General features: G+C 39.9%; 34 protein-coding genes and 1 tRNA gene. 27 read left to right on the top strand and 8 right to left on the bottom strand.

Annotated features, from left to right (window positions below; genetic code table 11):
- Positions 1-295: 295 nt before the first annotated feature.
- Positions 296-1,450 carry a glycosyltransferase family 2 protein gene (locus tag IIB39_07840; protein MCH8928608.1) on the top strand — a complete coding sequence of 385 codons (1,155 nt, stop codon included), beginning with the start codon at positions 296-298 and terminating at the stop codon, positions 1,448-1,450.
- Between the two features lie 4 nt (positions 1,451-1,454).
- Here IIB39_07840 and IIB39_07835 read toward each other — a convergent pair whose 3' ends face one another.
- The gene (locus tag IIB39_07835; protein ID MCH8928607.1) at positions 1,455-3,038 is read right to left on the bottom strand and encodes a Gfo/Idh/MocA family oxidoreductase; all 1,584 of its coding nucleotides are present in this window, start codon (positions 3,036-3,038) and stop codon (positions 1,455-1,457) included.
- Between the two features lie 134 nt (positions 3,039-3,172).
- Positions 3,173-3,559: a response regulator gene (locus tag IIB39_07830; GenBank protein ID MCH8928606.1), complete on the bottom strand. Its 387-nt coding sequence runs from the start codon at positions 3,557-3,559 to the stop codon at positions 3,173-3,175.
- 267 nt (positions 3,560-3,826) lie between these two features.
- On the opposite strand from IIB39_07830, the gene IIB39_07825 reads away from it, so the two are divergent.
- The 10 genes from IIB39_07825 to IIB39_07780 all read left to right on the top strand — a co-directional run bounded on the left by IIB39_07825 (position 3,827) and on the right by IIB39_07780 (position 17,358).
- Positions 3,827-3,899: transfer RNA gene (locus tag IIB39_07825), tRNA-Thr, on the top strand.
- Between the two features lie 1,264 nt (positions 3,900-5,163).
- On the top strand, positions 5,164-8,976 hold the full coding sequence (gene lptD / locus IIB39_07820; protein ID MCH8928605.1) for an LPS assembly protein LptD: 3,813 nt from the start codon (positions 5,164-5,166) through the stop codon (positions 8,974-8,976).
- A gap of 17 nt (positions 8,977-8,993) precedes the next feature.
- Positions 8,994-9,776, top strand: coding sequence for an RNA methyltransferase (locus IIB39_07815; protein ID MCH8928604.1), 783 nt, complete (start codon positions 8,994-8,996; stop codon positions 9,774-9,776).
- Positions 9,777-9,893: 117 nt separating this feature from the next.
- A complete protein-coding gene (locus IIB39_07810) occupies positions 9,894-10,718 on the top strand; it encodes a CPBP family intramembrane metalloprotease (protein ID MCH8928603.1) in 825 nt (274 codons plus the stop codon).
- A gap of 11 nt (positions 10,719-10,729) precedes the next feature.
- Entirely contained in the window at positions 10,730-12,103 is a 1,374-nt protein-coding gene (locus IIB39_07805) for a cystathionine beta-synthase (GenBank protein ID MCH8928602.1), read from the top strand.
- 4 nt (positions 12,104-12,107) lie between these two features.
- A complete protein-coding gene (gene mgtE / locus IIB39_07800; protein ID MCH8928601.1) occupies positions 12,108-13,457 on the top strand; it encodes a magnesium transporter in 1,350 nt (449 codons plus the stop codon).
- 87 nt (positions 13,458-13,544) lie between these two features.
- Positions 13,545-14,621 carry a glycosyltransferase gene (locus IIB39_07795; protein MCH8928600.1) on the top strand — a complete coding sequence of 359 codons (1,077 nt, stop codon included), beginning with the start codon at positions 13,545-13,547 and terminating at the stop codon, positions 14,619-14,621.
- Positions 14,618-15,733, top strand: a complete 1,116-nt coding sequence (locus IIB39_07790) for a glycosyltransferase (protein MCH8928599.1) — start codon at positions 14,618-14,620, stop codon at positions 15,731-15,733. Before IIB39_07795 ends, IIB39_07790 begins: the two co-directional genes overlap by 4 nt.
- A gap of 185 nt (positions 15,734-15,918) precedes the next feature.
- A complete protein-coding gene (locus IIB39_07785; protein ID MCH8928598.1) occupies positions 15,919-16,821 on the top strand; it encodes an SPASM domain-containing protein in 903 nt (300 codons plus the stop codon).
- Positions 16,822-16,944: 123 nt separating this feature from the next.
- Positions 16,945-17,358: a hypothetical protein gene (locus IIB39_07780; GenBank protein ID MCH8928597.1), complete on the top strand. Its 414-nt coding sequence runs from the start codon at positions 16,945-16,947 to the stop codon at positions 17,356-17,358.
- Between the two features lie 27 nt (positions 17,359-17,385).
- Here the strand turns inward: IIB39_07780 and dinB are convergent, their stop codons facing one another.
- The 3 genes from dinB to dnaA form a co-directional block, all read right to left on the bottom strand.
- Positions 17,386-18,444 (bottom strand): DNA polymerase IV, encoded by a 1,059-nt coding sequence (dinB, locus tag IIB39_07775; GenBank protein MCH8928596.1) that lies wholly within the window; start codon positions 18,442-18,444, stop codon positions 17,386-17,388.
- Positions 18,445-18,460: 16 nt separating this feature from the next.
- The gene (lexA, locus tag IIB39_07770) at positions 18,461-19,069 is read right to left on the bottom strand and encodes a transcriptional repressor LexA (GenBank protein ID MCH8928595.1); all 609 of its coding nucleotides are present in this window, start codon (positions 19,067-19,069) and stop codon (positions 18,461-18,463) included.
- A 141-nt stretch (positions 19,070-19,210) separates the two neighbouring features.
- Positions 19,211-20,572, bottom strand: a complete 1,362-nt coding sequence (dnaA, locus tag IIB39_07765) for a chromosomal replication initiator protein DnaA (GenBank protein ID MCH8928594.1) — start codon at positions 20,570-20,572, stop codon at positions 19,211-19,213.
- Positions 20,573-21,006: 434 nt separating this feature from the next.
- On the opposite strand from dnaA, the gene rpmH reads away from it, so the two are divergent.
- The 16 genes from rpmH (at position 21,007) to IIB39_07685 (ending at position 42,083) form a co-directional block, all read left to right on the top strand.
- On the top strand, positions 21,007-21,162 hold the full coding sequence (rpmH, locus tag IIB39_07760; protein ID MCH8928593.1) for a 50S ribosomal protein L34: 156 nt from the start codon (positions 21,007-21,009) through the stop codon (positions 21,160-21,162).
- A gap of 4 nt (positions 21,163-21,166) precedes the next feature.
- Positions 21,167-21,517, top strand: a complete 351-nt coding sequence (gene rnpA, locus IIB39_07755; protein MCH8928592.1) for a ribonuclease P protein component — start codon at positions 21,167-21,169, stop codon at positions 21,515-21,517.
- Entirely contained in the window at positions 21,504-21,734 is a 231-nt protein-coding gene (yidD, locus tag IIB39_07750; protein ID MCH8928591.1) for a membrane protein insertion efficiency factor YidD, read from the top strand. The genes rnpA and yidD overlap by 14 nt, the downstream gene beginning before the upstream one ends.
- Complete coding sequence (gene yidC, locus IIB39_07745; GenBank protein ID MCH8928590.1) at positions 21,734-23,488, top strand: membrane protein insertase YidC; 1,755 nt, start codon at positions 21,734-21,736, stop codon at positions 23,486-23,488. Before yidD ends, yidC begins: the two co-directional genes overlap by 1 nt.
- 28 nt (positions 23,489-23,516) lie before the next feature.
- Positions 23,517-24,896 carry a tRNA uridine-5-carboxymethylaminomethyl(34) synthesis GTPase MnmE gene (gene mnmE, locus IIB39_07740; GenBank protein ID MCH8928589.1) on the top strand — a complete coding sequence of 460 codons (1,380 nt, stop codon included), beginning with the start codon at positions 23,517-23,519 and terminating at the stop codon, positions 24,894-24,896.
- Positions 24,897-25,012: 116 nt separating this feature from the next.
- Entirely contained in the window at positions 25,013-26,902 is a 1,890-nt protein-coding gene (gene mnmG, locus IIB39_07735; protein MCH8928588.1) for a tRNA uridine-5-carboxymethylaminomethyl(34) synthesis enzyme MnmG, read from the top strand.
- A gap of 7 nt (positions 26,903-26,909) precedes the next feature.
- A complete protein-coding gene (gene mfd / locus IIB39_07730; GenBank protein ID MCH8928587.1) occupies positions 26,910-30,131 on the top strand; it encodes a transcription-repair coupling factor in 3,222 nt (1,073 codons plus the stop codon).
- A 57-nt stretch (positions 30,132-30,188) separates the two neighbouring features.
- Entirely contained in the window at positions 30,189-31,943 is a 1,755-nt protein-coding gene (locus IIB39_07725; protein MCH8928586.1) for a peptidylprolyl isomerase, read from the top strand.
- The gene (locus tag IIB39_07720; protein ID MCH8928585.1) at positions 31,936-32,754 is read left to right on the top strand and encodes a peptidyl-prolyl cis-trans isomerase; all 819 of its coding nucleotides are present in this window, start codon (positions 31,936-31,938) and stop codon (positions 32,752-32,754) included. Before IIB39_07725 ends, IIB39_07720 begins: the two co-directional genes overlap by 8 nt.
- Positions 32,729-34,027 (top strand): peptidylprolyl isomerase, encoded by a 1,299-nt coding sequence (locus tag IIB39_07715; GenBank protein MCH8928584.1) that lies wholly within the window; start codon positions 32,729-32,731, stop codon positions 34,025-34,027. Before IIB39_07720 ends, IIB39_07715 begins: the two co-directional genes overlap by 26 nt.
- A 350-nt stretch (positions 34,028-34,377) precedes the next feature.
- Complete coding sequence (dnaN, locus tag IIB39_07710; protein MCH8928583.1) at positions 34,378-35,499, top strand: DNA polymerase III subunit beta; 1,122 nt, start codon at positions 34,378-34,380, stop codon at positions 35,497-35,499.
- Between the two features lie 13 nt (positions 35,500-35,512).
- Positions 35,513-36,589, top strand: coding sequence for a DNA replication and repair protein RecF (recF, locus tag IIB39_07705; protein MCH8928582.1), 1,077 nt, complete (start codon positions 35,513-35,515; stop codon positions 36,587-36,589).
- On the top strand, positions 36,589-36,864 hold the full coding sequence (locus IIB39_07700) for a DUF721 domain-containing protein (GenBank protein MCH8928581.1): 276 nt from the start codon (positions 36,589-36,591) through the stop codon (positions 36,862-36,864). The genes recF and IIB39_07700 overlap by 1 nt, the downstream gene beginning before the upstream one ends.
- Complete coding sequence (gyrB, locus tag IIB39_07695; protein ID MCH8928580.1) at positions 36,861-38,792, top strand: DNA topoisomerase (ATP-hydrolyzing) subunit B; 1,932 nt, start codon at positions 36,861-36,863, stop codon at positions 38,790-38,792. The genes IIB39_07700 and gyrB overlap by 4 nt, the downstream gene beginning before the upstream one ends.
- A gap of 20 nt (positions 38,793-38,812) precedes the next feature.
- Complete coding sequence (gene gyrA, locus IIB39_07690) at positions 38,813-41,293, top strand: DNA gyrase subunit A (protein ID MCH8928579.1); 2,481 nt, start codon at positions 38,813-38,815, stop codon at positions 41,291-41,293.
- Between the two features lie 88 nt (positions 41,294-41,381).
- Positions 41,382-42,083: a class I SAM-dependent methyltransferase gene (locus IIB39_07685; protein ID MCH8928578.1), complete on the top strand. Its 702-nt coding sequence runs from the start codon at positions 41,382-41,384 to the stop codon at positions 42,081-42,083.
- A 3-nt stretch (positions 42,084-42,086) separates the two neighbouring features.
- Here IIB39_07685 and IIB39_07680 read toward each other — a convergent pair whose 3' ends face one another.
- From IIB39_07680 to IIB39_07670, 3 genes are all read right to left on the bottom strand, one after another.
- Positions 42,087-43,061, bottom strand: a complete 975-nt coding sequence (locus IIB39_07680) for a hypothetical protein (protein MCH8928577.1) — start codon at positions 43,059-43,061, stop codon at positions 42,087-42,089.
- A gap of 110 nt (positions 43,062-43,171) precedes the next feature.
- Positions 43,172-44,035, bottom strand: a complete 864-nt coding sequence (gene metF / locus IIB39_07675; protein ID MCH8928576.1) for a methylenetetrahydrofolate reductase [NAD(P)H] — start codon at positions 44,033-44,035, stop codon at positions 43,172-43,174.
- 22 nt (positions 44,036-44,057) lie between these two features.
- Positions 44,058-45,560 (bottom strand): M2 family metallopeptidase (locus tag IIB39_07670; GenBank protein MCH8928575.1); only part of this gene is annotated, 1,503 nt, incomplete at its 5' end.

Genomic DNA, 45,560 nt, shown 5'->3' with positions numbered 1-45,560 from the left:
AAATGCTATTGCGGATCGCATAATCAGACTGATTGATAATCCCGGGCTGCGACTCCAGATGGGTATCGAAGGCAGAAAATACGTCAAATCAATTTACGATATACAAATATGTGGTTCTTTAATGAGAAGCAAATACGAAGAAATTCTTCGACGCTGACTTTTTCCGGATGTGAGTTTATATTCTTTTTTTTCTTACCGTTATTGATATTCTCTTTCCTGTTCCTGATATTAAAAATTACTAATTTATGAACAGGAGCGCATATTAAAACAATGACAAACTCTGAGTACTAATTAATTGCCGGTAAATTCATTTTTGCTCTTTTTCTTCTGGTTTATTTTCTCGTTACTAACTTACACCTATATCGTCTATCCAATTATAATTTGGTTATTAGGAGAAATTAAATTTATTTATTCTGAGCCTGAATCGAACTATAAACCATCTGTAACATTGCTTATCGCTGCCTATAACGAATCAGCTATTATCAAGAAAAAAATTGAAAACTCTCTGGCTTTGGATTATCCTTCCGAAAAATTAGATATTGTTGTTGTATCCGATGGCTCAACGGATGACACAGAAAAAGTAGTGAACGAATTCAACCTTAACAATGTCTCACTCCATAAAATATCCAAACGAGTAGGAAAGACCGAAGCTCAAAACAGGGGTGTTAAGAAGAGTCGAGGAGAAATAATCGTTTTTTCCGATGCTAATGCTATGTATGAACCAGATGCGATACTCCAACTTGTGAAGCATTTTATTGATGATTCTGTCGGATGCGTTTCGGGTAAGCTTTCTTACGCTGAAAGTTCTTCTGTTAAAACAACGGCTGAATTCGAAAAAGATTACTGGCAAATCGAACAGTGGATGAAGTCCGCCGAATCGAAATTAAGTATATTAACCGGCGCAAATGGTTCTATATATGCCGTACGGCGTGAATCGTATGTTAAACTAAATGCTGATATTATCAGCGATTTTATTGAGCCTTTGCTCGTCGTGCTGAATGGGAAAAAGTTTCTTTATGAGCCTTTAGCGGTCTCTTTGGAATCAAGTTCTAAAAACTTATGGAACGAATTCAAACGAAAGCGTAGAATCGTAAAAAGAAGTATTCACGGCTTATTGCAAAATAAAAGATTACTAAACCCTGCTCGTGTAGGTTTTCTTTCAATAGCTTTAATATCTCATAAAGTGCTAAGATGGCTTACACCCATTTTCGTTATATTTCTTGTAATCTCCAGCAGTTTGCTGATGAATTCATTTTTTTATTCGATTACTTTTTACTCTATTGTTGTTCTCTTTTCACTCGGAATCGTGGGAATTTTATTACCAAGTAAATTGTTGCCTAATTTTATCGGCTCTTTGGCATATCTGGTTGCTATTCTGGTCGCGGACCTTCTCGCTTTGTTAGAGACTATATTCGGCAGAGTGGAAACCTACTGGACACCGAAGCGGTAATTTTTTATTCGGCATATGTGATTTGTGCCTCTTTAATCCTTTTATTATCACCGCCTAAATATTCGAATTGTCTTCCGCACTTATAACAGCTGAATCTGTTGTATTCTTCATCTATCCTTTGACCGCATTCACATATCCAACCTACTTGTTTCGCCGGAACTCCCGCCATCATTGCATAATCAGGCACACTTTTTGTCACGACTGCGCCTGCCGCAACAAATGAATTTTTTCCTATGATAGTTCCACATATAATTGTAGAATTCGCTCCAAGTGTCGCCCCCTCTTTAACTAACGTTTGTTGGTAGCTTTCCTTTTTATTCTTCGGATATTTTGAACGAGGAAATAAAACGTTCGTGAATACCATTGACGGGCCGCAAAAAACATTATTTTCCAATTCAACTCCTTCATAAACAGAGACATTATTCTGAATTTTTACGTTATCTCCTATTTTTACCTTTTCTCCGATGTTAACATTTTGCCCGATTGTACAATTATCTCCAATAGTTACATTCTTTTGTATATGAGAAAAATGCCATATTTTTGTACCTCTTCCAATATTACTGAATTCATCCACCACGCTTGTCGGGTGAATATAAATATTTTTTCTATCTCTTTTTTCAACTGATTTATCCCCGGGGAGTTCGCCTGTAGCAAGCATGAGCACCCTTAAAACATCAAGAGCGCTTTCCCCATTGGCTGTTTGTAAAGAGGAGCCCTCCAAATGATCAATAAAATATTTTATCTCATTGGTGAGCGGTTTGCTGTCATCGAATTTTATCGATTTAACGGCACCCTCCCGATTTACCGGTTCACCCATTATAAAATCGATTCCTTTATCATAAAACTTAAGTTCGCTCATCTCATCAGTATTGCTGAATGAAATCATTCCTTTAGAGCCGACCAAAATAATTTTTTGCTCCCTATATGGATGCAGCCAGCTTACGAATATGTGTCCGCATACTCCTCCAGGATATTTCAAAAGCATAATTGCTGTGTCCGGTTTGTTGGTCTGTAAAAATGCCCCTCCTCTTGAAACGACCTCACTCGGTAATTCCTCAGTTAAATATCCGAAAATGGAAATATCATGTGGTGCGAAACTCCACATAATATTTTCTTTCGTTCTCACTTTCCCAAGGTTAAGCCTATTACTATAAAGATATTGTAGCCTTCCTAATTTTCCTGATTTTAAATAATCCTTAATTTTCAGAATGGCCGGGTGAAATAACATTAAATGCCCCACCATTAGATTTACTTTATTCTGTTTTGCAAGCAGAACAAGATGCTCTGCCTCTGACAACTCAAGAGTTAATGGTTTTTCAACCAGTAGATGTTTCTTGTTCTCTATCAGTCTTTTTGCAATAGAATAATGTGTTTCAGCGGGCGTCGCGACTATATATCCATCATAGTCATCGCTTAAGGAATCTGATAGATTATTATAGACATTCAGATTATCGTACTTTGCCTTAATCTTGATCAGGGCTCTCCTATCTGAATCGACAACTCCGCCCAGGGACCCCAATTCATATAACGTTCGAATGTGATTGCTACCCCAGTTTCCTGCGCCTATAACGCATATTTTTTTTCTCATGATTCGCCCCATATGCTGTCTAATTCACTCATATATAGGCTGTATGTCAGGGTCAGATAAAAAAATGATACACACTGAAACTGATTTTAGTGGAGTAACTACTTAAATATTGTAAGAATTATTTAGAGAAAATATTAGGCGAGATCGCTAATTAATTTACGAATAATTTTTAACGACAGCGGTTTCCGTATTATCTTCTTCGTCGAAAAGGAGGGGTCTTGTGACATTCCCTCGCTGCTTGATAATCCGGTAATTACTGCCGTTCTTAATTCCGGATAAAGGTTATCAACGTGTTTTAGAAATTCCCAGCCATCCATATTGGGCATATTTATATCTGTAAGTACGATATCAAATGATCTGTTTTTTAATTGACGTAGCCCTTCAAAACCGTCCCCTGCGAGAGTTACTTTGTGACCGTCTTTTACTAACACTCTTTTCAGTAATTTCCGGAATAAGGGCTCATCATCCACAACTAATATGTTCTGGCTGATATTTTTTTGTATTTTAGCTGCTGCTATCATTATTACGTGTCTTTTACGAATATTGAGGTATATATGTTCCTATGAAAACATTATAAAATAAGAAATCTAAAGCCAAAAACAAGTAAAAATTTAATCTGTTTATCTATATTTTTGTTTTATTTATAGTTATATCTCTATTTTATGAATACTATAAAATAATTATGAATTATTTCCATTATTTCGCAATTTTATACTCGCGCGATTTATCGTATTTTTCTTCCATCTTGACTCTATACATAGCCGAAACTACCTTTCTTCAGCACTATCGCCACCCTAGCTCAGCTGGTAGAGCAGCCGCCTCGTAAGCGGCAGGTCGTCGGTTCGACTCCGATGGGTGGCTCATACTTTGAAGAATTATCAAATATACCGAGTTTTATTCATATCAGTCTTCAATTATTGCTAATTGAAAACATTTAGATTAATTTAACGTACTATAATGGGCTTGTTATAAATAATGGATATCTTTAAAGAAAATATCTCTACTGTCGATTCTGCCATCATTCCTTTGGCCGAACGCATGCGGCCAGACAGTGTTGGCCGATTTTTCGGTCATAAAAAATATCTTGGAAAAGGAAAATTCCTCCGAAAACTCATAGACAGCAATGACTTACTTAGTGTAATCTTTTGGGGACCGCCCGGTTCAGGCAAAACCACCCTTTCAAGAATCCTGGCAAACGCTGCGGATGCTGAGTTTTATCAGCTTTCCGCCATAGACAGCGGTGTAAAGAATTTACGAGAGATAATAAATTTTGGCAAATCCAATATTGCTCAAGGAAAACGGACTGTATTATTTATTGATGAGATTCATCGGTTTAATAAAGCGCAGCAAGATTCATTATTATCCGGCGTGGAAACCGGAATTATTACATTAATTGGAGCAACTACGGAAAACCCCTCTTTTGAAGTAATTTCTCCGCTGCTCTCAAGGATGAGAGTTATAAAATTGGAAGCGCTCACCGAAGAAGATCTTAAATCCGTATTAAATCTCGCTTTAGAGGAGGACATAATTTTACAATCCGTTAAGCCGACGATTGAAACCAAGTCAGTTAAGATGTTGATAAATACATGTAATGGCGATGCAAGACGCTTGCTGAACAACCTTGAGCTGTCAATCCGACTGGCTGGTCAAGACTCGTCTGTTACTCCGGAAATCGTATCTCAAGCGTTAGTGACTAAAGCTCCTGGCTATGATAAAAAGGGAGATGCCCATTTTGATACTATTTCTGCATATATAAAAAGTGTTCGAGGCTCCGACCCTGATGCTGCCGTATATTGGCTGGCAAGGATGCTTGAAAGTGGCGAAGACCCCAAGTTCATTGCGCGTAGGTTAATTATACTTGCTTCAGAGGATATTGGTAATGCCGATCCATTTGGAATTGTAATGGCAAATAACACTTTTTCAGCAGTCGAAAGGATTGGAATGCCAGAAGCGCGCATCATACTTTCCCAGGCAACTACTTACCTCGCATCTGCACCAAAAAGTAATGCTGCATATCTCGCTATAGAGCAGGCGATTGAAGAGGTTAATAATGGCCCGGAGTATCCGGTACCATTACATCTTAGGAATGCGCCCACAAAACTTATGAAAGATGAGGGATATTCAGATGGATATATTTATCCACATGATCATCCTTCTAATTTTAAAGAGCAGCTTTATCTGCCGGAAGAAATTAAAGAAAAGATATTTTATAATCCTACAGACAACGGGAGGGAAAGAAAAATCTCCACCCGACTTATCGGGCTGTGGAAAAACAGGAAGAAATATCATCGTTAAGGTGGCTATATCTCGTTTCTGCCTGATATTCACTTTTATTTTGTATTCAGGTGGTATTGTTTCTGCGCAGAAAGGTAATAGGGGAATACTAAGACTGATTCACGCCGATGAATTGAAAACTGTCCGGATTAAAGGAAAACAATATAGAAAAGCCGTTGGCGACGTATTGTTCAGAAGGGGTGGAATGGATATGAGTAGCGATGAGGCTGAATTTCTTCCAAATCTGAACTTGATTAAATTTAAAGGAAACGTTATTATTTCCGGCGAAAATAGAAAATTAACAGCGCCGCAAGTAATTTATAAAACCAATGAAGACCTAATTATTGCAACCGGCAGTGTAGTGATGCTAAACAAAAATTCAACCCTAAAAGCTGACAGTGTTTATTTCTACAGAAATCAAAAAGTATCTGTTGGCATGGGCAACGCAAGAATAAATGATGGGAATATTGAAATTTTTGCTGACAATATCCGATACGATGAGATTAATCAAACTTCAGAAGCGAAAGGAAATGCGCTGTTCAATAATTTGCTGGATAAGACTCAACTTCGCGGAGGAATCATTAATTATTTTTTCGATTTAGATTCTCTTGTCGCAAGTGGAAACCCGGTACTTACTAAAATTGACACGACTTCAGGTGATACCCTGTATATCAGAAGCCTCAAAATGTTCGGCAATACGTCCACTTCAGTGTATTATGCTCAGGACTCTGTTAAGATTGACCGCCTTCAATTGCATGCCGAAGCAAGATTAGCTGAATATAATGCCGCTGCAGGAATTATAACTTTAATGAAAGAACCGTTCGTTCTTCAAAGTAATGAAAAACTTACCGGCTCAAAAATTTTAATGTACCTTGATGAACAGAAAGTAACTCAAATATATGTTCCTGAAGATGCTAATGCGGAATCAATTAAAACTCTTTTCGCAAATAGACCTGCAATTGACATCTCTGCTGCCGATTCATCTATAAAGGGCAATCTTATTCTAACTAAGGAAAAAGTAACAGACAGATTACACGGAAAATCTTTACGGATGTACATTGAAGACAATGAAGTAAAAAGGATAGTAGTCTCTGGAATGGCCACAAGCAGCTACTATATGTCCGAGGATAGCGTACTTCAGGGTCTGAACGTTGTATCGGGCGATACCCTGATTCTTGGATTTTTAAATAACGAAATTAGAACGATATTAGTATTGGGTGGTGCCGTCGGAAATTACAGTCCGGATAAATATGCTGAGGGGTCGGACACAACTGTTTATTATAAATCTGAAACCATATTGTACGACGTTCAGAAAAAAACCACACGCTTACAGAAAAATTCTTCTATAGATTACGAGGGTCTAAAGCTTACAGCTCATCAAATACTGGTAGATTGGGATACTTCAATTCTTACGGCTTCCGGTATTGAAACAGCAGCCCCTGATTCCATTTTTGAAGCCACCGGAGATTCTATTATGGTTATCGGCTTACCCGAGCTTAATCAAAAAGGGAATAAACCGATGTATGGTGACCTAATGGAATATAACATGCGGACAAATCATGGGAAAATCAGTTCCGGTAAAACTCAAATGGAAGACGGTTATTATAGGGGAGACAAAATTCTAAGACTAAATTCGAAAATTATGGTTGTTTCCGATGGCTACTTTTCTACATGCGACCTTGAAAATCCACATTTCTACTTCAAAAGCAAACAGATGAAACTCATATTGAATAACAAGATAATCGCAAAACCCGTTATACTTTATATAAGCGGCGTACCTGTATTTGCGCTCCCGTTCGGCGTATTTCCAAATCGTACCGGTAGGCATTCCGGCCTGATAATGCCTTCATACGGTTCTACCTCGTCTGACGGCAGATTTTTACGGGGAGGCGGTTTTTACTGGGCCGGAAGTCAATATCATGATGCTACATTTATAGTAGATTTTTTCGACAAGAAGGGATATTTGTTTCGTGGGAGTTCAAAATATAAAAAACGGTATTCGCTCAACGGTGGGATTTCGGGCTCGCTTACTCCACGCTCATTCAATAACCAAAACCGGAGGCGTTGGGATTTAAGATGGAATCATAGCCAAACAATTACTCCCACGCTAAAATTTAACAGTAACGTTAAGCTTGTCTCGGATGAGAGCTTTTATGAAGATTTATCATCAAATAGAAACAGCCGGCTTAATCAACAATTAATTTCTAATGTTACATTCAACAAGCGTTGGGAGGGTTCCGGTAACGGATTATCGGTCAACCTTTCCCGCAATGAAAATTTGCAGTCTAAAGACATTACAGAAGTCTTTCCAAAGTTCAATTTCCGGATGGGAAGAAAACAACTTTTCAAAACCGGTATCGGCAATGATCCCCGTTGGTATAATTCACTTTACTACACGTATTCAAATGGTGGTGAACGGAAGCGTTCTCTTATACATACAACCATAAATGATTCAACAATCAGTGTTACAGAAGATACAAGAGAAAAAATAACTCACGCAGTCTCTGTAAATAGCCCGCAAAAACTCTTAAAGTATTTTACATTTAATCCAAGTCTGAATTATTCTGAAGGATGGATAAATGAATGGACAGAGCCACAGACGAATCCGGATGGCAGTTTCATTCTGAATGAAAACGGCAAGATAGAAACAAGGACTCGACGTTCGTTCAAATCGAGACGTACTTTCTCGTCAGGATTTCAAATGTCCACCAAAGTATATGGCAATTTTGCCCCCAATATTGGGTCATTATCCGCCGTGAGACACGTAATTACTCCATCAATCAGCTTCAGATACACTCCCGATTTCAGTAGTGATTTTTATGGTTACTACGTTACCGGCTCAGATACACTTGGTAATAATCTTAAATACGATTTATTTACCGGAACAGCAATCGGCGGCACGCCATCTAAGGCAACAAAAACGTTAACCTACAGTATAAATAATATTTTTCAGGCGAAACTGAACGAAGGAAGCGAGAACGAAAAGAAGTTAGATTTGTTTACTATAAACCTGAGGGGAAATTATAATTTCACTGCCGATTTTAGAAGAATGGGCCCGCTTTCTTCGAGCTTTCGCACTAAAGGAATCGCGGGAATAAATTTGGATATATCCACAAGGCACAATTTTTACAAATGGGCCGACGGCAGCATAACCAATGAAGCGACTATTATTCCCCGACTTACTAACTTTACGGCTTCAACCAGCTTCAATCTCAGGGGCGCTGAAAGGGTAGAGGATGTTGACGTATTGGATGACGCCGTTGAACAATATTCATCTGATGACGTTGATTCAAGGTTTGATAACTTAGATTTCGCCGATTTATCCGGTGACGCATGGAGTGCAAGAATTTCATTAAATTACACACTGAATAAAACAAATCCGGATAATACTTCAAAAACTTTTTGGATGCGGGGAAATTTAAATTTTAACCCGACAAGAGAATGGTCAGTCGGATATAATTACAACATTGATTTGGTGAGAAAAATCATTACTAATCATAGCGTGAATATTCGCCGCGATCTTCACTGCTGGCAGTTTGCCCTTAATTGGACTCCATCAGGTCCGGGAGCCGGATACTTTCTCTTGATAAATGTGAAATCAGCGCAATTACGTGATTTGAAAATTGAAGAAAGAGGAGGAAAAAGCAGCCTTTTCGGAAGGTAGCGATTCACTATTTTAAAATGTCGTCAAAAGCATATCTGAAAATTGTGAAGTCTCTGAATACAAAGAAACAGAGAAATAAACATTCGCTATTTCTTGTCGAGGGAATTCGCGGATGCGAAGAGTTGATAAAATCCGAATTTAAAGTTGACCATATATTTTATTCAGCACCCGGATTATCTAACCCTCGTATCAAAGGCTTGATAGATATTCTTGAAGCTAAAAAAATCAACAGCAAAGAAATTTCTCCCGAAGAAATGAACGATATTGCAGATGCCGTAACAACACAAAATATAATTGCTGTTGCGAAACTCCCATCGGACTCTCTCAATATTAATTTATCAAAAATGAGCAGGGTTCTCTGCCTTGAATCTATTTCAGATCCGGGTAACTTAGGCGCTATTGTGAGAACGGCTTCGTGGTTTGGCGTTGACGCCGTCGTACTGTCGAACGGTTCTGTTGATGTCTATAATCCAAAGGTGGTTCGTTCCTCTTCCGGCGGAATTTTCACTGTTCCCATATTCAGCAATGTGACACTAAATGATTTATTACAAGAAGCGAAAGCAGCGAATTTTCAAATTATAGCAACCATTCCGCATGGAGGGCAAAGCTTACATAAAACTAAGTTTGCCGAAAAATCCTTGCTGATATTTGGCTCCGAAGCAGATGGAATATCAGCTCCAATCATTTCTGCGGCGGACACACTGCTTTCAATTCCCTCTAAGGGAACCGCGGAATCCCTGAATCTTGCTATATCCTGCGGCATTATACTCGGCGTAATGGATTATAATTCTCAAGTGTAACATTCTTTTATCAGAACTATGTTTCAATCTGATTTTTTCTAAGACAACTTCTGCCTAAGCCCTTGACTTACAAAAAGTCTTAAAATAACTTGTTGCGCTATGTTGGATATCAAAATATTGCCGTCAGGAAAATCCGCTGTATGGCTAAGTGTGTTCGGTGTTATATCAGCTTTGATATTGGCATCTATTACCTGGCTATTGATAGCGCCTTTCGCCGGAATGTCTGTTTCAATTTGGATTGCTTTAATTATTGGCGAGGGCGCCCTAATAATACCCGCCATACTTTATGTTCGGTCCAGACGTTATGATTTTCGAGCAACCTTCAGGCTGAAAACTCCTCCAAAGGGAACTCTATTATCAGCGCTGATTATTGCCATCTCTCTTCAGCCACTGGTTGATGAATTCGATAGGCTCTTATCAAAGATTCTTCCTATGCCGTCATTCCTTGACGAGTATTTACAGGGCGCTTACGAATCTCTCAAAGTGGAGGACGTCAGTTCATTTATTCTTATGGCAATCGGAGTAGTGATAATTGCCGGAATTGTGGAAGAAGGACTATTCCGCGGGATATTACAAAAATCCTTTGAAAATGAAAATACTCCCCTGAGGGCGGTTATTATCTCAAGCGCAGTTTTTTCCATTGTACATTTTTCACCACAGCTGTTACAGATTTTTTCTCTTGGAGCCCTTCTTGGCTATGTTGCGCTTCGGACTGACAGCCTATATCCATCAATAGTGTTACACATGGTGAACAACGCAATTGCGATAACTTTTATTAATATCGATACAACCGATTATTCTTTTTATACTTTAGGAAATCATGTATCTCCATTGATAATTGTTCCTGCATTGTTCATATTTGGGTTTACATTAAGAAAATTTCATTCTCAAACCGCTGCAAACATAATTATTGAGAACACAAAGATAGAATCTGCTTTTTGAAGGAGCCTCTTATGGCAAAAGAAATTTACGATAACGTGCTTGATCTTATCGGTAGAACCCCGATAGTAAAACTCAACAAGGTCGTTAAGAAGGGTGGAGCTCAGGTTTTGGCAAAACTCGAATATTTCAACCCGGGGTCAAGCATTAAAGATCGCATAGCCATGGGTATAATTAACGGCGCTGTGAAGAGCGGAAAATTGAAACCCGGCGGCACTATCGTCGAGGCTACAAGCGGAAATACCGGTGCCGGACTAGCTATTGCAGCAGCAGTATTGGGGTATAAAACGATATTTGTGATGCCGGACAAAGTTTCTATCGAAAAAATTCAACTATTAAAAGCGCTTGGCGGTGAGGTCATTATTACTCCTACATCGGTAGCTGCGGAGTCACCCGAAAGCTACTATTCGGTAGCAAAGAAAATCGCCTCCGAAACTCCCAATGCCTATCTTTCCAATCAGTACTTTAATCAGGAAAACCCGAAAGCCCATTACAGGGTTACCGCTCCCGAAATATGGAAGCAGCTCGATGGCAAACTTGATGTATTTGTTTCCGGATTAGGAACCGGCGGTACCATAAGCGGTATCGGTGAATTTCTTAAGGAGAAAAACCCAGCTATTAGAATTGTTGGTGCCGACCCGTACGGTTCAGTGCTCAAAACCTATAAAGAGAGTGGTATTCTAACTCAGGGCACTCCATACCTTGTGGAGGGAATCGGAGAAGATATAATACCCGGTACGCTGCATTTGAAGTTTGTTGACGAAATTATTAATGTCACCGATAGAGAATCGTTTAGAATGTCCAGACGCCTCACAAAAGAAGAAGGTATTTTTTGCGGCGGTTCATCAGGAACAGCCGTACACGTGGCAGTCAATCTGGCTGAGAAAATGAAACCCGATCAGATTGTCCTTGTAATAATCCCCGACGGGGGTGACAGATATTTATCTAAACACCACTCGGATGAATGGATGCGTGAGAAGAGAATGCTCGGCCCCGATCGTGTGACAGTCCGGCTTATAGCAGAAACAAAACCTAATAAAATTCCGAGTCTTGTCTCGTTAAGCCAGAATAGCTACGTAAAAGACGCTTTAAAGCTTATGAACGAATATAATATCTCGCAACTTCCCATTATTGATGACAATAAATCTGTTGGAAGTGTTCGAGAGAACCGTTTACTCTCAATGGTCCTTGAAGATGCCGAGAGTGTTAACACTCTGATTAGCGGAGTAATGGATGATCCGTTCCCTGTAATAGATGAAAATAATACCCTTGATAGTGCGTCAAAAACATTAAAAGACTCTCCCGCAGCAATCGTCCGGGACAGAGGCACTTTAGTTAGCGTCATAACAAGATTTGACATAATCGAGTTCACATCTCCATTGGAATAGATTTATGAAGCCCACAGAAATACGCGTACTCTTAGATACTTACCGTAAGCTTATCCGGCGTAATGCCACAAAACATATTGCCAATATGTTTAATAAAACGCATACGGCTGATACGGCGCTGCTTTTCAGGGATTTCTCGCCTAAAGAAAGGATAGTTCTTTTCTCGCAAATGTCTCCTGAGTATTCGGCTGAGGTAATAAGAGAGCTCGATGAAACTCTTGTTGTGGAATTATTGACACAGAGGAATGCCAAAGAAATTCAGTTGATGTTAAAACACGTTCCATCCGATGATGAGGCAGACATTTTCGGAATCTTACCGGAAGAACTATCGGAAGAAATTTTAAATCTTATGAAGGAAGAGGAGACCAGCGAAATTGAAGAGCTCCTCAAATATGATCCCACATCAGCCGGTGGATTAATGACTCCTCAGTACTTTGCTCTAAATGAAGACACAACTATTCAAGAAGCGATAAATGCGTTGCATGAATCTGAAGAAGCGGAAATGACATTTTATCTTTATGTCACTGACGATAGGAATCATTTGGTAGGGGTTGTTTCCTTGAGACAGCTAATTATTCATTCGCCATCTAAAAAGCTCTCTCAAATTATGAACGAGAAGCCAATTTCCGTATTGACTGATGTGGAGCAGGAGGAAGTTGCCAAACAGGTCTCAAGATACAATATCATTGCCATTCCGGTAGTTGATGAAGAAAATAAACTTTTAGGAATTATAACTGTCGATGATGTAGTGGATGTTATCAGAGAAGAAGCTACGGAAGATTTCTTCCGAATGGCAGGTGCCGGAAAAGACAGAGAAATATTATTAAAATCTACCTATGACGCGGCCAAGCTTCGTTTTCCATGGCTGTTAGCGACCTGGGTCGGAGGCATATTCGCTTCTGTGATAATCGGTAAATATCAGGTTCTCCTCACGAATTGGATAATCTTAGCTGCATATATGCCGATCATTGTAGGTATGGGCGGAAACATCGGAACTCAATCTTCCACTATCATTGTTCGCGGCTTATCAACGGGAAGGGTTTCAATAGATGCCTGGTGGACAGTTCTGTTTAAAGAAATGCGTGTAGGCGTTTTACTCGGATTAACCTATGCAATTCTTTTAACATTATTTGCGTCATATTTTTACGGCTCTAACGTAACTATCGGACTTGCAGCCGGCATAGGAATTCTTGCATCTATGACACTTGCCACATTAACAGGTACTCTTGCGCCGATTTTGCTACACCGGTTAAATGTTGATCCGGCTGTAGCGACGGGTCCGTTTGTCACGACATCAATTGATATTATCGGAATAACTATTTATCTGTTTGTAGCCTCGTATATGCTGAGCTAAATATTTATTTTCGTTTAATCTTGAGTAATATTGTTCTCTTTTAACACATTATTTGTTCTAATCGGATTTTTTCACGGGTTGGTCATATTGTACTTTCTGACTGGTCTTCTAAGGAAAAATAATACTGAAATTAATAAAGAAAACTATAGAGTCTCTGTCATCATCGCCGCGCGTAACGAATCAAAAAATATCGGTAATTGTATTAAATCTATTTTATCTCAGTCTTATCCTCATGATTTTTTTGAAGTAATCGTTATCAATGACCGCTCTACAGACGAGACTGCCGATATCGTTAAAAGAATTTCTGATTTAGATTCACGTGTAAAGCTTCTTAATGTGGATAATGTCCCGGCGGGAATACATCCCAAGAAGCACGCTCTTTCAATTGGCGTGGAAAAAGCTACCGGAGATTTAATTTTTGAAACAGATGCTGACGTCACTGTCGGTTTTAACTGGCTCGAATCAACGGTCGAGCGATTTACTTCTGACGTTGGCCTGGTTGTTGGAGGATCTTTTATCAGCAGCAACCCGGGCTCCGCCTTAGAAAATTTTCAGGCTGTTGATTTTCTATTATTGGTCGCTTCTGCCCAAGGCTCTCTTGGACACGGAATTCCTATGGGCGGCACAGGTCAGAATTTAGCATACCGGAAAAGTATCTTCGCGGAAGTCGGAGGACTCGCTGTCAATTCTCAACGCTACGTAAGTAACGATATATTATTCATCACCAAAGTATCTAAAACAAATTGGAATATAGTTGGCAATCTGAACCCTAAATCAACCGTATCCACCATACCGGTAAGCGACTGGAAGCAGTTTATTTCTCAAAGGACTCGCTGGGCATCTAACGCATACTGGAAAGGATTAAATCCCTTACTTGTCCTTATGCTTGGTGTAAATTATCTGATGAATTTATTCGTGGGCGCGGGAATTATTTTTATGGTAACAAATCTCACATTTTATTTCCCTGTAATTGCGCTGGCAATATATAAATTTTTAACGGAGCTGGCTTTCTATAAAATCGCCTCGTATAAAATGGATAAGACATTCTTATTTAGAAGCTTTGTCGGCTGGTTTAACAGGGTTACGCCATACGTCCTTTTCATAGGTATTCTTGGCGGGCTTGGAAGGTTCAAATGGAAAGGATATAAGGCAGCACAAAATTGACCCCGATAATTTTCCTATCTCTAATATATTCTTTTGGTATTCTCTGGTTAATAGCAGGTCTTAAAAAACTAAACGAACCTTCCGGCCTGGAGCAAAATTTAACCGTTTCAGTAATTGTCGCTGCCCGCGATGAAGAGGATAATATAAAGAATTGTATGGAATCGCTTGCCGCTCAGGACTATCCACAAAAAAACTATACTGTTTTTATAATAAATGATCGCTCAAAGGACAGCACTGAGAAAATCATCTCAAAATTCGTTTCCAAACGTTCTAATTTTCAACTAATTAACATAAAGAATCTGCCGCCAGACACCTCGCCAAAAAAACATGCTTTACAGATGGGAATTAAGGCATCAGATGGAACTATTATTTTAACAACGGATGCGGATTGTATTCCTCCTGACGGATGGATTTCCGGAATGGTGAAGTATTACAGTGAAGATTCTGTTGGATTCGTGGCTGGATATGCGCCGATAAAGAATGATGACAATGGGTTAATGGGTGGATTAATAAATCTGGATTCTCTATCGCTTGCCGCTGTAGCAGCCGGATCTATCGGAAATGATTATCCGATGACATGCACCGGCAGAAATTTATCTTACCGCAGAAGCTCGTTCGAATCTATTGGCGGCTTTGACGGGCTATGGAAATTTATGAGCGGTGATGATGATTTACTTTTGCATAAAGCCCATTACAACGGAGTCCGGGTTCGATATTCCATATCGCCCTCTACTTTTGTGAGGTCATCTACCTATGACTCTATGACTGAAATATCAAATCAGCGACGCAGGCATGCGTCTAAGGGCTTACACTATTACGAGTTGCGCGGTATGACGGGGCTGAAAATTGCGCTCCCGATTATTTACATTTTCAATCTGTTTATCGTTTTCGGATTACTCGGAATTAGCTCTGACCTTTCAGGACTCGCTATTGCAATGATACTGAAATCAATTGCTGAGTTTTCATTACTGTCTCTGTTTTCTTCCATAGTCGGTACTAAGGGCTTTTCAAAATTATTTCTTCTTGCCCTATTTATTCATCCTTTCTATGTTGTCGTCTTCGGAGCCTGGGGGGCGCTTGGAAGATTTAGATGGAAAGGACAAAAAAATTAATCTCCTAAAGGCAGGTCTTTAAAATTATCTCACCTTATCGAATTAGAGTGGCATTGCATACTGTGCTTAGGAACATTCGCGTATTAAGCGCTTATAAAATATGGAATTTTCTAAAAGTTACTCTTTCCTTTTATCTTTCTCGATATACTAAAATATCAATTCATTGGGGAAGTCCGGTAATTCTTATGGTCGAACCCACAAACTATTGCAATTTAAAATGCCCTTTATGTCCTTCCGGTAACGGAATGATGATTCGAAACAAGGGAATGATGGATTTGGATTTATTTAAAAATTTAGTGGATACAACCAAGAGGACTCTTTTTCTAACAATGTTCTGGAATCAGGGCGAACCGTTTATGAACAAAACTTTGATGGAACAAATTAAATACGCACACGATAATAAAATCGCTACCGTAGTCAGCACGAACGGCCATTATATCAATAATTCCAACGAAGCTAAATCTGTTATCGATTCAGGACTAAGCGAACTAATAATATCTTTGGATGGCGCCTCGAAAGAGTCTTACTTAGAATATAGAATAGGCGGAGATTTTGACAAAGTGCTTGATGCAATACGAATTTTATCTGCTGAGAAAAAGAAGACCGGAGCGTTAAACCCTATAATTCACCTTCAATTTCTTTTATTTAAACACAACCAACACGAGATAAATAGAATAGATCAAATGGCTGCTGATCTCGGGGCTGATAAATATTCCTTCAAGACAATTCAGGTATATACCGATGAGGATGCAGAAAAATTTTTGCCCGATGACAGTGACATGAATCGCTATGATGTGGTTGATGGAGATCGCGTATTAAAGGCTGATTGGCATGCCGGATGTAAGCGTATCTGGTTTACAACCATGGTCAATTGGGACGGCTCCGTTGCACCTTGCTGTTATGATAAAGATGTGGATTATAGGCTTGGTGATGCTAATAACGAGGACATTATTGAAATTTGGAAAAATGATGGTTTCAATAAATTCAGGAAAACAGTTCTCAGCGACAGACAATCTATCGAAATGTGCCGGAATTGTGCCGAAGGATTAAAGGTTAAGCAGTTTCAAAAAGTAAGGTGGATTTCTTAATTTGCTACATCTATAATTTGCATAATGTGAAAGATTGTTTTATTTTCAATCCATGCCCGCCCAACAAAATTTCTTCGCTCAAGCCAAGCTAAATATGAACAAGCAATTTATTAGAATAGACAAATGAAAAACACGTTATTAGATTTTTTACGTGCATTTCGTAAAACAATCATTATCTGGATTGTGTTGTCTCTCTTTGTAGTCGCTGGTATATATTTCGGAGTACCAAAAAAGATAATCGGTGGCGGTATCATCGCCGTTGGCTGGATAACCGGTGCATTCGCCGGTTTAATGACGATGCTTGCTCTTTTGCCGGTGATAGGTCCTCTTATAGTCAGCGTATTGTCACTTCCCGTAATATGGCTTTTAAACGGTCTTGGTTATTTTGTTTCAATCGTTGCTATTAAAAAAGGATATAGCAAGGAAGTTGTAAATTCTCGAATTCTTACGGTAGTGTTAATTGTGGGAATTGTGATTGGTTATCTTCTCTCTAACTTTATAGAATATTTCCGCAACACCGGACCGGAAATAATGTAGTTGTCTAAATTTTTGCCGGTTATTCTCTTAGGCAAATAATTCTGTTTGAATGTCCCTCGGCTCGAAAGTAAAGACTTTTATCCCTATTAGACGAACGCTTCTTCCCGGCTTGAAATTTGAATAAATCATCTGTTTCGCAACTTCAAATAATAATATATTATCGTTATTCCCCCTTGAAAGAGTTTTTGATCTTGTAATGGTTTCGAAATTTTCATAACGCATTTTGATTCCGATTCCCCTGGCTTTGACTTTTTTGTCATTCATTAAATCGCATATCCCTTCACTCAACTTTCTTAAAGTCTGATCAAGACCGGACGGATTGGATATATTTTTGTTGAATGTACGTTCTTTACTGATAGACTTTCTCTCGCGGCTTATTTCAAGCCGATTACCTGATATTCCCCTTGCTCTTTTATATAACCCTTCGCCGTGAATACCAAATCTACTGATTAGTTCTTTTTCGCTAATCTTCTTTAATTCATTTATCGAATTTACACCGATATTTTTAAGCCTCTCTTTTGTCTTTGGCCCCACTCCCGGAATAATTCCCACATCCATTTGCTCGAGAAATATTTCTTCCATATTGGGAAGTATCTCTAATATTCCTTCCGGTTTGGCGTGTTTCGAAGCTATCTTTGCCATCATTTTATTTGTGCCAATTCCAAGCGATGCCGGTAATCCAAGCTCTTTGGCAATTCGAAGTTTTATTTCTTCTGCAATTTCAATTGCAGGTAATTTGCTCTTGCGCTTAGATTCGGAAAGGTCAATATACCCTTCATCAATACTTGTTCTTTCAACATTTGATGAATATTCATTTACAATTCCAAATACCGATCGTGAATATTTCGAGTATTCACCATGACTACCCCCGACTCTGATGAGATGGGGGCATAATTTAAATGCCTGATACATTGGCATAGCTGAACGTATGCCATATTTTCTTGCTTCATATGATGCGGAAGCAACGACGCCCCTACCGGTTGGACTACCACCTACTACAACCGGTTTTCCAACTAAGTTTGGGTCTTTTATTCTTTCAACTGCTACAAAGAATTGGTCAAGATCCAAATGCGCAATTTTATTCAATAGAAATTAATTTTGACTAATTATATTTTCTGAGAATTCCTATTACGATTCCCTGTATCTTCACATTATGTGCCGGTAAAATAAAGGGCAGCATTTTATCATTCGCCGGCTGAAGGCGTATTTTGCCGTTTTCAGGATAATATTTTTTTATTGTAGCCTCTTCACCGCCCACTAAAGCAACCACAGTTTCTCCGCTTTCGGCAGTTGATCGTTCTTTTACCACTACATAATCTCCATCACGAATCTGCTCATCAATCATGGAATTTCCCCGAACTTTCAACACATAATGATTTCCAATGCCGATCATATCTTCCGGAACATTAACAGACTCTGTCGGATCGGATATAGCTTCAATAGGTTCGCCGGCGGCGACCAATCCCAGCAGTGGCAGACTTACGGCATTACTTTTTTCTAACTGCTGAACTATATCTATAGAGCGGCTTTTATTCCATTGTTTGGTAATCATCCCCTTCTCAACGAGGTGTTTTAGGTGCTTATGGACTGTTCCCTTCGAACGATAGCCAAGTCCGTTTGCTATCTCTTCATAGCTTGGCGAATATCCGTTGAGTTCCTGAAAGCTCCCGATATAATCAATGACACGTCTCTGCTTTTGTGTAAGCGCCAAAATATCTCCTTTTCAATTGGTGAACAGAATGCGTATATAGTATAGGCGTACAAATGGCGTATGTCAAGCTCTTTTATGATACTCTATTGATTTGAAACTGCTTGATGAAATTTTGGAACTAATTATTGAATCAGTATGAAACTAAACTGAATTATACTCTAACTTCTTTTTTAGGTGCTCAACTCTGTCCCGATATTCCGTATCTTCTTTAATTTTACGAGCCACCAACTTACAGGCGTGTATTACTGTGCTATGGTCTCTTCCGCCAAAGTGAAGACCTATTGTTTTAAGAGAGTGCCCGGTCAAAATTCGAGAAAGATACATCGCAATTTGTCGAGCGGCGGCAACTTCCATTTGGCGACCCTTACCTATTATCGCATTGGATTCCACATCATTTTCCTGCGCGGCATAAATTATTATATCTTCAATTGTTGTATGAACCTTTGAGCTGCCGAGAACCTCTTTAAGAACTCTATGCGCTAAAGATAAATCAATTTCAGCAGAGGAAAGTGATGCATAGGCGAGAAGTCGTATCAGAGACCCCTTGAGCTCTCTAATATTTCCTTTGATATTAGTGGCGAACAATTCGATTATCTCAGGGGAAATCGGAATATGGTTTTCCATTGCCATCCGATTTAAGATTGCAATTCTCATTTCAAGTTCCGGCTCCTGCACATCCGCCGACAGACCTGCTTGAAATCTGGATATTAAGCGCGCTTCCATTCCGAGTAGGTCGCGAGGCGGCGTATCCGAAGTAAGAACGATTTGTTTTCCATCCTGATATAGGGCATTAAAAGTATGAAAGAATTGTTCCTGTGTTTGTTCCTTATTGATGAAGAATTGTATATCATCCAATATCAAGAGGTCGATACTGCGATAATATTTTTTAAATGATTCGACCTTTCCTTTTTCAAGTGAATTAATAAAATCAATTGTAAATATTTCGCTTGGTACGTATAAAACGCGTTCAGCCGTACCGGTGGCCTTCGCGTGATTGCCGATAGCCTGTGCGAGATGAGTCTTTCCAAGCCCCACACCGCCATAAATAAATAACGGATTAAACGAAGTTTTTCCTGGAGCATTGGCTACTGCCTGGGCGGCGGCTCTCGCAAATTGATTAGAGGAGCCCTCCACGAACATCTCAAATGTGTATTGGTCGTTAAGTCCGCTTTTATCGTCTTTAGATCTCGCTATAGATTCTTCTGTAGAATTAAATGATTCCGCCGTAGGCGAATCGGAGGGTATTACATAATTTAAAACAACTTCCGGGTATCCCAAATTACCGAGAGCTGACCGTAAAACTTCGCTATAGTGACTTTCTATCCATTCAACATGGTATCTGTTGGGAATTTGAAGTGTTAATACACTTCCCTCAATATTGACGGGTGTGATCGGCTTAAACCATGTTTCATATGACTGTTCACTAACATTCGTTTTTATAAAATTGAGGCATCCGACCCAGAGATTGTTATGTGGTGCGTTCTGATCATAATTTAGTGGCAATTCCTGTCTACCTCATTAGGTTAAATGTTGTCTGTTAATTTATTTATTTTTTTTCTCGGTAACAGAATTGAGAAAAAACAACCTGAATCTGTGGTTCGAAGAGCAACGAAAGCATTCTCATTCTATTGTATGACCCCTATAAGTTAAAGCTAGATATTATGTGTTTTTGTGTCCCAGCTTATTTATCAACAAAAAGCTATTTTGTTTTAGTTGTTAACAATTTATTAACAAGCAGCTTTTATGTTTGAAATGATTTAAGGCTGTGTCGGAGTTAATGTCAAGAAATATTTCCGTTTCTGTAGAAATTGCTGAAAATAAGCTACCGCAATGGTTTTTAACTAAGAAATGTCTTGCATTTTAATCCATTTATTGTCTATTTTTTTCCGCTTAAAAGTTGAATTTTAAAACTATCAACACGGAAAAATGGATAAGAAATGAAGAGAACGTTCCAACCAAGTAATCGCAAACGACGCAATAAGCATGGATTTCGCAAACGAATGTCCACCGCTGACGGCAGAGCCATTCTTAAGAGACGGCGTGCAAAGGGCAGGAAGAAACTTACCGTCTCCTCTGAAATACCCAAGAAATGAAATTTTGGATAAGCGCCTTCCGAAGAAGGTTATTCTCCGCAGACGCAATGACGTTAATAAATTGTTTCGAAACGGAAATAAAATATCCTCAGGAAATATTTCGGCATTTTATTTGCCTTCATTCTCGAGAAAAATAGCATTTCACATTTCAGCCAAAGTGGGAATATCAATCATTAGAAATAAAATCAAACGTTATTTAAGAGAATCTTATCGGCTAAACAAGGATCTCTTCCCTGAAAATATTTCAATTATTTTTAGGGTTTCAAAACCGATTATCAGCCCCTCTTATCAATCAATAGAATTTGACATGAGGAATATCGCTTCTGAAATCCTATCGAACAATGAAAAAGATTAAATTAGTCCCGAAATATATCGTGCTATCCTTTTTGCGCCTCTATCGCCTATTAATTTCGCCGATCCTTGGAGCCAATTGCCGGTTTTATCCTTCATGTTCCAAATACTCGATGGAAGCCATAGAAAAATATGGGCCATTAAAAGGAGGAGCTTTATCCTTGAAACGAATTGCAAAGTGTCACCCATTTCATGAGGGTGGAGCTGACCTGGTACCATAATGAAATCTAATAAAAATACTATAATCGCCATTCTTCTTATTGGCTTAATACTCCTTTTAACGCCGAGTTATTTGAAATGGGTCTCTCCTCCACAGCAAGAGACACCCCCCATACCGGTTTCTGAAAATATTGGGCAGGGTAATGGCGCAGCTGTATCATCATCCACACTCTCAACCAAATTACCTTCAATTGGAAGAGCCGCGGAACAGATTCCCACCGTTCGCCCAAAGGAAATAATCATTTCGGAAACATTTATTTCTATAGAAACACCTTATTACTTTGCTACGCTGTCGTCTCTCGGTGGGGGACGCATAACCAAATGGCAACTTAAAAATTTTGCCGGCCTCAACAATGAGCCTGTAATAATGATAAATACATTAGATACAAAGAATCTCGGGATTCGTATTATAGATGTTAATCGAGACACTGTTGATTTTTCAGGGTTCAACTGGATTCCATCCTATGAAAACCTTTCTATGCTAAATATTGGTCCCGGCGAAACGCGAGAAGTTTCTTTTTACACGCGTACTGATGAAATAGGCTCGGTTATTCGTAAAACCTTTACGTTTAACGGCGATAGTTACGATTTTTCACTTTCTTTGGATGTTTCTGGATTGCGCGAAGCAACAATAAACAACAGGTACTCTCTATATTGGGATACCCCGCTTTTATCTACCGAGCCTTATTTAAAAAACGATGCCGAATATGCCCGCGCATTGGCTCTTTTAGGCGAAGATGTGGAAGAGATTGACGCTACTCCCGGTGAAATCGAAAATGAATATTTTATAGGTTCGGTATCCTGGGCAGCTGCCAGAACCAAGTATTTTACCGCTGCCGTTATTCCTCCGAGAAATCAGGCAGACAGGGTGCTGTTAAATGGGACGGCCAGGAACACGCCAAACGATGAAGTATCCAAATCATATAAATTTTCTCTTGATATTCCCGTTGAGAACGAACTTACAGGATATAATCATAAATTTACGATTTATGTGGGTCCCATAAATCTTGATTTACTAAAGGGTTACGATGTTCGATTAGAGAAGATGATGAATTTCGGGTGGGGCTTCATTCGACCCATCAGCAGAGCCGCGCTTTGGGTTTTTGTTCAGATACATAAAGTCGTTCCCAATTATGGTTTCGTAATAATAATATTTTCGGTACTGGTCAAGCTCCTTGTGTATCCGTTAACTCATAAAAGCTTCGTATCAATGAAAAAAATGCAGGACTTACAGCCTGTTATTGCAGAACTTAAGGAAAAATATAAAGACGATCAACCGACGCTCCAGAAAAAACAAATGGCTCTGTTTAAAGAATATGGTGTAAACCCGTTAGGCGGCTGTTTGCCAATGCTGCTTCAGATGCCGTTACTGTTTGCTCTATTCAACTTATTCAGGACTACAATTGAATTAAGAGGCGCCGGGTTTATCTGGTGGATAAAGGACCTTTCGTCTCAGGACACATTATTCACTCTTCCATTTTCGCTCCCGATTTATGGTGATAATGTTAATTTTCTTCCTGTATTTATGGGTTTAACCATGTATCTTCAACAAAAATTTTCCGGTCAATCGGCTTCAAATCAACAACAAAAGATGATGGGTTATTTTATGCCTGTATTTATGGTACTATTCTTTAATACGTTTCCTTCGGGATTAAACCTTTATTACTCGTTATTTAATATATTAAGTGTTGTGCAAACTAAATATCTTTCAGACGGATTTTTCAGTAAAAAAAAGAGTGAGAAAGCAAATAGCTAAGTAAGAAACTTACCCATAGCTGATTATTATGGGAAACCGCCCTACAAACGAAGACACGATTTCTGCGCTATCCACCCCCCCGGGAATAGGCGGAATTGCGGTGGTACGCCTATCGGGCCCAAACTCTCTGAACATTGTGAACAAATTGCTGCCAAAGAGTAAGTCGCTGTCAAATAAATCGCACAGAATGGCAACCGTAGCTACTATTATAGATCCGAATACCGGTGATATTCTTGATGATGCGGTTATTACTTTTTTCCGCGGACCCGATTCTTATACATCTGAAGACCTTGTTGAGATCAGCTGCCACGGCGGGCATTATGTTCAGGCAAAATTGTTGGAAATACTCACAGGGCTCGGCTCAAGAATTGCCGATCCGGGGGAATTTACAAAAAGGGCTTTTTTAGGTGGGAAATTAGACCTATCGCAAGCTGAGGCCGTAGCAGACCTGATTGCGGCGAAAGTTGAGAAATCTCACAAAAGCTCTATTCTTCAAATGCGCGGCAGCCTTAAAGCCGAGGTTACCGATCTTCGAAACAAACTTGTTGAATTATCCGCTCTTATTGAGGCCGAACTGGATTTCTCCGACGAAGAGATAAGCTTGACGCCAAACAGCAAAATAACTGAATTAATAAATTCGTTAGCCGATAAAACAAATACCATTTTAGGCAACTATAAGTTCGGCAAAATTATTCGCGAGGGCGCAGTTATACCAATCGTGGGTAAGCCGAACGCCGGTAAATCAAGCTTATTAAACGCTATTTTAGATACCGAACGGGCAATTGTTACCCCCATCCCCGGAACTACAAGAGATACGCTTGAAGAAGAAGTTGATATTGGCGGATATCTCGTGCAACTCATAGATACCGCAGGGGTTCATATTAGTGATGACAGTATTGAAAAATTGGGGGTTGAGCGTTCTCTTTCTGTAATTGAGGCCGCCGATCTCATTATCTGGCTTCTTGACAGGTCTGCTCCAATAAGCGATGACGACTTAGAATTAATGGCGCTTCTTCGTGGGAAAAACGTAATTGCAGTGGAAAGTAAAACGGATGTTGATAGGCATTCAGAATTCACGCCAATGGAAAGGAATATAGATATAGATATTTCTCTTTCGTCGCATACCGGAGAGGGCTTGAAGGCCCTTATGGGGGCTATTATAGAAAAGCTAGAAACTATGGATCATGGAGAGCCTCTTTTAATCACCAATGCGCGACAGGCGGCAGCGTTAAAAAAGGGTGCCGAATCACTAAAAGAGGCACTTAAAAGCGCAAGAGATTCTGCAAGCGGAGAGCTAATAGCGGTTGATTTACGGAATGCAATGAACTATCTGGGAGAGATTACCGGGGAGATTACTACTGACGACGTACTTAATGAGATCTTTGGGAGGTTTTGCATTGGAAAGTAATTATGTTTCACGTGAAACACATTCTGAATTATTTTATGCCACACACAGCCTGTTTCACGTGAAACACCTGATATCCGGTTTGCATTTTCATACGGATAATCTTATAATGGGTGCCTATGGCTGAAAAATATGACATAATTGTTGTGGGTGCCGGTCACGCAGGAATAGAAGCCTCTCTCGCGGCAGCGCGAATGGGTCATCGCGTAGCGATTATTACAATGGACACAAAAGCGATCGGTAGAATGTCCTGCAATCCAGCTATCGGAGGGCTTGCCAAGGGGCATCTTGTGCGTGAAATCGATGCGCTTGGCGGGGAAATGGGACTTGCGGCAGATGCTTCGGGCATCCAATTTAAAATGCTTAACCGCTCAAAAGGTAGGGCTGTTTGGTCACCGCGCTGTCAGAGCGACAAATATGCCTACTCAGACTATATGATAGGCGTTGTGGCTTCCGAACAAAATATCAGCCTTATCACCGATACGGTATCGGGCCTAACGCTTTCTGGAAAGCGCGTTATAGGTGTTAATTCTGTCTCCCATGGCGTAATTCCTTCCGACTCCGTAATTCTTACCTGCGGCACATTTCTAAACGGACTCATGCACACCGGGCTTCAATCTACATCCGGCGGACGAATTGGCGAAAGCAAGGTGGCGGGGCTAACAGAAAGCCTTTTGTCCATCGGATTTCAGTCGGGTCGGCTTAAAACCGGCACGCCGCCAAGACTTAAAAAGGATTCTATCGACTTTGATTTGACTCAAGCTCAATATGGCGATGAAAACCCGAGACCGTTTTCATTCCGTACAAAGGATTTTTCTCCTCCCAATGAGCCTGCGTTTATTACCCACACAAATGAAAAAACACATGCCGTTATTGCATCCGGGTTAGATCGGTCCCCGATGTTTACCGGAAAAATTAAGGGGATTGGTCCCAGGTATTGCCCATCCATCGAAGATAAGATCGTTCGTTTTTCCGATAAACCATCTCATCAACTCTTCCTTGAGCCGGAGGGTATTGGCAGAGATGAAATTTACGTCAACGGCTTTTCAACAAGCCTGCCTGAGGATGTACAGATTAAAGCAATTAGAACCATCCCCGGACTGGAAAGAGCGGAGTTTACAAAAGCGGGCTACGCAGTTGAATATGATTTTTTTCCGCCCAATCAACTATTTCATACAATGGAGACAAAGATTGTAGGGGGGCTTTATTTTGCCGGACAGATAAATGGCACAAGCGGATATGAGGAAGCAGCCGCACAGGGTTTCGTCGCCGGCGTGAACGCTGCCTTAAAATTATCAGACCGCGAGCCGTTTATCACCGACAGGGCTGAAAGCTACATAGGCGTCCTCATTGATGACCTTGTAACCAAGGGAACGCTTGAGCCATACAGAATGTTCACATCCCGCGCTGAATATAGGATACTTCTTCGTCACGATAATGCCGATATTCGTCTCTCGGAAAAAGGATACAATCTCGGATTGACACCCGAATCTGTTTATAAGAGAGCGGCCGTTAAAAAGTCTCTTACTTCAAGAGCAATAATACTTTTTGGAAAAACGAATTTATCGGCAAAATATATAAATGGTCATCTTTCCGGGCTAACAGAAAAGCCCATTAATAATTCATCTACGCTTCTTCGTCTTTTAAGGCGGCCTGAAATTACTTTATCGGATATTATGCCGATTATTACCGATAAACTCCCGGAGCTTGCAAAAATTATTTTAAATGATCGCGGGTCCGCCGAGCAAATAGAACTTGAGATTAAGTATGAGGGATACCTCCGCCGACAGGAAGATCAGGTTCAAAGATTCCGAAAGATGGAAAACAATCCAATACCTGTCGATTTCAATTATAAATCTATTCGCTCTCTTTCTTCCGAGGGAAAACAAAAGCTCTCGGATTTTAAGCCGGAATCTCTTGGTCAGGCATCTCGCATATCCGGAGTAACTCCGGCGGACATCTCTTTGGTAGCGGTGGCTCTCAAGGCTAACAACGCTGACGGATGGTAGCACAATATTGACCGTACCGCAGGATTCAATTTCTATTATAAAAGAATTAATTACCGGCGACGGACAGTATAATAAATTTATTAATAAAGTTACTTCCGGGGGAAGGGTAAAGATCTCCGGCGCTTCCGGCTCCCTTTCATCATTTTTGGCAAGCGCCGTTTTTAATTCCTCATCCAGGGACTTACTGATTGTCGCTGACTCGCTTCTGAGGGCCGAGGAAATTCGAGACGATCTTGAAACAATAATAGGCGATAAGAAGGTTTTTTTCTACCCCGAGCCCGGAAGGGTTACCGGTAGCGAGGCCATTACGATGCTCTCATTCCAATCTCACGCACTTCAGGCAATGATAAGCAAAAAGCGTTCGTTAATCGTCACAACTTTTAGGGGGCTGCTCGAGCATGGCGCGCCACCACAAAAAATATTTGATAAATCAATTCATTTAAAATTATCCGGCGAAATAAATTTACAAAATTTGACCTCGAAATTAATTGAAATTGGCTACGAGCAAGAAAAAATGGTTTCTCATCCATTTGAATTTAGTGTCCGCGGCGGTATCGTAGACATCTTTCCTGTTTCTTTCGAACATCCCGTTAGAATGGAGCTCTTTGGCGATACTATTGATTCAATTAGAGAGTTTAACGTCATCACACAAAGGTCTCGTAAGAACATTAATAACATTAACATAGCCCCAGACATCCGGTTGGATATATTTACAAACGGACCGAAAAGTAATTTATTATCTTACCTCCGGGAAAAATCTTTGATCTGGCTCGAACAGAAAGATTTACTCCAAAAATTGGAGGATGAAATTCCTGAATTAAATCTTGAAGAGGATTTAAAAAAAATCGAGACGTTCGGTGGCGTGGACGTATTTTCCTTTTCTTCTAAAGATATAATAAAATTTGAAGCAACCCGACAAACAAAATATCGTAGCTCGGTAAATGCGGTCAACAAAGATCTACAGAAGTGGGTGTCAAATAATGATCATTGTTTCATCGCCTGCGAGAACGAATTTCATCGCGAGCGGATAAATAACATCATTGATATCGGTGGTGTAGAAATTCAGGCAATTCCACTTTCATCCGGATTTCACCTTCCATCGGTGAATCTTCACCTTTTAACTGATCACGAAATATTTGAACGAAGAAGAAAAAAACGAACCTTTAAAAAATTCAGGTCTATCGGTACGCCTATAAAAAATCTATCCGGGCTTGAGATCGGAAATTATTTAGTCCATATAGACTACGGCATCGGAGAATACCGTGGTATGAAAAAAATCCGTATTTCCGGGGCAATGAGAGAATGCCTTAAAATAGTTTACGCAGCCGGCGATAAAATATTTCTTCCTGTTGAAAATTTTAGGCGGGTGCAAATATATAAAGCGGCTGAAGGAATAAAACCAAAATTGAATAGGCTCGGTACCGGTGAATGGGATCGCATTAAAGAAAAGACTAAGAATGCCGCATCTAAAATCGCCAAGGATCTCGTGGAACTTTATGCCAAACGTCTAAACACCGTTGGGTTCAAATTCTCGAAAGACGACGATATGCACTGGGCGCTGGAGTCGAGCTTTCCCTTTGAAGAAACGCCCGACCAATTAGCTTCAATGGAAGAAATAAAATCCGATATGGAAAAACCGTTCCCAATGGACCGGTTGCTATGCGGAGATGTCGGTTTCGGGAAAACCGAAGTTGCGCTAAGGGCTGCTTTCAAGGCCGCCGTTAGCGGAAAACAAACCGCCATACTTGTACCCACCACGATTCTTGCCGACCAGCACTACAAGACTTTTTCTCAACGCCTTAAACCGTTTCCCGTTACCGTAGAATCCTTGAGTAGATTTCAATCCAGGAAAAAGCAGGCTGAAATTCTGCGCGGTGTAAAATCGGGCAATGTTGATATTTTAATTGGCACACACCGACTTTTATCAAAGGATGTAGAATTTAAGGACATGGGACTGTTGATTATAGACGAAGAACATCGATTTGGCGTCAGACAGAAAGAGCGTTTTAAGTCTCTTCGCTTGTCCGTCGATATAATATCCATGACGGCAACTCCCATACCAAGAACACTTAATTTTTCTTTATTGGGCGCGCGCGACATCTCCTTCATAAATACGCCGCCTGAAAACAGGCTTCCCATATATACCGAGATAACGTCTTTGGAAGAAGGGGTCGTCAGAGAGGCGATTCTTAGAGAAGTAGAGCGAGACGGACAAGTCTTTTTCGTCCACAACAAAGTCAAAAGTATTGAACGTATGCATAAAATGCTTATGGGGTGGGTTCCCCAGGTAAGGATTTGTGTTGCCCACGGCCAAATGAAGCCGAAAGAACTTGAAATGGTGATGTCAGATTTTATGGATGGAGAATATGAAGTGCTTTTAAGCACCATGATAATCGAAAGCGGATTGGATATTCCCAATGTAAACACAATTCTTATCAATAGAGCTGACCGGTTTGGCCTATCTCAGCTGTATCAACTTCGCGGAAGGGTCGGTCGGTCTGAAAGGCAAGCATTTGCTTACTTATTAATTCCTCCGACCCACAAACTAACGCCAACTGCCATAAGTCGCCTGAAGGCGCTGGAGGCATTCAGTAATCTTGGCTCAGGATTCAGCATCGCAATGAGAGACTTAGAGATTCGGGGTGCCGGTAATCTTCTTGGTACTAAACAAAGCGGATTTATTGAGTCGGTGGGATTTGAAATGTACAACAGGCTGGTGGGCGAAGAAGTTAAAGCGTTAAAAAGTGGGCTTAATATTGAACTCGCCTCAACCCAAAAAACTGACCCGGAGGTCAGGTGCGATATTGATGCCTTTCTTCCTGATACATATATAGATGATGGCGAAGCGCGAATAGAATTTTATCAACGAATGGCTTCCCTCACCGATATTTCAGATATTCAATCGTTATCCGAAGAAATCGTAGATCGATATGGAGCAATTCCAATTGAAGCCAACAACTTGCTTATGATGACAAGGATAAAAATTTTGGCTTCATATATGAATCTTGTTTCAATTGATATTAGCGGAGATCTCTTAGTCGGAATTATTGGCGACTCGGCGGACGTGAAACCTGACCACTCGTTTTTCAAGTCTCTTTCGACCGCAGCAGATATTGAAGAATATAATATTTCAATAGACACCGGCAAAAACATCTCGTTTAGAGCAACTTTAGATGGAAAATCGAATTTAGAATCGGTAATAAGATTGTTGGAAACATTATCAGGATAAATTAAGTTGTAATGTTATGCAAAAAACTATACCTACAATGAACAAGGATTTTTAAAAATGACAACCCGAATATTTGTTGCCCTCGCCACACTAATAATATTTTCTTTGATTGCGTGCTCAAAGGAGCATCCTGCCGATATGGGACCTAAAATAGGAAAGATCGGCAATGAATATATTTACCTCTATGACATGATACCCGAAGGGAAGTTCGAATCTTTTTCGAGAAAAGATGTCGCATTCAGAAAGAACCGGCTTAAGCTTTACATAATAAACAAAATGTACAGTAGGGAGGGCTACTCAAGGGACTTACATAAAACAGAGTCCGTTCAGGAAAAACTAATAGAGCATATTGACAAAAATATGGCAACCGTGGTTTATAAGAAAGTCGTGTTGGAAAAATATGCAAACGAAAAATCACTTAGAAATCTTTACGAACGCCTTCAAAAGCGCGTCTCGGCGAGACACATCCTTATATCTCATAAGGACGCAACCCGCGGTAGCAAAAATGTAGGTAGGACAAAAAACGAGGCTCTTGATCTTATTAACGAGATCAGATCCAAAATTAATTCCAAAGATGATTTTATTGCATCTGCTGATGATATTTCAGAGGACAAAACATCGGCTGGCGGCGGTGACCTTGGTTTTTTCAAATGGGGTAAAATGGAAGATGCTTTTCAGGAAACAGCTTTTTCTTTAGAGCCAAACACTGTTTCCAGCCCTATTGAAACATCATATGGATTTCACCTTATCTGGGTTGACAGCGTAAAAAATATTACACAAAAACCATTTGAACAGATGCAAGTAGGGCTAAAAAACAAGATATATACTATTTATCGTAATGAAATGCGCCTTACTGCAGAAAACTTTGTTGATTCTCTGAAAGTTGCCGCTAAGACAAAATACTATGATACAAATATCGATTTATTATCAGGTAAAATCAATTCTTTCAATGCATCTAATAAAAAGCGTACCAGCAGACAATCCCCTATTGATTTCCTCAATTCTGTCGAGCTACCCGGTCCCCTTGTGACATACCTTTACAATGGAAACGATAAATCAGTCTCTACCGAACCAATCGTAAAGCTCCTCAAGAACCCTTCATCGGGTTGGTCAATAGAAAGAATCAGTGATGTTAAAATAATCAAAAATATTCTTAAAGACGATATTACCGACCACTTGATAAAACAATTTGGCTTTCGTTCAAAATATGATGAAGATGAAGATGTTCGCAGAGACCTAAAAAAGAAAGAACAGGATTTTATGCAACAGGAAATAACCAAGATTGAGATTGTAAATAAAATAATTACGAACGAGGATAAACTTTTAACATATTATAATGAACACAAGGACAGGTATGTTTCATCCGGCGTTTCCGATATTATAGAAATTCTTGTCGCCGAAAAATCTTTAGCAGATTCTCTTTATTTATTGGTCTCAAATGGGCAGGATATGTCTGACCTTGCTTCTTCTTATTCTGAAAGAATTAACGCAGAAAAAAACGGGGGCGTTCTTCGCGATATTTCGCGAATCAAGCTTTCTCCGATAGGTAAGATAGCTGCCTCGATGAAAGTGGGCGACGTAGCAATGCCCGTTAAGGTCGGTACAAAGTGGTCCCTTTTTAAGGTTATATCCAAATCGCCCCCCGGTTACAAGCCCCTTGAAAACGTTAAGAGCCAGATTTCCGCGGATTTTAAGCGCTATGAAACAAAGCGCCTGAGGATTGCTTTTGAAGACTATTTATCAGATAAATTCAAGCCTAAGTATTATTTTGACAGGTACATTCCGGAAATCGCCGAGAATAAGGTTGAGTAGAATTACAAAATATTCTATTTTAATTTTTATTGCTGTTTTAGCGTTTGTTATTATCAATAAATCCGGTTTTTTAAATCCTGATACTGAAAATATAATAGCAAGCGTAGGCAATTCCAATCTCACCGAATCCGACCTTGCTGATTTTATATCAAACCCCGAAATGGATAATTACAAGCTTAAGGTCTTCGCCAAAAACTGGATTGACCAGGAAATTCTCGCTCAGTCGGCAATCGAAAATAACATAGTGGACAATATCACTATAAATAAAAACCTGCAAAGCTACCGAAGAGAGCTTCTTGCAAGCATTTATCTCAAAAATAAATATCGCCGGATTCCATTTATAAACGAAGATGAAATTGTTGATTTCTATAACCAAAATATAGAAACCTTTGTTCGTGACAAAAAACAAATAAGAGCATACCACTTTCTTCTTGATACAAAAGAAACCGCAAATGACCTGAAGGGAGCTTTAATTTCAAGTGACGATGATGTAAAGGCCAGATTGTTGAATAACTATCATGGGACACTCAGAACATTCGGGAGAGACGATGTGATAGAAGAGATTTCTGCAGCTGCTTTCGGCTCACGCAGGGAAATTGTAGGTCCTATTCAGACGGAATATGGATATCACATATTACAAATAATTGATAGGTTTGATGAAGAATCCTTAATTCCGCTGCACGAAGTGAAAGACGAAATTACCCAAAAAATTAAAATTCAAAAACAAAATTTATTGTACTTTCAACTTTTGGACAGCCTAAAACTATCTATGGGATACTATTTAAATGAAAATTACTTCAAAAATAAATAACCTACACATAGCCTTAATCTTTATTACTCTTTTGGCATATTCTGTTCCGTTAAAATCGCAGGTCGTGGATGGAATCGCTGCAATTGTGGGAGACGAGATAATATTAAAGAGCGAGGTTGACCAATTTGCCCAATCACAAGCGATCCGGCTGCGGATTGACCCGAATAGAAGCCCGAATCGCTTTGAGAGTCTTTGGAGAAAGACGCTCCAAACAATGATAGACCAAAAAATATTATTAGACCGTGCCGAAATAGACAGTATTGATGTTACCGAAAGAGAAGTGGAAGAAACCTTAGACTTTCAAATTGAGGGTATCATCCAACGGCTAGGGTCAAAAGAAAAAGCCGAAGAGATTATCGGATATTCTTTGAACAAATTGAAGCGAACTTATCGAGAAGAGATTAGAAAACAGAAACTTGTTGAAAAAATTCAACAAAGAAAATTCAGCGATCTAACTGCCAGTCGCCGAGAGGTGGAAGATTTTTTCAATGAACAATCAGACAGCCTTCCGGAGTTAAAGCCGGCTATCAGAATCGGTCACATTCTCCTTGAGATTAATCCGGGAGCTGGAGCCAATGAATCAGCATTCAATAAAGCCGATAGCATATATACTCTCATAAAAAACGGCGAGAATTTTTCTGAACTAGCCCAGAAACACTCCGAAGACACAATCTCTGCCTTAAAGGGCGGAGAACTCGGATTTATGCGAAGGGGTACGCTTGTGCCGGAATTTGAAGAGGCATCATATTTACTATCCCCGGGCGAAGTAAGCAATATTGTAAAAACTGAATTCGGTTACCATATAATTAAAATGATTGAAAGACGTGGGGAGCTAATAAATGTTAAGCATATTCTTGTTATGCTTAAATCAAATGAGCGCGATGAAAAGCTGATTGTTGATAAACTTAATTTATTAAAAGAGAAATTAATCGCAGGTGAAGATTTTGAGACTCTTGCCTTAGAACATAGCGAAGATCCTGAAATAAACAGTAATAAGGGAATCCTTGGTTGGTTTGATTTAACATCACTTAGCATACCTCAATTTTCTGCTGTTCTTGATACATTGCCTGTTGGCGATATCAGTAGCCCGTTTAAAACTGATTTCGGTTATCACATCGTAACCATCTTCGAAAAACGAGAAGGCGGAGTGTTGACTCTTGAGAAAAATTGGCATGATATTGAAGCTATTGTAATCAGAAATAAGCGGCTTAGGGTTTATAACGAGTGGCTGAATTCTCTCAGAAATGAAGTCTTTATAGATATTAAAATGTGAATAACTTCATAAGATTCTGTTGATATCCTTGTTAGTATCTTGTTGAAAAATAGGTTGGCTAATTTTTACATATACAATTGATAAATGATGATAATCTTTATCTTAAATACTTTAATACTTATCAACAAGTTGTTCTATAATAATTATTAGTGTATATGTTTGTTTATATTTATCTTAAATACGTTTATTCTATTAAGCTAACACTATAATAATTAGTATTTCTTTTAGTAATGTATCTTATTTTTAGGTTAATAATTGCTTGTCAATTTCAGCTAAATTTTGTACTTTATTGTTCTATAGAAACCTATTAAACTTAAATTGAATTTGGGCAATTTATAAGGATATACTATATGCAACTTTCTCTTGATAAGAGCTTAATTCATAAAGAACTTCAGAAAGCCAATAGGGTTGTTCCTGTTCGTTCTACACTTCCAATTTTAACTTGTGTGTTATTTGAAGTGACAAGCTCAAAATTGAAATTGGTAGCTTCGGATATTGAGTTAACTTTAGTCAGTGAGATAGATGTAAGTAATTCAGAAGATGGTTCGGTTGCAATTCCTTCTAAGCTTCTTAATGACATTATAAGTGTTCTTCCTTCCGGTGAACTTACTATATCTTCAGATGATAAGAATATGGTTAAAATAGATTGTTCAAGTGGGAGTTATACTATTGCCGGAAGACCTCCCGATGATTTTCCTGTTACACCTGTACTTGACGGTGGGAAAGAAATAAATATAGAGAACAGCTTACTTCATCGGATAATTGAGAAAACGGCGTTTGCCGTAAGCTCGGATATGCTGAGGCCGGCATTGACCGGAGTGCTGTTTGAAATTGGAAAGGATAAAATAACTTCTGTAGCAACTGACGGTCACAGGTTAGCAAAAATAACTCTATCTAATTTAAATGGATCAGGGATACAACCGGGAATTATTATTCCGAAAAAATTCTTAAATCTTATAGTAAATGCTTTAGTGAACAGCGAAGAAAATGAGTTTATAGTCAGCGATAATCATGTGATGTTGACGATTGGAAGCACAAAATTTTATACAAGAATAATAGATGAAAAATATCCTGATTATGACAGCGTTATTCCAAAGGAAAATGATAAAGAACTTACTGTAAGGGCGGAAGATTTACTGTCATCTGTAGTTAGGGTCTCTATTTTTGCCAATAAGACAACTCAGCAGATAAAATTGACAATCTCAGGAAACAGTTTGAAAATATCTTCTGCAGATCCGGAATCAGGCGGATCAGGATCGGAAGAGATTACTTGTAAATATAGTGGTGACGATATAGAAATTGGGTTTAATTCGGAGTACCTGAAAGATATTTTAAGACAAATAGATACCGACGATCTGATTATTAGTTTAAAAGCTCCTATAAGCGCTGGATTAGTTTTCCCATCTAAACAAGCTGAAAAAGAAGATTATACAATTTTAATAATGCCAATAAGACTTACAGAAGAAGCTTAATGCAAGTTCTTTGATGCATCTTGATAACTTGCGATTGGTTAACTTCAGGATATATGATAAATTTGAAACGGACTTTTCTGAGGGATTAAATATTATTACGGGCGACAACGGGATGGGAAAGTCCTCAATTCTTGAAGCAGTTCACTATCTTTCACTAACAAAAAGTTTTCGATCGAATAAAGACGAAGAATCTGTCAAATTTGATTCGGATAACTTTTTAACATCAGGAAAGTTTATTTCGGATGAAGGAATTGACGAGAACATTTCAGTTTCATATTCAAAAACGACAGGTAAAATAATAAAAAGCCATGGAAAAAGAGTAACAATTTCCGGTGATATTGTTGGGAAGCATCCGATAGTATTATTGTCACCGGAAGATGTAATTAATACGCTGAGCTCTCCTTCGGGTCACAGAAAATTCTTGAACCTGTCTATTTCTCAGGTGAATAAGAGACACCTAAATAATCTAATGTCTTACCGGAATGTATTAAAACAAAGAAATTCAGCAATCGGATATGCCGCGTCTGGAAGCGAATCGTTTGAAAAAACCTTAGATGTCGTAGAAGTACAAATTGGCGAGCTTTGTGAGTCAATCGTGAACGACAGAAAGAAATTCATCGAAGAAATATCAGGTGAATTCGAAAAGATTTTCAGTGAATTGAACAACGGAAAGAAAAGTGGCTCAATAAAATATCATCCTTCTATAGAGGGGAACAAAGAAGAAATGATAAACTCGTTTAGGGATCGCCGGGCAACGGATTTCAATGCGGGATACACCACAAGAGGTCCACACCGCGACCGACTGTCATTCAAGATAAATGACAAGTCTTTAAAGAATTTCGGCTCGAAGGGCGAAAATAAAATATTCTTAGTAGCATTAAAAATTGCCCAGGGCAACTATATTCATCGGAACAGAGGAATCAGACCGATTTATCTCCTTGATGATATTTTTGTGGAGCTGGATCGAAAACATGCCGTTGAAATAGTAAAGCGTATTGAAAACAGTGGTCAGGTAATAATTACAACAACGAATTTTGATGAATGGTCTGATATGGTTGGGCAGAACGTTAATGTTATTGGTTTGACATAATGCCGTGGATATCTGAAGCGCTTGAGGGGGTAATTGAGCAGTTAGGAATACGAAAGTCAGTACTTTCCAACAGAGCCAGAGATGTTTGGAAAGACGCTGTTGGCGAGATTATTAATGAAAATACAACCTTGGAAAATATCGACAAAGACAGATTAATAATTGTTGTTTCAAATGACAGCTGGCGCCAGGAACTATCTCTAAGAAAAGAGGAGATCATAGCCAAGATTAATGAACTTATAGGCGAAGAAGCCATAAAGGAAATAATATTTAGATGAGCCAAAAAGAAAAGAAAAGCCAAAACCAAGAGTACGATGCTGGTAGTATACAGGTACTAAAGGGGCTTGAAGCAGTACGAAAAAGGCCGGCGATGTACATCGGCGATATTGGAAGAAGGGGAATGCACCACCTTGTCAATGAGGTTGTAGACAACAGTATTGACGAGGCAATGGCAGGATATTGCACGTTAGTTACCGTTACTATCAATAAAGACGAGAGCGTCACGGTTACGGACAATGGTAGGGGCATACCGGTTGATATTCATCCCGAGGAAAATAAACCGGCGCTTGAAGTTGTGATGACAGTGCTTCATGCGGGTGGTAAATTTGAGAACGACTCGTATAAAATTTCCGGCGGGCTTCACGGCGTAGGCGTTTCAGTTGTTAATGCGCTTTCCGAATGGTGCAAGGTTGAAGTTTCTCGTGATGGGACCATATACACCCAGGAATACGAACGTGGAAAAGCGGTAACAAAATTGAAAAAATTCGGTAAATCTAAGAAGACCGGCACTACGACCACATTTAAGCCCGACATGGAGATCTTCACGGTAAAACATTTCGATTATAATATTGTTTCTGAAAGATTGAAGGAACTCTCCTTTTTAAACCGTGGATTGGAGATTGTCCTTACAGACGAAAGAGACGGGAGAACAGAAACCTTTATTGCGAAGAAGGGGCTTGTTGAATTTGTAGAGTATCTTGACGAGAGCAGACAACCGATTCACGGTAAGGTCATCTGGTTTGAGGGAGAGCGAGACGGCGTTCCCGTTGAAGTTGCAATGGAATATACCGAGAATTACACAGATAATGTATTCACGTTTGTTAATAATATCAATACAATCGAGGGCGGTACACACCTGTCGGGATTTAGGTCGGCGCTGACGCGAGTGCTAAACAATTATGCGCTTAAGGATAAGCAGGTTAAGCCCGGAACAAAGGGGCTTTCGGGTGACGATTGCCGCGAAGGTTTAACGGCAGTTGTGTCTATAAAAATCGCTGAACCGCAATTTGAGGGACAAACTAAGACTAAGCTCGGAAACAGCGAAGTAAAGGGGATTGTTGACAGCCTGGTTTACGAGCAGCTCACAGAATATTTTGAACAAAACCCTCCGGTCAGAAAAAAAATAATTGAAAAAGCTTTGTTGTCTGCAAGGAGCCGGGAAGCGGCTCGAAACGCCAGAGAGTTAATTAGGAGAAAATCAGCTCTCGATTCCGGCAACCTTCCCGGAAAACTGGCTGATTGCTCTACTAAAGACCCGGAATTTACTGAAATTTATCTTGTTGAAGGAGATTCCGCCGGCGGGTCGGCAAAGCAAGGAAGAGACAGGAGATATCAGGCAATACTCCCGCTAAGGGGAAAGATATTGAATGTGGAAAAGGCAAGGATAGATAAAATTTTGGGTAACAATGAGATAAGGACCCTCATTACTGCAATCGGAACCGGTATTAGCGGAGAAGATTTCGATATTGAAAAACTTCGATATGGAAAAATAATCATAATGACCGATGCGGATGTGGATGGCGCTCACATCAGGACGCTGTTGTTGACATTCTTTTTCCGGCATATGCGTGAATTGATTCAAGCGGGAAATATATATATTGCCCAACCACCGCTTTATAAAGTTAAAAAGGGGAAGAAAGAAGAATACGCATATAATGAAAAAGAGCGTATAGAGATTGTCAAAAGATTCGGCGGAGATAATAATCAGAAGATAGACATTCAGCGCTATAAGGGTCTTGGTGAAATGAACCCGGACCAATTATGGAAAACCACTATGGATCCCGAGACAAGAACAATATTAAGGGTTTCAATTGAGGAAGATACCTTAACGGATAAAGTATTTTCCGATTTGATGGGCGAAGTAGTGGAGCCGCGGAGAAAATTTATTGAAGAAAATGCCAGGTTCGTGAAGAACCTGGACATATAGTGAGGGAATTTAAATAGAATATGGACATTAAGAGAGAAAATATATTACCTATAGATATTGTAGACGAGATGAGAAGCTCCTATCTCGATTATTCTATGTCAGTAATAGTTTCACGGGCGCTTCCCGATGCAAGAGACGGCTTAAAACCCGTTCACAGGCGTATTTTATACGGTATGGATGATTTGGGTCTCAGGGCAAATAGGTCGTTTAAAAAATCCGCAAGAATTGTAGGTGAAGTATTGGGTAAATATCATCCGCATGGAGACACGGCGGTATATGATTCCCTGGTGCGCATGGCGCAGGATTTTTCATTGAGGTACCCGCTGATTAGGGGTCAGGGAAACTTTGGTTCTGTTGATGGAGATGGCGCCGCCGCGATGAGATACACCGAAGCCAAGATGCATCATATTGCAGAAGAAATGTTGCACGACATTGATAAAAATACGGTGAAGTTTGTACCGAATTTTGATGACACCCTTCAAGAACCCTCTGTTCTTCCGACACGTATTCCGAACTTGCATATGAATGGCGCAAGCGGCATCGCAGTCGGAATGGCAACCAATATACCTCCGCATAATTTACGGGAGATTTCAAACGCCATTGTTGCAATGATAGACAATCCCGATATAGAAATTGACGAGCTTATAAAATTTGTAAGCGGCCCCGATTTTCCAACGGGAGGTATTATATATGGTAGAAAAGGAATCGCGGACGCTCTCAAAACCGGCCGCGGCAGCATAAAAATTAGATCAAGAGTAAGCGTTGAAGTGAGTGAGAACGGCAGAGAGGCAATTATTGTGTCAGAGATACCCTTTCAGGTAAATAAGGCAAATCTCATCATGAGGACGGCAGATCTTGTAAGAAACAAGGTTATCGAAGGAATCAGAGATATTCGCGATGAGTCTGACAGGGACGGCATAAGGATAGTGATGGACCTGAAAAAAGATGTGATTCCGGATGTTGTAATCAATCAGCTGTTTAAGCACACCCAGCTCCAGTCTTCGTTTGCAGTGAACTTCTTGGCGCTCGTGGATGGGCAACCAAAAGTACTAAATTTAAAGGAATCCCTCTTACCCTTTATTGAATTTAGGCATGATATTGTTCTTAAAAGCGCCATATTCGATAAAGAAAAGGCAGAGAAACGGGCTCATATTCTTGAGGGTTTGAAGATAGCGCTCGATAACATTGATGCCGTTATAGCAGTAATTAAGAAATCGAAATCTCCGGAAGACGCACGTGGTAATTTGATAAAATCGTTTAAGCTCTCCGAGCTTCAGGCGAAGGCAATTCTTGAAATGCGACTCCAATCTCTCACTAATTTAGAGCAGAAAAAGATTGTAGATGAATATAAGGAACTCCTCAAATTGATTGAAAAGCTGAGTTCGATAATCGATAATAAGAAACTGCGCATGGAAATGGTGAAAAAAGATATTAAGGAGATAAGCGAAAAATACGGCGATGATAGAAGAACAGATATTGTTGCCGATGAAGGCGAATTCTCTATCGAAGATATGATTGCCGAAGAGGATATGGTAATAACAATTTCCCATAAAGGATTTATAAAGAGATTTCCGGTAAGCGGTTTTAAAAGACAAGGAAGAGGCGGAAGGGGACTAAAGGGCGCCTCCACAAAGGATGACGATTTTATTGAATACCTCTTTGTGGCATCCACCCACCACCACCTACTGATTTTTACTGATCGAGGAAAGGTTCACTGGCTTAAAGTGCACGAGGTTCCTCAGGCGGGAAGAGCTTCAAGGGGGCGGGCAATTATAAATATTCTGCAACTGGATAAAGAAGAAAACCCACAGGCGTTTTTGGCGGTAAAAGAATTTGACGATGAACATTTTATCCTGATGGCAACTAAGAACGGACTTGTCAAAAAAACGATTCTTTCTGCATATAAAAGACCGATGAAGGGTGGAATTTATGCTATTGATATACAGGAAGGCGATAAGCTTATTGAAGCAAGGCTTACCGACGGCACACAGGATATAATTCTCGGGTCGCAAAACGGCAAAGCTATAAGGTTTTCAGAAACGAATGTTCGTCCCATGGGCAGGAAAACTCGTGGCGTCCGCGGAATGAGACTCCAAAATGACAAAGACAGGGTCATCGGAATGATTGTCATCAAACGAGCGGGTACGGTGTTGGCAGTCAGCGAGAACGGATATGGTAAGCGGACAGGCATTGATGCATACCCACCGAGAAATCGCGGTGGAAAGGGCGTGCTGACCATCAGGACTTCCAAAAAGGTTGGAAAAATGCTTTCAATAAAAGAAGTTGTTGACAGCGACGACCTGATGATTATCACCGAAAACGGAATAATGATCAGACAGCCGGTTAGAAAAATCAGAGAAATCGGAAGAGCCACACAGGGCGTAAGATTAATTCGAATTGATGAAAACGATTCCATCGCATCGGTGACACGCGTGATGGAAAGGGTTGAAACTGAGTCGGAAGAAGAACAAAATGAATCCGCGGATTCGTCTGAAGAATAATAGCCATTAAGGTAATGGCGTTATCGCTCCACCTGCGTTGAACTCAACAGATACAAAACCGGGCCTATTTCAGCAATGGCTAACTTTCATGGTGGACACGCACGGTGCCTTCGAGGAGGATCCAAGGAATAGGTTTATATTCGACGAAATTCTGAAATTTTCCAATTCCGTTGAAGCAAGCTCCATTGTTGTGGATGTGGGGGCAGGTCAATGCGAGCTCGAAATGTTCTTTCAAGATTCAAATTACATTGGGATTGATTTAGCGGTTGGCGACGACAACTGGGATTTTTCTAAACTTTCAGTTTTTGGCGATGTTCAGCAGCTCCCATTTGAAAGTTCTTTCGCTGACGCAGCGCTAAATATATGGGTAATGGAACACATTCCGAATCCTCAATCAATGGTGGATGAAATGTACAGAATATTGAAGCCGGGTGGCAAAGTGTTTCTTGTGGTACCATTCGCACTTCACGAACACCAACAGCCATACGATTATTATAGATATACACGATTTGGAGTAAAACACCTTTTCGATACAGCAGGCTTCACTAACGTAAATGTTTATTCCGATTCATCTGAAGAATTCGCCATGGGTCATGAAGCATATAAGTGGCTTAGCGCCCTATCGGGAAAGCTTACGATGAATGATGATCAAAGAAAAAACCTTGATTTTGCGTTGAATGTGAGCAAATCCTTAATGCTTGCGGCCGGGGAACAGTTTCCGGTAAAAACCGGAGATTTTGCGTTGAATTGGATTTGCACAGCCGAAAAACGACAAAGTTTTCGTTTCTGATAATTATTTTAAGAAAAAGAAATAGACGGCAGCGGTGATTGCTATCAGAGCTACGGCGGCATAGATGGCAAATAATGACGAGCTCTTCTTTTTGACAGCCTTCGGTTGCGGCGCTTCCTGTTGAAATATTTTATCCGCATATTCTTCAATATTATCTGATAACATCAAGAGCTCTTTTAATTTTAGACCGTCCTCATCAGGAGCGGTTTCTTGAATAAATTTTGCATTATCAATGATCTTTAAATACTCATTAAAATAATCCACTACCGATTGATTGATTTCGTTTGATGATTCAGCGATTTTCTGATATGAATCAAGATGACTATGAAAAATCTCTAATAATTTTATGTGAATAATCGGAACACCTGCATACCTATCCTCCAATTTTCTGGTAATTTCCGAAATAGGTCTGGTCGTGTTGTGTTTTCCAAGATGGTTATCCACGGTTTTTAGTCTTTGGGTTATTTCGTTATGTCGGACAGAGGATTTTTTTATGAGCTCCGCCCTTTTACTGAAATAACTATCAAATTCGCTGAATATTTCACTTAGGCTGGGAATACCGACTTCTATTTCTTGTAAAAATTCATGTCGGTTTTCCCCCATTATTGCCAATAAAAATTGATCTAAGTGAGTTAGTAAATCGAGCTCTACCTGAGACAGGTTTTCCGCTTCATCCCTATTAAGATAGGTGGTAATAAAAAACGTTGACTCGTAATTATCCAATTTGTGTTTATAAACGAATTGCCCCGAGAAGCTACTTATGCTTTCAAAAAACTCTAATATTTCGGGCTTTTTAACTTTGGCAAATCTCTCTCTTAGAGTTACGGCAACCTCGGAAATAGGACCCATCTTTTGTTTAATTCCGGAAGTAAAAGCAGATGCGGAGGTTTTTCGGTTTTCAGATTTAAAGTAACCTGAATAATTTGGTAATGTTTCAGAGAGGGTTTTTGTTGCGTTATATATAGTCTTATCGTTCATTCGCCCAACAAATTAATTTTGGAACAAGTCAAAAAGTAAAACGATTTATTGCTACAAGTCAAGTAATAACAAAAACATTTTTAAAATAAATATATTTAGCCGGGCACGCTTTATATGTTTAGCTGTTCAATAACTTCAATAGTAGGCATTGAATTATTTAGTGTGAAAAAATGGATGCCGGGAACCCCGGAATCGAGAAGTTCTTTACATTGACCTACGGCCTGCCGGATTCCCAGCTCCGTGGATTTCTGTCTATCCCCGCCCGCATCAATCATTTGCGCTAAAAGAGGCTCCGGAATATTCGTGTGATTCATCTTGGCGAAACGCATTACATGTTCTGCATTCACAAAAGGAATTATTCCGGGAATTATCGGTTTATCAATACCGACCTTTCTTGCAAGTTCCACGAAATCGAAAAAATATTTATTATCAAAGTAAAATTGTGTTATCACAAATCCGGCCCCTGCGTCCAATTTGTCTTTTAGGTATTGCACATCAGCCTCAAGTGAGGTGCATTCGGGATGACCCTCAGGATGACCGGCAACCCCTATACTGAAATGATCAAACCCGTCAACTAATTTTACTACTTCAGACGCATATTTTAGCCCGCCGGGAACAGGATTAAATTTACCACCCCCCGGGGCGTCTCCCCTAAGGGCGAGGATATTATCAATTCCCCGTTCTTTAAGGTCGCTTACATAGCTTGAAAGATATCCGGTAGTATGACCAACGCAGGTAAGGTGTGGCATGGCGGTTATTCCATAATCATCTTGTATCTTGCAAACAAGATCCATAGTAGGCTGTGCCGTTCCGCCACCCGCGCCATAAGTAACAGAATAAAATGCCGGAGATATTTGTTTCAGCCGATCAAACGTTTTGTATAGGCTTAAATGTCCTGCATCGGTTTTCGGCGCGAAAAACTCACATGAGATGACAGCCTTTTTACTCTCGCGATAAAGCTTGGAGATATGCACTTAATTATGCTTTCGCAAGAATCTATATATCTCCGAGAGTGTGAACCCGACCCTCGTTCTGCTCTTGCAGCCAGATCATCAGCGGATCGAAATACTCAAGCATGGCTTGCGCTGACAGGTCACTTCCCGTTTTATCTTTCATAATATCACGCCAATTGCCGCTTCCGCCTGTTTCGAGTATTGACCAGATAAATTCCCCCACCTCCTTGTTGCCGAAGTAGTTAGTGGCATGCGGGTCTTGATGCAATATGTTTTTCGCAATATGATTATGGAGCTGGAAGAGTATAATATTTGAAATCGCATAATCGTAATACTGCGCGGGATCATTGTTTATATGGGTTTTGGAGGCAGCGTCGTTGTATTCTTCGCCTCTTTCGGTTGGCGGAACGATTCCCTGATATTTGAGCTTTAAGTCCCACCACGCTTTATTATAATCTTCCGAAGAGATGGTAGATTCATAAATACCTTTTTCGAACATTGTCATAAGTCCGGTTGCGAAAGGTATAAATACAACATTGCTAAGCGCCTCGAACATCAATGCCTGCATCTCATCAAATTCTCCTGTGTCCGAAATGAGACCTATTCCCTCAACAAATGGTTTTTGCATTGCGGCAAGCCCCATTAAGCTTCCAATCGCTTCGTGAAAACCTCTATTTGCTCCTCCTCGCAGAAGCGGTGGTACATTTTCGTTGGTATATGCCATATAATAATAAATATGGCCGAGTTCATGATGTGTAGTCTCATACCAGCGCGGGTTAGGCTCTACGCTCATCAATGACCGAATGTCGTTTTCAAGATCCATGTGCCATGCTGAAGCGTGATTATTTTTCTTGTAATCTGCGTCATCCGGCAGCGGATATAAAGACGATAGATCATAGAAGCTTTGTGGGAGCGGGTCATAGCCCAGGCTTACAAAAAAGTCTTCAGCCTGCTTAACAATCCATTCCGGGCTCTTGTCTGAAAGTGCCGCTCCAAGGTCCATCCCTTCCACGGTTACAAATGCTGACCAGTCCTGTCCCCATCTGTTTGGAAGCCAGTGAGCGGGTAGCATCTCCGGAACCGGCAGGTTGTATTTTTCAGCAAGCTCATACCGCCAATAAGTATGCAGCTCTCTATATAGCGGTCTTAAATCTCTGTTGAAGCTGTTCATGAGGTCTGTCATTTCTTCTACCGTCATACCGTAATCGCTCACCTGATATTGAAAAAAGTTATCATAGCCGAGCGCCTGAACAGTGGAGTTTCTCAATGAAACAAGATTTGTGAGGCCGTCTCTTAATTCGACACCAACTTCTTTAGATGCCGCCCAGACAGCAAGTCTCTCATCCATATCTGTTGAGCTGCCGAGGGTTTCGTCAATAGCATTTGCACTGATTGTTTCACCGTTCACCTTGAAATCAAATCCATATAAAGTCTCGACCTGTGCTGTTTCCGCTGCGATTCTTCTTTTAACAATATCAGGTACGGTTTGAGGTGAATCTGCAGCGTAATATAAAATAGTTTCGAGTTGCTTAGTTTGGATGGGACT

This window comes from Candidatus Neomarinimicrobiota bacterium (assembly GCA_022573815.1).
Lineage (GTDB): Bacteria > Fidelibacterota > SORT01 > SORT01 > SORT01 > JACZTG01.
The sequence above is the reverse complement of the archived record's forward strand: the minus strand, read 5'-3'. Positions and strand labels throughout refer to the sequence as shown.

Excerpts from the sequence above, each read along its gene's own strand:
- IIB39_07835 (MCH8928607.1), bottom strand. The coding sequence starts at position 3,038 with ATGAGAAAAAAAATATGCGTTATAGGCGCAGGAAACTGGGGTAGCAAT.
- IIB39_07830 (MCH8928606.1), bottom strand. The coding sequence starts at position 3,559 with ATGATAGCAGCAGCTAAAATACAAAAAAATATCAGCCAGAACATATTA.
- lptD (MCH8928605.1), top strand. The coding sequence starts at position 5,164 with ATGGATATATTTATCCACATGATCATCCTTCTAATTTTAAAGAGCAGC.
- IIB39_07815 (MCH8928604.1), top strand. The coding sequence starts at position 8,994 with ATGTCGTCAAAAGCATATCTGAAAATTGTGAAGTCTCTGAATACAAAG.
- IIB39_07805 (MCH8928602.1), top strand. The coding sequence starts at position 10,730 with ATGGCAAAAGAAATTTACGATAACGTGCTTGATCTTATCGGTAGAACC.
- mgtE (MCH8928601.1), top strand. The coding sequence starts at position 12,108 with ATGAAGCCCACAGAAATACGCGTACTCTTAGATACTTACCGTAAGCTT.
- IIB39_07785 (MCH8928598.1), top strand. The coding sequence starts at position 15,919 with ATGGTCGAACCCACAAACTATTGCAATTTAAAATGCCCTTTATGTCCT.
- IIB39_07780 (MCH8928597.1), top strand. The coding sequence starts at position 16,945 with ATGAAAAACACGTTATTAGATTTTTTACGTGCATTTCGTAAAACAATC.
- rpmH (MCH8928593.1), top strand. The coding sequence starts at position 21,007 with ATGAAGAGAACGTTCCAACCAAGTAATCGCAAACGACGCAATAAGCAT.
- yidD (MCH8928591.1), top strand. The coding sequence starts at position 21,504 with ATGAAAAAGATTAAATTAGTCCCGAAATATATCGTGCTATCCTTTTTG.
- yidC (MCH8928590.1), top strand. The coding sequence starts at position 21,734 with ATGAAATCTAATAAAAATACTATAATCGCCATTCTTCTTATTGGCTTA.
- mnmE (MCH8928589.1), top strand. The coding sequence starts at position 23,517 with ATGGGAAACCGCCCTACAAACGAAGACACGATTTCTGCGCTATCCACC.
- mnmG (MCH8928588.1), top strand. The coding sequence starts at position 25,013 with ATGGCTGAAAAATATGACATAATTGTTGTGGGTGCCGGTCACGCAGGA.
- IIB39_07725 (MCH8928586.1), top strand. The coding sequence starts at position 30,189 with ATGACAACCCGAATATTTGTTGCCCTCGCCACACTAATAATATTTTCT.
- IIB39_07715 (MCH8928584.1), top strand. The coding sequence starts at position 32,729 with ATGAAAATTACTTCAAAAATAAATAACCTACACATAGCCTTAATCTTT.
- dnaN (MCH8928583.1), top strand. The coding sequence starts at position 34,378 with ATGCAACTTTCTCTTGATAAGAGCTTAATTCATAAAGAACTTCAGAAA.
- recF (MCH8928582.1), top strand. The coding sequence starts at position 35,513 with ATGCATCTTGATAACTTGCGATTGGTTAACTTCAGGATATATGATAAA.
- IIB39_07700 (MCH8928581.1), top strand. The coding sequence starts at position 36,589 with ATGCCGTGGATATCTGAAGCGCTTGAGGGGGTAATTGAGCAGTTAGGA.
- gyrB (MCH8928580.1), top strand. The coding sequence starts at position 36,861 with ATGAGCCAAAAAGAAAAGAAAAGCCAAAACCAAGAGTACGATGCTGGT.
- gyrA (MCH8928579.1), top strand. The coding sequence starts at position 38,813 with ATGGACATTAAGAGAGAAAATATATTACCTATAGATATTGTAGACGAG.
- IIB39_07685 (MCH8928578.1), top strand. The coding sequence starts at position 41,382 with ATGGTGGACACGCACGGTGCCTTCGAGGAGGATCCAAGGAATAGGTTT.
- IIB39_07680 (MCH8928577.1), bottom strand. The coding sequence starts at position 43,061 with ATGAACGATAAGACTATATATAACGCAACAAAAACCCTCTCTGAAACA.